Source organism: Photorhabdus hainanensis (assembly GCF_018448965.1).
Lineage (GTDB): Bacteria > Pseudomonadota > Gammaproteobacteria > Enterobacterales > Enterobacteriaceae > Photorhabdus > Photorhabdus akhurstii.
Map to the genome: position 1 here is coordinate 173,014 of NZ_RCWD01000002.1, position 53,791 is coordinate 226,804.

The window sequence follows — 53,791 nt, forward strand, 5'->3', positions numbered from 1 at the left end:
CAAGTACCAATAGGCAGCTATGCCGTTTGGCAGGGTGGGAAAATCTGGTTACGGGCATTGGTTGGCGCTCCCGATGGCAGTGTGATGATTCGCGGTGAGAGAACAGCTTTACCAAAAGACGCTTGCCAGGCAGGAATTGAATTGGCAGAAGAGTTGTTAGAGCGGGGCGCTCGGGAAATTCTAACCGAAGTTTATCGAGGAAATCTCCTCACATGAGCATTCTGGTGACTCGCCCTGCTCCTGCCGGAGAGGAACTAGTCAGAAAGTTACAGGCGGCGGGAAAAACAGCTTTCAGCGCACCTTTAATCAATATTCACCCCGGTTCAGAGCTGCCACAGCTAACTGAGAAGCTTAACCATCTAAATACCTGTGATATGGTATTTCTGTTGTCAAAAAATGCAGTTTATTATGCAAACTCACAGTTAAATAAAATTAATCTGTCATGGCCCGGCAAGCTGATTTATTATGCTATTGGCAGATCAACCGCTCTGGCTTTTCATCAACTAACGGGTATAAATGCTATCTGGTCATCAGAGGGTGAGACCAGCGAAATCCTGCTAAAACTACCATCACTACATCAGGTTGAAAATAAACAAGCTTTGCTGCTCAGAGGAAATGGCGGACGTGAACTTATTGCCCGGACGCTGACAGAAAGAGGCGCCACAGTTAATTATTGTGAATGTTATTTCCGCCAGCCAGTAGACTACCCGGCAGCAGAATTCAGTGCCCACTGGCAAAAGTATGGAGTACAAACTTTAGTTGTAACCAGTGGCGAAATACTGCAACTGTTATATAACTTAATACCCGAAAGTGATCGAAACAGGTGGTTATTGCATTGCCGCCTGATTGTGGTAAGCGAGCGTCTTGCACATACCGCCCGGAACTTGGGCTGGCAGGATGTTAAAGTTGCAAAAAGTGCAGATAACGACGCCTTAATTCAGGCACTAGAATAAACTGACATGGGATGCCCACTATGACGGAGCAAAAACAGTCCGCCGAGACAGTTGAACAAACAAAAACTACGGTTGAAAACTCGCAACAGCCCGAAACCGAGCCTCAAAAGCAAAAACGTTCTGGCACGCTAAAAAACATGATTGCTATTGCAATCATGCTGGCAATCGGCGGCGGTCTTTATTATTACGGCCAGCAACAAAGCCATTTACTGAGTGCGGAGAACCATGAGCTACGCCAACAACTGGAATCACTGAAACAACAGCAATCACAAGATAAACAGCATATTGAAGCGCTGTTTAAAGAACAATCACAGACTTTAAGCCATTTCGCCGCACAAAATGGTCAACTGGGTAATAGCCTGCAAGAGTTACAGGCCAAAATCTCTGCGTTATCCAGCTCTGATGTAAAAAGCTGGCTACTGGCACAAGCTGATTTTCTGGTCAAAATGGCAGGCCGGAAATTATGGAATGATCAAGATATAGTCACCGCCGCAGCGCTGTTGAAAAATGCAGATGCCAGTCTCGCTGAAATGAATGATCCAAGCCTGATTGAAATCCGTCGGGCAATTACACAAGATATCAGTACATTATCTGCCATTAGTCAGATTGATTTTGACGGCATTATCCTGCGAGTTAATCAGCTTTCTAACCAAATAGATAACCTGCGCCTGGCTGACAATACAACCGATGGTTCGCCAATGGACGAAGATAATGATGAATTAACCGGTACATTATCTGAATGGCGCCAGAATCTGAGCAAAAGCTGGAAGAGTTTCATGGATAATTTCATTACCATCCGTCGCCGGGATACCACAGCAGAGCCATTACTGGCGCCAAATCAAGATATCTATCTACGCGAGAATATCCGAGCCCGTCTGTTAATTGCCGCCCAAGCAATACCGCGTCATCAAGGTGAAGTTTTTAAACAGTCATTAGAAACGGTCTCAACTTGGGTTAGAGCTTACTTTGATATCAACGATCCCAACACCAAAGCATTCCTGGAAGAAATTGATTCATTAAGCCAGCAACCTGTTTCCATCACTGCGCCAGACCAACTTTCAAGCCAGCCTTTACTGGAAAAATTGATGCAAACCCGGGTTCGCAGCTTACTTTCCCAATCTTCTGAAACTAATCAGGAGGGCTAAGTTATGCTGAAAGTTCTATTACTGTTTGTGGTACTCATTGTTGGTATTGTGCTTGGTCCAATCGTTGCCGGTCATCAAGGATATGTTCTGATTCAAACTGACAATTACAACATTGAAACCAGTGTTACCGGCCTGTTCATTATATTTGTTCTTTTACAACTGGCACTCTGCCTCATTGGCTGGTGCTACCGTAGAGTTATACGCACAAGCTCACGTACCCGTGGCTGGTTCCTTGGACGCAAACGCAGCCGTGCCCGTGCTCAAACAAAAGCAGCGCTGATCAAACTGGCAGAAGGCGATTTCAAACAAGTTGAGCAATTACTGACCCGTAACGCTGATCATGCAGAACAACCTGTGGTCAACTACTTACTCGCGGCTGAAGCAGCCCAGCAACGAGGAGATGAATTCCGTACCAATCAATATCTGCAACGTGCGGCAGAAGTCGCGGACAATAATCAGTTACCGGTGGACATTACTCGTGTACGCATTCAACTTGCGCAAGGTGAAATTCATGCAGCCCGTCATGGTGTAGACAAGCTATTAAATCAGGCTTCGCGCCATCCAGAAGTCTTACGCCTGGCTGAACAAGCTTATATGAAATCAGGAGCTTACCAGTCACTGATTGATATACTACCGGTAATGGAAAAAATCCATCTACATGATGAGTTACAAATTCACAAATTGCGCCAGCAAGCCTATATCGGTCTGATGAATCAGTACATGGCAGAACAAGGCAGCGAAGGCTTAAAACGTTGGTGGCATGATCAAAGCCGAAAAATTCGCCATGATGTGGCTTTACAAGTTGCAATATCTGAACATTTAATTGAATGTGATGACCATGAAACTGCACAAAAGATCATTTTGGAAAGTTTAAAACGTCAATACGACGAACGTTTACTCTTATTGATCCCACGCTTAAAAAGCGAAGATCCAAAGCCGATACAAAACGCGCTAGATCATCAGTTAAAACAACATGGTTCAACTCCCCTGCTAAACAGTACGCTTGGACAAGTTGCTTTGCGTCACGGAGAATGGGAAAAAGCAGTAAAAGATTTTAGAACCGCATTAGCCCAACGTCCTGATGCACATGATTATGCCTGGTTAGCAGATGCATTGGATAAACTGCGTAAACCAGAAGAGGCCGCACAAGTTCGTCGCGAGGGATTAGTACTCACTTTGAAGCGCGAGAGTAATGTCGTGAAGAGTGATTTAGTTAATAGTAATAGTATCAATTAACACTGTAATGTCGTGATCTCTCATCCATCGCCATCTTTATTAGCAAGTCTTCATGACGCTGATTAAAATGCCCCGCACGGGGCATTTTTCTAACCATATTTTCTGGCAAAATCTTCATCGGAAGTGCAAAGATAAATAATAAATTCAATAAATGCGATAAGTACAGGGATAAATGTCCAGCAAAATAGCAGATATAAAATCCCCATACCGATTTTGCCCAGATAAAATTTATGAGCGCCAATGTAACCAAGAAAAAACGCCAACAGTGCAGCAACAATTCGGTTTTTACTACCAGAAGAATAGGCTTTTATCATCGCGCCACAATGTGGGCATGATTGTGCAGACTCATGCAACATTCGACCACAACCAAAGCATCCAATCATTTTTGACATCAATATTCCCCTTAAGATAAGTTTAGGAACGAAGTAGCTGAATTAATTTTATAGCAAAAAACTAACCATCATATTTTCAGTTCTGTTTATATTAGATAGTAATACCTAAACAGTATATAAACCTATCAGATATATCTTTTAGAAATAAAAAAAACACCTACCTTAAAAACAAAGATAGGTGTACAAATACAATCAGGTCTACAGACGGATAGTGCCTCACTCAACGTTAAGTCCGGTCGGTGATGAAAAAATAGTTATATCTCTCTCATCTATGACATGGACAATAGGCACCGATAATCGGCTCTGCATCATCCCCGGGTTCATGAAGCATATGCAATCATAAGAAATAGGATGAGCATCTACGTTTGTAATAATGCATTTAACATGCCAACTTTATATGCAAATGAAAGCTGCCTCGCTTCATCAGCTATTTCTCTATTTATTACAACAAGAAATCGAATCACCATAAAATCCATTTTATGCACTGTCTCTTATTTGAGACAAAACATAAGGTATTTATTATTTTCATTATAATTCAATTCGTTATAAGTCTCTTATTTGAGACAGCTAATATATCAATTGTCGTCAAAATACAAAAAACAATAAATTTCCATATAAAACAAATAGTTATTTTCAAAAAATAATCCACTAAATTTGAATCAACAGAGCACAACTTGAAGGTACAAGGATAGGATAAGGAAACAAAAAGTCAGAAGGACAAAAAGGGATAAAACGCAAAAAACCCTGCAATGCAGGGTTCTTTTAGAATTTGGTCGGCGAGAGAGGATTCGAACCTCCGACCCACTGGTCCCAAACCAGTTGCGCTACCAAGCTGCGCTACTCGCCGAAATTTTCCGTATTTTCTATTTCTTCTTTTCTCTTTTTTATGGTGCGAAAGGGGGGACTTGAACCCCCACGTCCGTAAGGACACTAACACCTGAAGCTAGCGCGTCTACCAATTCCGCCACCCTCGCGTGTCATAAAAAAGATGGGGTGGCTAATGGGACTCGAACCCACGACAACTGGAATCACAATCCAGGGCTCTACCAACTGAGCTATAGCCACCATAACAGCTATTTACTGCTAACACTTAACTACCAACAGCGCAATACATCACCGCAGCTCTTGCACGCAAATAATGGCGCGCCCGACAGGATTCGAACCTGAGACCTCTGCCTCCGGAGGGCAGCGCTCTATCCAGCTGAGCTACGGGCGCTTAACGCCGTTTCGGGTGGGGATAGTACGGATTTAATGATCTACTGTCCAGTGCTTTTTTAAAGAAATGATGCGTTTGATTACACCTTGTTCATTTCGTAGATAAAGCCATCCCTTAATTTCCCTACTCACTACCACCGTGACAGTAAATCAGCCAATCACGCTTTAAGTTTTTTACCGTTAAAAAGCGTCACCAACCAATAAATCAGCGACACCATCAACAAAAATCCCCCACCTACCAGTAATGAGAAACGGGTATCCGGGTTAATTGCCATACCGATCAACACACAACATAAAAATGCTAATGTCAGATAATTGACATAGGGAAACAGGATAGATTTAAAACCATGTTGCTTCAGTGCTTGCTGATGGTGCTGACGAAAACGCAACTGGCTCACCAGAATAACAAACCACGGCACCATTCCCGGTAACACACTGGCACTGTACACATAAACAAAAACCGCCTGCGGATTTGGGATCAAGTAATTCAAACTAGAGCCTACTATCAGGCACAGGATTGTAATAGCAATACAGATTACCGGCACCCCATTCTTTGACAATTTCATCAGTGATGAAGGCAACTGGCGGTTTTGCGCCAGCGCATAGAGCATCCGTCCACCACTGTACATACCGCTATTACAGCCGGAAAGCGCAGCGGTCAATACAACAAAGTTAATCACAGCTGCCGCTGAGGTGATCCCCACTTTGGTAAATGTCATTACAAACGGGCTGCCCTGCGAACCCACTTCTGTCCACGGAAATAATGTCACTACAATAAAGATCGCGCCCACGTAGAAAATCAGGATACGCCAGAGAATATTGTTAATCGCTTTCTTCAATGTCACCTGAGGGTTCTTCGCTTCCCCCGCAGTGATACCAACCAGCTCCACCCCCTGATAAGAGGCAACCACAATACAGAGCGCAAACAAAAACCCTTGCCAATCACCCGCAAAGAAACCGCCATGCGCAGTCAGATTATCTAACCCAATAGGCTGCCATTGATTACCAATACCGAAAAATATCAATCCCAAACCAATCAGGATCATGACGATAATTGTGGTCACCTTAATCATCGCAAACCAAAATTCCAGCTCGCCATAAAGACGTACCGCCGCGAGGTTAGCCAAAGCGACCAATGCCACCGCAATCAATGCAGATACCCACTGGGGCAGTTCAGGGAACCAGAACTCAGCATAAACCCCGATAGCCGTTATTTCTGATATTCCTACCGCTACCCACATAAACCAATAGCCCCAAGCGGTGAGGCACCCCCAATATGGGCTGAGATATTTATGCCCAAAAGAGGCGAAAGAACCTGTGACAGGTTCAAGAAACAGCATTTCTCCCATCGATCGCATAATGAAAAAAACAAAAATTCCGGCAATAATATAAGCCAGCAAAACGGAAGGGCCAGCCCATTTCAGTGTACTGGCCGAGCCCATAAACAGACCGACACCAATTGTGCCGCCTAATGCGATCAGCTCTATATGACGGGCTTCTAAGCCCCGTTGCAAGCTATGTTGTTGATCTGCCATAAATTCCCTGTCCATTGTTATATGTTGTAATGTGTAATAATAAAAACGCACAAGACTGATGTTAATCAGCCATAAAAAGGTCAGGGATCAAAACATGTTTTTCCACTGAGTGGAATAAAAAATTATCCGATAATTAACTATAAATAGTGAAAATCCGGCAGGATCAAACTGTTAGATAAATATTGTGGAATAAATTCATTGTATCGACTGACGAAAGCATCACCTGTCGAAAATTCACACAACAGGCAAGAAGCGGATTTACAGACGACCACTGTAATAATACCCAAGAAATTTCAGTAACTTAAACTGGCGACGAATACGGCTCGGTTGTGATAACAAGCGATAAAGCCATTCAAGCCCCAAATTCTGCCATGCCTTTGGCGCACGTTTTACATGGCCGGTAAATACGTCATAAGTACCGCCAACTCCCATATACAACGCATTCGAATGAATTTTTCGACAGTCACGCATAAAAACTTCCTGTTTAGGCGATCCCATTGCAACTGTCACAATCGCCGCACCGCTGGCATGAATCCGTTCAAAAACAGCATTACGTTCTTCTGGCGTGAAATAACCGTTCTGGCTGCCAACAATATTGACGTTCCACTGAGCTAGCAGTTTACTTTCCGTCTGTTCCAATATCTCTGGTTTACCTCCAACCAGAAAAATAGGCGTGCCTTCTTTGCCAGCACGCTCCATGATGGCTTCCCATAAATCAGCACCCGCTACACGAGAAATTTCAGCACCCGGGTATTTACGGCGAATAGCACGTACAATACTGATACCATCAGCATACAGATATTCTGCGTCACTCAGCAGTGTACTTAAAGCTTGATCTTCCTCTGCCGTCAGAACTTTTTCCGCATTAATCGCAACTAAAGTACCCGTTTTTACCTGTCCGCGTTGAAAAATATGGTCAAGAAAGTGCGCCATATCGCGGAAGCCCCAAATATTCAAACCACGAATACTGTATTTAGGAATATTGTTTAGCTCCATTTTCTTTCCTCACATTGCAGCGGACGTTTTTGTGATACAACCAAGTTGCTAGTCAGATATTTTTTAATCAGCCCCGCACTCTCAAATAACCAGTACAACAACTTAGCAATTACCAGACATAAGCCAAAAATAATACAGAAAAACACCACACGGGAAACAAATGAATCCACTCCTTCGCGAGCTAACACAATCATGTTGAAGATCGCGCCAAAGCAAAATGCCTGCAAGATAGCGGCCTTATAACGATTAGTCTCCTGTTTTCCTAATTCATAAATCCAGTCAAACCACTTAATTATCAATCCAACAACAATCGCACCAACCGGAATAAACAACACGCCCCCCATCACAACCAAAGAGCCTATCAGAGTCGGGGAGATTGCCAGACCAGAGTGGTTATCCAGTACTTCCCAAGTAAAATAATTCGCAGAATTCAACACAGCATCAGGTCGTCCTGGCCAAAGCCAACTTGGAATAAAGACATAGAAATCACGGATAATTGGCGCTAACCCCTGAAAATCAATTTTGTCGTAGTTATTCAGCAGTAACGCAAAATTTTCCCACGGGGAGAAAGTATCCCTTGTCAGGTAGAGGAAAGTATAAAACGCTTCTGCCCCACTGACATCCAAACTATAACGTTTAAGCGCCAACCAAAACATGCCAACAATCCCTATTGCGCCCGCCGTTACCAACATCCACAAGGTTATCCAGCCACGCACAATGCCAATAAACAGAAACAACGCGAACGCAATAATAATATTAGCCCGTGTTCCGCCAACAATGACATAAGTCAGTATCCCAAAAGCAACTGTACCCATCAGAAAAAACAACCAGCGCAACTGTGTCGGCTTCAAGAAATAGACCACCAACATGGCAGGAATAAAGAAGTAAAAGAACCGTTTTAGGGCAACACCGGAAACCTGACTGGAAAAAATTTGACTGTACGACTGTAACTTAAACAGTAGAAAACCATTTTGCATAAAGAACAGCCCCACTGTCACCACCGCAACTGATGCCAGTAGTAACCATGTAAAGTTAGTTTCTACCCGGTTTATGGTAAATACCGGTGCTTTAGGCTGTATAGACGGCTTTCTTAGCCGTGTTTTATAACTGACGTAATAAATACCATAAAAACAGGTCGAAGCCAGTAGAGCATGTAGTAAGGCATCAACAGGCACCACTTCAACATCAAATTGGAAAACTAATAGACACGTCAGCGGGAAGCCAAAATAGAATGTCAGCAAATAAAGCAATGAGAAGAATATATTAAAATTAAAACGTACACGTCTGAATTCCTGATAAGTCAACGTCAGGATGAAAACCAGTGATATCAAGTAAACAACAAATAATCCGCCAAACTGCGTTAAAGTCATTGCTGCTCTCCCGCCGCTTTCGCTAGCGCCTGCCGCCAGCCATCAATAAAGTTCGGGCTAAAGAAAGCTATCGCGTTTCTGTCCAAGGAGAGCATCTGCCGTTGCGCTTCCGCAATCAGTTGGTTATCTAAAGGATCACCAGCGAAAAATACCGGCACTTGCTGTTCTGTCAAATCTTGCCAAAAAAGATTCTGACGACTGAGTACAAATGGCACGCCAAATTGTATCAACAGACAAATTGTTCCAATCCCTTGCTGGCGATTAAACATGAAATATCCTAAATCACAACGGCGCAGTAATGCCAGATAATCATCAAACGCCATATTTTGCTTAATAATGTTCAAATTTTCTGGCCGGAACAGCGATAAAGCAGCTTGTTCGACCTGATTAATATAAACCTGATTGTTTTCGGGATAACCCATTGGGATAATGATTCGTACCTTATCGCCAAACTGTTTATGAATAGTTTTCAATGCCGTAATATGGCGGTTCGATCGATCACCGGAATTCCCCAACAAAATGGTCATTTTGCCATCTTCAACAGGTGTTCTTTCTGCAATTGTCAAAGCAGGTTCCATTCTGGTTGGAAAATAGAGCAATGATGTCGGTACGTTTGGATAATGTTGAGAATAAAAATCGAGATCTCCACGAACCGCAAATACATGCCCTACCCGGCGCTGTGCCAGACGACGCAAGAAATAGAATAGGCGGAATTTTAACTGACTGGAGTCCTCATACAGATCAGCACCCCAGGCATGCCACCAAAACTGATTACGTTTGATTTTTCCTGACAACAACGCCAACCACAAGCTCACATTAAATTGGCCGTGAAAAAAAAACCGGCAATATCTATCTGAACGGGCTTGAGCAATAACAGCTTGTGCCAGAGATTTTTTACTGTCGAAGCATTCCATATCCAATGCCGGGCAATCATCCAATAAAGCACGATTTCTGGTCACCACCATAAACTTCGGTTTGGCTAAAAAACCAATTTCTTGTGCTAAGACGTCATTAAAAAAGCGCAATACTGTTCGATTGTGATGTGGAATATCAGATCCCAAAACGTGAATTAGGGCTGTCATGCTCGCCTACGATAAATAAGAAATGCACCACAACAAAGGGTGAAATAAATAATGTAAGTTGCCATATAAGCCTGTGCCGCACCTAACGCTCCATTTACAGGAATGAACCAGTGGGCAAAACCAGTAAGCAGTAAAAACTGGCTAACTTCTGTCAACACATAAAAACGCAATGCAGCCTTGGCAATCACCAAATAGCCAAAAACATAAGCGCCTACTTTCAGAACATCACCCACCAACTGCCAGGCAAAGAGATCACGCATAGCAGTAAATTTGTCAGAAAATAGTAACCAAATGGCAAAATCACGCAGCAACCATACAGTAAAACTTGCAACCGCCACAGCAGGCAAAACAAATTTCAGCGCCTTAATTATCTCATTTGATATTTCGCTCTTACCCTGCAATCGTGAAAGCGTTGGCAACAGATAAACAGTAAAAGATGCTGTGATAAATTGCAGGTAAGCATCGGAAATACTGCTTACACCTTGCCAGATACCCACATCGTGCCAGCTATAATGCGCTGCCAGCAGATTTCGCATCATAATGTAGGCAACCGGTAAAGTAATAGAAGTCAGCAGAGCCATAAGGGTAAACTTGCCAAGCTGACCAGCCAGTACCTTATCCCACATGGGTTTAAAACTTGAAATCGATACCGCATTGAGACGCCAAACCATCAATCCCGCAGGAAATACAATTAATGCAGGCACTAAAGCCAAACCCGCCAAGGCACCTTCATACCCACCAAGGACAAAACAGAGATAATAGGCCATCACGCCAATCACGCTACCTAAAATAATTGCTAGCGCATTCCTCTGGGCATCTCGGTATCCCTTCAAAATAGCCAAGAAATAGTTGGCAAAAGCTATCCCCATTTGAATAAAGGCAAGTGCCTGTACAACGGACTCATAATCTTGATGACCGAATAACCCAATACTGATAGACCCGCTAAACAGCAAAAAAATCACTGCCAACAGCGTGGAAAACCCAAGGATAATGGCAGAAGATGTTCCCAGTACCGCACGCAATCTTTCCGGTTGTTGCTGATATTCAGCAACATATTTAGTCACGCCATTAAAAATACCGGCACCAGCCAACACCCCAAGCACAGTGATAAGTTGACGGAAATTACCCGCCTGCCCAACTCCACTGGGGCCAAAAGTAACCGCCAGTAATTTAACGATCAAAAGCCCCACACCGATTTTTATCAGCGTGGAACCCGCAGTCCATATTGATGCTTTAGCTAACGACATATCAGGCGAAGTATTCCCGAATATGTTTGATAACAATCTGCTGTTCAGCGTCTGTTATGTTGTAAAACATCGGTAAACGCACCAGACGATCACTTTCGCAGGTAGTAAAACAATCTTCCCCGTGGAAGCGGCCGAATTTTTCACCACCGGGGCTGGTATGCAGAGAAACATAATGGAATACCGTTAATACACCCGCGTCTTTCATATAGCTATTGAATGCTGAACGTTCTTCAACATCTTTCAGCTTGATATAGAACATATGGGCATTATGCTCCAACCCTTCCGGTATGACAGGCAACGTCAGGAGACCAGCATCAGCCAGCGGTTTTAATGCTTGATAATAGGTATTCCACAAGGCAAGGCGACGCTCATTGATTTTCTCAGCTTCTTCCAACTGCGCCCACAAATAAGCAGCCTGAAGCTCCGACATCAGATAACTCGAACCGATATCGCGCCAGGTATATTTATCAACTTGGCCACGGAAAAACTGGCTACGATTAGTCCCTTTTTCGCGAACAATTTCCGCACGGGAAATCAGCGATTGATCATTGATAAGCGCTGCACCACCTTCACCGCCAGAAGAGTAGTTTTTGGTTTCGTGGAAACTGTAGCAACCAATGTGTCCGATAGTTCCCAGCGCACGCCCTTTATAAGTAGACATTACCCCTTGTGCAGCATCTTCCACGACAAACAGGTTATATTTCTCTGCCAGAGCCATAATGGTATCCATTTCACAGGCCACGCCAGCGTAATGCACTGGAACAATCACTCGTGTTCTAGCTGTAATTGCTGCTTCGATTTTGGTTTCATCAATATTCATGGTATCCGGGCGGATATCCACAAATACAATGGTCGCCCCACGCAGTACAAACGCGTTAGAACTGGAAACGAAAGTGAAACTCGGCATAATAACTTCATCACCGGGTTGGATATTTAGCAAAATAGCCGCCATTTCCAGTGCGGCGGTACAAGATGGTGTTAATAGAACTTTCGGACAATTGAAATGTTGTTCCATCCACTCTTCACAACGTTTGGTGAAACCACCATCCCCGCAAAGCTTACCGCTCTCCATTGCTTGCTTCATGTAATCTAATTCAGTGCCAACTACTGGTGGTTTGTTAAATGGAATCATTTCATCCCCTATATAACCAATACGCGGTGCTCTCAACAAACGCACCACTGCGTGTATAAAGGCGCAAAGCAGCGATGTTGCTGGTTTGCGTCGCAATCCTTAACTGCCGTATTTGGTGGCGTCGACACCACTGCTGCGCCGCCAACATCAATTTTGAGCCAATACCACAACCAATATTTTCTGGGAATACGGCCAACAAACCCATACGAGCCTCTCCTGCCCCAATATCCCGTAAAGTAACAAATCCTGCGGGTTGCCCGTTATCTCCATTTACTAGCAAACATTGATGATCAAATGTCCCCAATACCGCTTTTTCAACCCAAGTCGCGTAGAAACGACCACTATCCTGTGGTTGATACCACGGGGTTCGGAAACGACTCAAAGGAAATACGTTGGACGCCATCTCTTTCAACATCGGGATATCTCGCCGCTCAGCCGAAAGTAGATTACTTTCAGAATTGTCTTTAGCATTTTCTATGCCAATCATTAAGGAAAAGTCCACTTCTCCTTCCACTAACGAAAAGCCCAACGCGAATAATCCATCAATAAGATCCAATCGCTGCGCAGGTACTTTAGCTTGCACTAAAGCATACTGATCTAACTGAGATGAGGTTAGCAGACCGGCGCCAGGTGTGAAATCAAGGCGAGCGGTGGACAACCCAAAATAGTGGCTATCCCACTCTAATGGTTCAATATTGGCGCGCACGGACATGGAGCAGATCCAGCAGATATTGACCATAGCCAGTTTTTGACAAGGATTTTACTGTTTCTCTTAACTGTACATCATCCAGCCAACCATTACGCCAAGCAATCTCTTCAAGACAGGCAATCTTAAAGCCCTGACGTTTCTCAACGGTCTGTACAAAAGTGCTGGCCTCAATCAGGCTGTCATGAGTGCCAGTATCCAACCAAGCAAAACCACGCCCTAACAACTCAATGTTTAGTTCGCCACGTTCCAAATACATCTGGTTAATACTGGTAATCTCTAGTTCACCTCTGGCAGAAGGCTTGACCTGCTTAGCAAAATCCACTACTTGATTATCGTAGAAATAGAGGCCGGTTACCGCCCAGTTGGATTTTGGCTTTTCTGGTTTTTCCTCAATAGAAAGAACGCGGAATGCGTCATCAAATTCCACCACCCCAAATCGCTCAGGATCCATCACTTGATAACCAAAAACAGTCGCCCCTTTTCCACGAGACACAACATTTCTCAGTTTTGGGCTGAACCCTTGTCCAAAATAGATATTGTCTCCCAATACCAAGCAGCAAGGCCCACCGTTGATGAACTCCTCACCAATCAAAAATGCCTGAGCCAAACCATCCGGCGATGGCTGCTCTTTATAACTTAAGTGAATACCAAATCTGTCGCCATCACCTAACAGTCGGCGGAAAGAAGGTAAATCTTCTGGTGTAGAGATAATCAGAATATCACGTATCCCTGCTAGCATGAGTACTGACAAAGGATAGTAAACCATCGGCTTATCATAAATTGGCAGTAATTGTTTGGAAACACCCTGTGTTATCGGATGCAACCGGGTTCCTGATCCACCTGCCAGAATGATCCCTTTCATATTTACTGCCCCCATCGTCATTCAGTTTTTACCTAATCCAAGGCGTTCACCGGCATAAGAGCCGTCTTGAACTTTACGCCACCAGTTTTCATTTTCCAAATACCATTGAACTGTTTTACGAATACCTGATTCAAATGTCTCTTGAGGTCTCCAGCCTAGCTCACGCCCAACTTTCGCCGCATCAATGGCATAACGCATATCATGGCCTGGACGATCCGCAACATAAGTAATCAAGTCTCGATAATACGCAATGCCCGCGGGTTTCTCAGGACAAAATTCTTCCAGAAGTTCACAAATTGCACAAACCACATCAATATTTTTGCGTTCATTATGACCGCCAATATTGTAGGTTTTGCCCGGCTCAGCTTTTGTCACAACCAAATAAAGCGCTCTGGCATGGTCTTCCACATACAGCCAATCGCGAATTTGTTTCCCTTCACCATATACCGGTAAAGATTTTCCTGCTAATGCATTTAAGATCATCAGTGGGATCAGTTTTTCCGGGAAATGGTAAGGACCATAGTTATTTGAACAGTTGGTGATAATGACCGGTAAACCATAAGTCCGGTGCCATGCTCTTACCAAATGATCGCTGGATGCTTTGGACGCCGAATATGGGCTACTTGGCGCATAAGGTGTTGTTTCGGTAAAAAAGCCCTCTTCATCATGTAAATCACCATACACTTCATCTGTTGAAATGTGGTGAAAACGGAAAACAGTCTGTTTCTCTTCACTGAGTTTCTGCCAGAAAGCACGCGCAGCTTCCAACAAAGTATAAGTACCCACAATGTTGGTTTCGATAAATGCCGCAGGGCCATCAATAGAGCGATCCACATGGCTTTCTGCCGCCAAATGCATCACACAATCCGGCTGATATTGTTCAAAGACCCGATCCAGCGCTCCACGTTGACAAATATCAACCTGTTCAAACGCATAACGAGAGCTATCTGCAACCGGGGCAAGAGACGCCAGATTACCGGCGTAAGTCAGGCTATCAACCACAACCACGCTGTCTTCTGTATTATCAATGATATGCCGCACAACCGCGGAACCAATAAAACCTGCACCACCTGTGATTAGAATACGTCTCAACGCCAGACTCCTTTTGTATCCACAATCCACTTCTGTTTAATTTCATGACTGTTTACAGCTTTAAACTGATTATGGTCCACCAGCATCAACAGAATATCTGCTTCTTCCAGCGCCTTTTCCAGATTAACTAATCGAGTTATTTCCTTCAAAGAAGCGGGTAATTCATGAACATGAGGCTCTACAGCCAGCGTTTCACCTGCATGCCATTGCGCAATAATACCGGTGATATGTGCCGCCGGACTCTCACGCAAGTCGTCAATATTTGGTTTAAACGCCAAACCAAAACAGGCAATTTTCACTTCGCTTGCACGTTTTCCACTTTCAGCTAAACAATCCGCAACAGCCGCTTTTACTTGCTCCACAACCCACAATGGTTTGTCATCATTAACCATACGTGCGGTATGAATAAGACGTGATTGTTTCGGGTTTTGAGAAACAATGAACCACGGATCAACAGCAATACAATGACCACCCACGCCAGGGCCTGGCTGGAGAATATTTACACGCGGGTGGCGATTTGCCAAACTAATCAGTTCCCACACGTTGATTCCTTGATCAGCACAAATCAGGGAAAGTTCGTTGGCAAATGCAATGTTTACATCTCGGAAACTGTTTTCTGTCAGCTTACACATTTCTGCCGTTCTTGAATTAGTGACAACACATTCACCTTCAAGGAAAATTTTATACAGCTCACTAGCTCTGGCCGAAGATTTTGACGTCATACCGCCAACAACGCGGTCATTCTTAATTAATTCAACCATAACTTGCCCTGGTAACACACGTTCAGGACAGTAAGCGATATCAATATCAGACTCCTCACCAACCTGTTGTGGGAAAGTTAAATCAGGACGCGCTGCTGCCAGCCATTCCGCCATCTGCTCCGTCGCGCCTACTGGCGAGGTAGATTCCAAAATAACCAGATCACCTTTTTTCAGCACCAGCGCCACAGATTCGGTTGCGGAACGGACATACGTCATATCCGGCTCGTGATCGCCTTTAAAAGGCGTCGGGACAGCTATCAGAAAAGCATCTGCTGGTAACGGAGCAATCACAGCTTTCAGGTAACCGCCTTCTACGGCAACTTTCACCACTTTGTCTAGATCCGGTTCTACAATATGAATTGCACCACGGTTGATGGTTTCTACTGCATATTGATTAACATCCACGCCAATGACTTTCTTATTGCGGGATGCAAACGCTGCCGCCGTTGGCAAACCAATATAACCAAGACCAATAACAGAAATAGTTTCAAAGCTCATAGTGTCACCTGATTTTTTTCAAAGCGTCGAGAATACGTTGACAGGCATCGCCATCCCCGTAAGGATTATGAGCGCGGCTCATTTGCTGATAGGCGGCATCGTCTGTCAACAATCGAGTCACCTCTTCCACGATAGTTTTTGTTTCTGTTCCTACCAAACGTACCGTTCCAGCATCAACCGCCTCTGGCCGTTCAGTCGTGTTACGCATCACTAACACCGGTTTTCCTAAAGAAGGGGCTTCTTCCTGAATACCACCGGAATCTGTCAGGATCATATAGGCATGGTTCATTAGATAAACAAATGGCAAATAATCCTGCGGTTCGATGAGAATAATGTTGTCAATATCATGCAAAATGCGCTTTACTGGCTCACTGACATTCGGGTTTAGATGAACCGGATAGACGACTTGCACATCTGGATGAGCGCGGGCTATCTGTGCCAACGCTTCACAAATTCGTTCAAATCCTCCACCAAAACTCTCACGACGATGCCCCGTCACTAGGATCATTTTTTTATTAGTATCAATAAACGGGTAGTGCTTCGCTAGCTTACTTCGCATTGCCTCGTTACTCATTATTCGATCACGTACCCACAGCAATGCATCAATCACTGTATTTCCGGTAACAAAAACTCGATTATCTGTAATTGATTCTTTCTGTAAATTCTTACGAGAGTTTTCCGTCGGAGCAAAATGATACATTGCCAGATGTCCAGCAATCTTACGGTTCGCCTCTTCCGGCCAAGGGGAATAAAGATCACCCGTTCTTAATCCAGCTTCAATGTGACCAACAGGGATACGTTGGTAGAACGCAGCCAAACTGGTTGCCATCGTTGTTGTCGTATCTCCGTGAACCAATACAACATCAGGCTTAAATTCTGCTAAAACAGGCTTTAATCCTGCCAAAATACGACAGGTAATATCTGTTAGATCTTGCCCTGATTTCATAATATTGAGATCAAAATCGGGAATGATCTCAAAAAGGTGTAACACCTGATCCAACATTTCCCGATGTTGGGCGGTGACACATACTTTCGCTTCGAAGGCTTCATCCTTTGCCAACGCGTGTACTAGAGGAGCCATCTTAATGGCCTCCGGCCGAGTACCAAACACAGTCAACACTTTCACAGTGACTCTCTTATAGTCAGTAATTTGCAGATTTTCCTGCAAACAATACTCTTAATGCTATTTACTCCTGCGGCTGGAGTTGCAGAAGATATCCCTTCAGAAATAGTTATTTCTAATAATTATCTGATTATTTACGCGAACATCTAACCAATGCCACGCCGGCCCCCACTAAAGCACCGACTGCCCCCCACATGATCATCAAAAATATTCTGCGGGGACTGTCTCTGGTAACCGGCTCCTCTGGTGTTCTCAAATAGCGGTAAGCCTGGAATTGATCCTGTAATGTCGGGTCAACATTCAATGCTGCTAACATTGCAATATTCTGGTCATAGTCCACACCATACTTAGGCCCTATTGCTTCCAAAGTCTCAAGTTGAGCCTGTAACAACGACGCCCCTAACATAAACATTTTTGAATCGGGCAACTGATCCACCGGCGTATCCGTTTGATTGCGCCGAATGCCTTGTTTCTCCGCAATTTTCAAGGACTGCTGTAATACATTCATTTCGCGGTTATAAACCGCTTTAGCGACCATTTCTTGGCGCTTAACCAATGCATCCATAGAATGGGCACGGGTAGTCCATGCACCTTTTACCTCATCATTTAAATGAGCGCTGGCGCGACTATTGGCAAAAGCAATGTACTGACGCAGTAGCTGATTTGCTTGTCTAGAAGACTCAGCGGTCAGTTTAATGCTGTCATTCAGCACTTTTTTATCATCATGAGGAATAAACTGAATATTATTGACTAATTCATCTAATAAGGCCGCATCAGCTCTGGCATCGCCCTCCTGCTGCTGCTTGTAATAATCAGATTTCAACCAGAATTCACGGCGAGTATCATATGCTGCAATTTGGGTGATAAATTCTTTATAGGCTTCTTCTGAAATAGACGGTAACTGAGTTTCCGGTGAAATGTTAATGTGAGTATCCAGATTGCGCAAAAACTGCTGTTGAGAATAATAACTTCCCAACTGATTAATCGTAGGCAGATCAGTAATTGCTGTGGCACTCCATTTTTGTTGCATCAGATAAGATGCCCCTAGCGCCGTAATTGCGAAAATTATTGCCAGTACAACAATCCATATCTTTCCACGCCATAGCGCACTGCACAAGGCTCTAATATCCAGCTCATGCTCCAGAGCTTGTTCATCCTGAATAGATTTCGTTTCTGATTTTATCACTGTACAGAACCTCTGCTAATAATAGATGTTTAATGGTGAGCTGAACGGCGCATACGACGCCTTTGCCGTTTAATGAAACGGGCTACCTTCCATACACGCTTGAGGCAATAGCCATACAACACAAATGCAAGCAAGAACAGTGCCAACATTACCCATTCAGGCACAAATTCCAACCATTCTCCGGTAATTCCGATAGCGGCTAATAAAGCGGCAGCAACAGTGATTAAAATAAAAGCCTGACGAGATGAGAACCCAGACCGCATAATTAGGTGGTGAATATGTTGCCTGTCAGGAGAAAATGGACTCATCCCTTTCCGTAACCGGCGATACATAATAGCAACCATATCCATTAATGGAATGGCAACAACCCACAACGCAGTAACTGGATTAACAGGATGTTCATTCCCCTGAGTAGATTCAATGAGCAGCCAGATAATGGTAAAACCAATCAGTGTACTGCCCGCATCTCCCATAAATACTTTGAAGCGTTGGCTTAATAAACCAAGATTAAGAACAATATAAGGGAGAATGGCAGCAATAAATGCAAAACACCATAATGCTAATGCCGTATTACCACTTTGATACAGCAAGATCCCCAAAGCACCGAAGGAGACACAGGATAATCCGCCTAGTAATCCATCTATCCCGTCAACCATATTGAATGCATTGATGGCTGCCCAGACAGCAAATAGTGTCACAACATAACTAAACGGTCCAAGTGTCATGTCCCAAGGGCCAAAAGCATAACCAAGACTATCTAATTTCAGGCCAGCAAAATACATCATCGCAATACCAACCAGCGCTTGGATGGTTGCCCGGACCTTAACGCTGATATCAAAACGATCATCCAATGCGCCAATAAATACCAGTAAAGTGGCACAAATTAAATACAGCCACTTATGAGGTATAAACTCGTTTGTTATAACAAAAGTAAAACAGATCCCAGCAAATACCGAAATCCCACCCACCAGAGGTATTAATCCCTGATGATGCTTACGATAATTAGGTCTATCAACGAGGCCAATCTTCTTTCCTACGATACGCGCCATAAATAAAAACGCAAACGAAAACAGGAAAATGCAAAAAACTTCGATACTCATACTGGGAATATTCACGATAAAAATTCTCCGTGAAAAACAAATATAGCCTGGTTATTTATTATCCATAGGTACATGGTTTTTCTGGCCAGGAACCAACTTCATAAATTCTTCGTTTCATGAGGGTATTCTTCTTTATTTATTCACTGTAGAAAAATTAATAACCTTTACATCTATGTATGACACTATTGGGAAACAGTATTATGCAAAATACATGCCATATACAGTGCTATAACAATACGGTGAATACAAAAAACGCCACAAAACTGTGGCGCTGATTAAAATGATCATGAACTGAGTTAAAAACTATGAACGTTTCATCATGTCAAAGAAATCGTCATTCGTTTTGCTCATAGCCAGTTTGTTGATAAGGAATTCCATCGCATCAATTTCTCCCATCGGATGAATAATTTTGCGCAGAATCCACATTTTCTGTAGCTCTTCAGAGGTAGTGAGTAGCTCTTCTTTACGTGTACCAGAACGGTTGTAATCGATAGCTGGGAAGACGCGTTTTTCAGCAATTTTACGGGAGAGATGCAGTTCCATGTTACCTGTACCTTTGAACTCTTCGTAAATCACTTCATCCATCTTGGAGCCTGTATCCACCAACGCAGTCGCGATAATGGTCAGGCTTCCACCCTCTTCCACATTACGCGCCGCACCGAAGAAACGTTTCGGACGATGTAACGCATTAGCATCCACACCACCAGTCAATACCTTACCGGATGCAGGGACAACAGTGTTATAAGCACGTGCTAAACGAGTAATAGAGTCAAGCAGAATAATCACGTCTTTTTTGTGCTCAACCAGACGTTTTGCTTTCTCAATAACCATCTCTGCCACCTGAACGTGACGAGAAGCTGGCTCATCAAAAGTAGAAGCAATAACTTCACCTTTTACCAGACGTTGCATTTCAGTAACTTCTTCTGGACGTTCATCAATCAGAAGCACCATCAATACACAATCTGGATGATTGTGAGCAATATTAGCAGCAATATTTTGCAGCAACATCGTCTTACCCGCTTTTGGTGGCGCGACGATTAGACCACGTTGTCCACGGCCAATCGGCGCCGCCAGATCCAGAACACGAGCAGTCAGATCCTCAGTGGAACCATTACCACGCTCCATACGCAAGCGGCTATTAGCATGCAGCGGGGTTAAGTTTTCAAAAAGAATTTTACTGCGGGCATTTTCTGGTTTGTCAAAATTAACTTCGTTAACCTTCAACAGGGCAAAATAGCGTTCACCTTCTTTAGGTGGGCGGATTTTACCTGAAATTGTGTCACCGGTGCGGAGGTTAAAACGACGGATTTGGCTAGGAGAAACGTAGATATCATCGGGGCCGGCAAGGTAGGAACTGTCTGCTGAACGGAGGAATCCAAATCCATCCTGCAATATCTCCAGCACGCCATCACCGAAGATATCTTCTCCGCTTTTCGCATGCTGCTTAAGGATAGAGAAGATAATATCTTGTTTACGCATACGGGCTAGATTTTCCAGCCCCATATTTTCGCCGAGTGTAATCAGTTCAGATACCGGCGTATTCTTTAATTCGGTAAGATTCATAATGGTGGGTTCTTAAACTCGGGGTATATCTCGAACTATGAACGTGAATAGTATGGCAGCGTCATCGATCGGTGCCTGTTTATTTTGTACAAAAAACAAATCAGACCTTTAATACGTTATTCATATAAAAAGGTAATAATTTGAAGTACTAAGATTGAGCTCAAATAAGACTGACAGGCTGTCAAAAACGCTGTTGAGATAATGCTGAAACATTACTGATTTCGATAAAAACTATCTCAACGTAACGAGCTATACGCCAGATTATTCCCGTATAACCCATTGGATATTTTAGACTATCCAGAGATAACAGACTTATCAGACACTACAGATTATTCAGTATGCAACATACTTCTAACATGACGTATGTGATACAAGCAGTGGCGCTAACTTATCACGCTTCTTTACGGACGTCTAGCGGTCAATGAAATAAATAATAATATACGCTAAACGCCCGGTATTAATGTGAGCTCACTTCAATCAGAGATTAGCATCCAAAAATTCTTTCAATTGAGTCTTTGACAGTGCTCCCACTTTAGTAGCAGCAACCTGACCATCTTTGAACAGCAACAGTGTAGGAATACCACGGATACCATACTTAGGAGCCGTTGCCGGGTTGTCATCAATGTTCAATTTAGCAATAGTCAGCTTGCCTGAATATTCTGGGGCAATTTCATCCAAAATAGGTGCGATCATTTTACATGGCCCACACCAGGCAGCCCAAAAATCGACAAGAACTGGACCTTCTGCGTTAAGAACATCAGTATCAAAGCTAGCGTCACTCAAATGAATAATTTTTTCGCTCATTTTTTACTCCAAAGAATAATTTTTTACCATGCTAGTGTAACATTACTGATATAAGGTTGCCTTTATTTCAGTGGATACACTTTCGTAAGACAATGGTTAACTGATATTCTACCACACTATGAGTAAAACACACTTGACAGAAAAGAAGTTTTCCGACTTCGCCTTGCACCCCAAGGTTATAGAAGCTCTTGATAATAAGGGTTTTTCTAATTGTACACCGATACAAGCATTGACATTGCCTTTCACTGTTGAAGGCCGTGATGTCGCGGGGCAAGCGCAAACCGGTACGGGGAAGACGCTAGCGTTTTTAGCGTCTGCTTTTCATTATTTACTGACTCATCCCGCAGCGGAGGAGCGTCAAACCAATCAGCCAAGAGCGCTGATTATGGCTCCTACCCGCGAACTTGCTGTACAGATTCATTCAGATGCAGAAAATCTGGCGCAGGTAACGGGTTTAAAGATGGGTCTTGCCTACGGCGGCGATGGTTACGACAAACAGCTAAAAGTACTGGAATCTGGTGTTGACATTGTTATCGGCACTACCGGACGTCTGATCGACTATACCAAACAGGGGCACATTAATCTGAATGCGGTTCAAGTTGTGATTCTTGATGAAGCTGATCGCATGTACGATCTCGGTTTTATCAAAGATATCCGCTGGTTATTCCGCCGGATGCCGCCAGCAAGCGAACGTATGAACCTACTGTTTTCTGCCACACTCTCTTACCGAGTCCGAGAATTGGCATTTGAGCAAATGAATCATGCAGAGTATGTCGAGGTGGAACCGCTACAGAAAACGGGACACCGTATCCGCGAAGAGCTGTTTTATCCTTCTAATGAAGAAAAGATGCGCCTGCTTCAAACGTTATTGGAAGAAGAGTGGCCTGATCGCTGCATCATTTTCGCCAATACAAAACATCGTTGTGAAGATATCTGGGCGCATCTGGCCGCTGACGGACATCGAGTTGGGTTACTAACCGGTGATGTAGCACAAAAAAAACGGTTACGCATTCTAGAAGAATTCAGCAACGGCCATATTGATGTTCTAGTTGCCACTGATGTCGCAGCCCGTGGATTGCACATTCCTTCAGTCACTCATGTTTTTAATTATGACTTACCCGATGATTGCGAGGATTATGTTCATCGCATTGGCCGTACTGGCCGAGCAGGTGAAAGCGGCCACTCGATCAGCCTAGCCTGTGAAGAATACGCTCTAAACCTGCCTGCGATTGAAAGTTATATTCAGCACGCTATCCCGGTCAGCAAATATAACAGCCAAGCCTTGCTGCAAGACTTACCGGCGCCTAAACGCCGCTACCGTTCGCGTTCAGGAAACCATCAGCGCCGTAACAATTTGTCGCATCGTAATAATACACCACGTAATAACCGTAAACGTTCAGGCTGAATAATGATGCTGAGTTCTTCTTCGCTCTATGCGGCTATCGACCTAGGTTCAAACAGTTTTCATATGCTGGTTGTGCGCGAAGTATCCGGCAGTATGCAGATACTGGCACGAATCAAACGTAAAGTCAGGCTGGCCGCCGGATTAGATAAAAATAACCGCTTATCTCAACAAGCAATGGAGAGAGGCTGGCAATGTCTCAGGGTTTTTTCTGAACGCTTACAGGATATACCACCATCACAAATCCGTGTTGTTGCTACGGCAACTTTACGCATCGCTGAAAACTCAGACGAATTTGTGAAAAAAGCAGCAGAAATCCTTGATTGTCCGGTTAAAGTAATCAGTGGCGAAGATGAAGCTCGGCTTATTTATCAAGGTGTTGCCCATACAACTGGCGGCCCTGAAAAACGTCTGGTTGTCGATATTGGCGGCGCAAGTACAGAACTGGTTACGGGGAATGGTGCAAAAGCCACTCAGTTATCCAGCCTAAGTATGGGTTGTGTTACCTGGCTTGAAGGCTATTTTAATGACCGTAGCCTGACGGAAGAAAATTTCGCCAAAGCCGAAGCTGCCGCACATGAAACGTTGAAACCCATTGCGCCAAAGCTTACCGAACAAGGTTGGCAGATTTGTGTAGGCGCTTCCGGCACCGTTCAGGCTCTACAAGAAATCATGATTGCTCAGGGGATGGATGAGCTGATCACTTTGCCGAAACTTCAAGAGCTCAAACATAAAGCGATTGAATGCGGTAAACTGGAAGAACTGGAAATAGAAGGGTTGACGCTGGAACGGGCTTTAGTTTTCCCAAGTGGTCTGGCTATCCTGATAGCGATTTTCCAGGCATTAGATATTGAAAGTATGATCCTTGCGGGCGGCGCCTTACGGGAAGGTCTTGTTTATGGCATGCTGGATTTACCAATAGAGCCAGATATTCGTACTAGAACACTACGTAATATACAGCGCCGTTTTCAGTTAGACGTTGAACAATCTCAACGAGTCAAACAATTGGCTGAACACTTCCTACCACAAATTGCCAAACCTTGGGAACTGGATAGCCGATGTCATGAATTATTACAAAGTGCCTGTCTGATACATGAAATTGGCCTTAGCATTGATTTCCACCAAGCTCCATCACATGCAGCCTATCTTATTAATTATCTCTCCCTCCCCGGTTATACGCCCGCACAGAAAAAACTCTTAGCCGCATTATTGAAGAACCAAAGCGGCCCCATCGATTTGTTCTCCTTTAATCAACAAAACGCCGTACCTCTGATACAAGCTCAACGTTTATGTCGCCTGTTGCGGTTAGCTATCATCTTCGCCAACCGTCGTCGAGATGACACACTCCCTGCTCTACGTTTAAAAGTGAGTGGTGAAGCGTTAACAATAACGTTACCTCATGGCTGGCTAATGCAACACCCTCTGAGGGCAGAGTCTTTACAGCAGGAAATTCAGTGGCAAAACCATGTTCAATGGCCACTTGTTTTAGACGAACAGGATGTTCAAACTTGAATAAAATCACTTCCCCTGTATCTCTTGATACAGGGAAATTTCCAACATATTTACGACTTATTTCTTTGTCCAAGCCCTAAACGCGATTTGATATCCGCAATACGCGATTGCCCTTTTTGCATTCTTTCTTCGGCGGTCACTATTTTTTTATCTTGCGGCCAATGTAAGTCATCCTGTGGCAACTCGTACAAAAAACGACTGGGTTCTGGGCGGATTAACTCGCCATATTGACGACGCTCTTTACATAAAGTAAAGAATAACTCCCGTTGAGCACGGGTGATCCCGACATAAGCCAGTCGTCGCTCTTCATCAATATTCTCTTCATCAATACTGCTCTGATGAGGCAGTAGCCCTTCTTCCATGCCGACCAGAAATACATAGGGAAACTCCAATCCTTTGGAAGCATGTAGAGTCATCAATTGCACTTGATCAAACTCCTCACCATCCTCGTCTCGCTCCAGCATATCCCGTAATGTGAAACGCGCGACCACCTGAGATAAAGTCATTGGTTCATTCAGTTCATCACCTTTCAGCATTTCACTCATCCAAGTGAACAACTGATTAATATTTTTCATTCGCATCTCAGCCGCTTTCGGACTCGGTGATGTTTCGTACAGCCAACTTTCATAATCCATACCATGCAGTAGATCACGCACAGCTAGCAAAGGATCTCGTTCAACCTGACGAGTTATCTCATCCATCCAGTGAGTAAAACGCTGTAGTGCCGCCAAACCGCGGCCGGTTAGACTTTGTTCCAAACCAAGATCAAAACTAGCCTGATAGAGACTTTTATCGCGCTGATTCGCCCATTCACCCAGTTTTTGAATGGTAACCGCACCAATTTCACGTCTTGGTGTATTGACAATTCTTAGGAATGCGCTGTCATCCTCAGGATTAGTCAACACCCGCAGATAAGCTAGCAAATCCTTAATTTCAGGGCGGGCAAAGAAAGAAGTGCCACCAGAAATCCGGTAAGGAATGCGGTTTTGCATCAGCATCTTTTCAAACACGCGGGATTGATGATTTCCTCGGTAGAGAATGGCGTAATCTTTATATTCGGTCTTATTGATAAAGTGATGCGCCATCAGCTCCCCAATAACCCTTTCCGCTTCATGCTCTTCATTATTAGCGGTAATCACTTTTAACGGATCGCCATACCCCAGTTCAGAAAAAAGCCGTTTTTCAAACACATGGGGGTTATTAGCGATTAAAATATTAGCCGCTTTCAGAATACAGCCAGAGGAACGATAGTTCTGTTCCAGTTTGATCACATTAAGCTTTGGGAAATCTTCTTTCAGTAACACCAAATTTTGTGGTCTTGCGCCGCGCCATGAATAGATCGACTGGTCATCATCACCCACCACCGTAAAACGAGCCCTTTGTCCCACCAACAATTTCACCAGTTGATATTGACTGGTATTGGTGTCCTGATATTCATCGACCAACAGATAACGGATACGGTTCTGCCAACGCTCCCTGACTTCTTCATCACGCTGCATTAGCAAAGTCGGTTTGGTAATCAGATCGTCAAAATCCAATACATTACAGCTCGTCAGATGTAAATCATAACGACGATAACATTCAGCAAACTGATGCTCCTGAGCAGAACGGGCCAATGCCAAAACTTGCTGTGGAGAAAGCAGATCATTTTTCCAGTTTGAGATAGTAGAAATCAATTTTTGCAATAGATCTTTATCTTCTTCCAGTAAATCGGCTGTTAAATCTTTCAACAGAGCCATCTGGTCTTGATCATCAAACAACGAGAAATTGCTTTTCATTCCTAACGCTTTGTACTCGCGCTTAATGATTTCCAATCCCAACGTATGGAAAGTAGAAATCATCAACCCCTTCGCCTCTTTGCGCCCCAAAGTTTGTGCTACACGCTCTTTCATTTCCCGCGCAGCTTTATTAGTAAACGTCACAGCGGCGATATGGCGAGGCTGATAGCCACAAGTACGGATAAGATGAGCAATTTTATTGGTGATCACTCTAGTTTTGCCGGAACCTGCTCCCGCCAGAACCAGACAAGGACCAGTAACAAATTCGACAGCTTGTTGTTGGCTAGGATTTAATCGCATGATGTTTAATAAGTTATATCAGGACAGTATCTCAGGGGGATAGAATTGTAGCAGAAAGAGGGGAAAGGAAACTCGGTTTTCTTTGTGAAGGAAAAGGACTCTACTGGTTGATAAATATTAAATGCAAAGAGGGAGAATTTCTCCCCCCTTATCTTTAATCAACCGCCAACAGCAATACGTTTCATATCTGTCATGTAACCACGTAATACGCGGCCAACGACTTCAATTGGGTGGTTACGGATAGCTTCGTTTACCTCGCGTAACTGGGCGTTATCGATACCGTTATCTACAACCGGTTTACCTAAATCACCCGCCTGTAGCGAACCCATAAACTTCTCTTTCAACAAAGGAACCGCAACATGAGAGAACAAATAGTTACCATATTCCGCTGTATCAGAAATAACGACATTCATTTCGTACAAGCGTTTACGAGAGATAGTATTCGCAATCAGCGGTAATTCATGCAGAGATTCATAATAGGCAGACTCAGCAATAATACCGGTATCAACCATAACTTCGAATGCCAGTTCAACCCCGGCTTTCACCATAGCAACCATTAAAACGCCATGATCAAAGTATTCCTGCTCACTGATTTTGCCATCATATTCAGGTGAATTCTCAAACGGAGTGTTACCCGTTTCCTCACGCCAACCTAACAGTTTCTTATCATCATTGGCCCAGTCAGCCATCATACCGGAAGAAAATTCACCAGAAATGATATCATCCATATGTTTCTGGAACAGCGGCGTCATCATTTCTTTTAACTGTTCAGACAGCGCATACGCTCGCAGTTTTGCCGGATTAGACAGACGGTCCATCATCAGGGTGATGCCGCCTTGTTTCAGTGCTTCTGTGATGGTTTCCCAACCAAACTGGATCAATTTTCCTGCATAACCCGGCTCAGCGCCATCTGCCACCAGTTTGTCATAACACAACAGTGAACCAGCCTGTAACATACCGCACAGAATGGTTTGCTCACCCATCAGGTCAGATTTCACTTCTGCCACGAAAGAAGATTCCAAAACACCGGCGCGATGCGCTCCTGTTGCCGCGGCCCATGCCTTAGCGATTGCCATGCCCTCGCCTTTAGGATCGTTTTCCGGGTGAACTGCGATCAAAGTAGGCACACCAAAACCCCGTTTGTATTCTTCACGCACTTCAGTACCGGGACACTTAGGCGCTACCATCACCACAGTGATGTCTTTACGGATTTGTTCACCGACTTCAACAATGTTTAAACCGTGGGAATAACCCAGTGCGGCACCTTCTTTCATCAACGGTTGAACTGCGCGAACAACAGAAGAGTGTTGCTTATCTGGCGTCAGGTTAATGACCAAATCAGCCTGCGGTACCAACTCCTCATAAGTGCCGACTTGAAAACCACTTTCCGTCGCTTTACGCCATGAAGCACGTTTTTCTTCAATGGCCTCTTTACGCAGGGCATAAGCGATATCCAGACCGGAGTCACGCATATTCAGGCCCTGATTCAGCCCTTGCGCTCCGCAACCGACGATAACTACTTTTTTGCCTTTTAAATATCCTGCCTCATCAACAAACTCTTCCCGCGCCATAAAACGACATTTACCTAACTGCGCCAACTGCTGACGCAAATTCAGCGTATTAAAATAATTAGCCATTAGTGACTCCGTATCATGTTGTGCTCAGCAATGAAGTGCTGCGACTGTTTTTTAGATTTCCTCACCCTGTGAGGGTTTATATATTTTCAATATATGACATGAAAGCCATTGCTTAAATTGATATATTAACAATACTACATTGCATTTTATGCAATACAGATTATTGGACAGGAAAAGGGGGAATAAGCTATGGATATACGCGATCTCAAACTGTTTCTACATCTGGCTGAAAGCTGTCATTTTGGCCGTACAGCAAAAGCAATGCATGTCAGTCCATCCACATTATCTCGCCAGATTCAGCGTATTGAAGATATTTTGGGGCATCCACTATTTTTACGGGATAATCGCACCGTAAAATTGACCTTTGCCGGCGAGCAATTTAAACAATTCGCCCAACAAACACTGCTACAATACCAGCAATTAAAACACTCACTGAATCAACAAAGCCCATCTCTAAGTGGCGAGTTACGTCTGTTTTGTTCAGTCACCGCGGCCTACAGTCACTTACCACAGATCCTAGACCGTTTTCGCGCTGAACATCCTATGGTTGAAATCAAACTCACCACAGGTGATGCCGCAGATGCAGTCAATAAGATACAGTCTAATGATGCTGATTTAGGTATCGCCGGTAAGCCGGAGAAACTACCAGATAATGTTAGCTTCACCAAAATCGGTGAAATCCCATTGGTACTGATCGCGCCCTCCCTTCCCTGCTCTGTACGCGCACTCGTCATACAAGAGTACCCTGACTGGAATAACATTCCCTTCATTTTGCCGGAACATGGCCCTTCACGTAAGCGCATTGAACACTGGTTCCGCCACCATAAAATTAACAACCCGTTGATTTACGCTACCGTGTCCGGTCATGAAGCCATTGTTTCTATGGTTGCATTGGGTTGTGGAGTGGCATTAATTCCTAATGTCGTTGTAGAAAACAGTCCTGAACCGGTACGTAATCGCATATCTTTATTGGACAATATTTCTCTAGTAGAACCGTTTGAGTTGGGTATGTGTGTACAGAGAAAACGGCTTAATGAACCCTTAATTAAAGCGTTTTGGGGATTGTTATAACAAACTGCTTTAACAGGTCTTTTTATTTATTACAAGACTAATGCAACTTATTTTTGGTATTATGCCAATATACTTATAGTTTATGCGACCTAATTCACAAAGAACATAAAAATATAACCATATTGTTCTCATGATAATATGTTTAATATAAGTTATAACCAATTAAAATAATCATATAAAAATATTGGCTCCGCATTAAATTTTTGGTCATTAATTATGTTAAGAAAGAAAATACTTTTAATTATATCAAGCAGATAATAGCTATTTAACGTTTAGCGATTCCGATATTGTTAAGATTGGCTAGCAAAAATTAAATATTCCACCCGTGAAAAACAGGTGGAGGATAATTCTTTACGCCATGTCATAACGATATTTTACAATAGTGGAATTATTTTCACCTAGATACCAGAGGAGGCAACTTCATAATAACCATTTAATAGTTTTGTGATGGCATAGTAACTAATAATAATTATTTAACGAGTTAATATAATTTAATTAAAAAATAACACCTAGAATTTATAATAATTATATTGAATAATTAATTCAAATATACACAATAATTTAATAAAGGGCACCATCATGTTACATAAAATAGACAAATCACCGTATTTTATTAAATTCTATAAATTCCATCTACAAGATCTGGTTTTCTCTTATAATATGCAAACAGAATGGCATCATCATCCTTGTATCCAATTGAGTGTATCACCACATAATTCATTCATGAGGATTGATACCGAAAATGAATCGAGACAAGCACATGGATTCATTATTTCTTCTAATATTAAACATAAATTACACTCGGAAGGGCAACTCTGTTTTAATTTACTGATAGACCTAGCCAACCCACTATGTCATTTATTACTACATCAAATGAGAGGTTCAGATATCATATATTTAAATCAAGAATCATCCAGTTTAATAGCAAATTATTTTATTAATTGTTTACAATCAGAAACCTCTCCAGATATTTTCATCTTAAACAACCTTTTAGGTAAAATAGAAGATTGCCATTGTTATCAGGATAAACGAATCATGAAAGCAGCCTCTCTTATTACTGAATTACCGGTTAAATGTATATCTTCTCGTGAAATATCAAATCAGCTCTATTTATCCGAGAGTCGATTCTTGCACCTATTTAGAGAAAAAATGGGAACTAATTTCCGTAGTTATCTACTATGGAAGCGTCTGCATCATGCTATTGATGAGATACACTCATCAGATTCACTGACTTTACTAGCTTGTAATAGCGGATTTTCCGATGGCGCACATTTCAGCCGTACCTGCATGACGCTATATGGATTAAGACCTTCTGAATTAAAACATGCCAGTAAGAACAAAATGCAACAAGCACAACAAAAATATTTCAATTTATCATCAACATTAGCAGGTCTAAATTCTACAACACAAAACATTTGTGTTATGAATAAATAATACTTTTGATACATTACCCAAAATAAATAATTTATATTTATAACCGTTATTATCAAAGCCAATATGTTAGAGATTCTGTATCATTTTATTCCTAATAGCACATTTATATTATGCACACTTAGTAATGATACAGAATTCAGAAAAACACCATAACAACATTACCTAATAAACCATCAATCCACGCCCGATAAAACATACAGAGTAAAATATCACTATTCTGAATTAATCATTCATTTTAATGGTACATGCTCTTTCAGATAATTTTCCACCCATTTAGCAACCCGACAGGTGTCTTTATAAGCCCCTAACATCAGTTCAGAACCACGGCTACTCAACCATTTCCGCCCAATGATAAATAACCCAGGATAAGGGGTTTTCCCGCCTTCCGCATGGCCATTTTTACAAATGAATCCATTAGCATCCGCAGCACCGGGAAGTGTTAACCATGCTGTATTATCTTTATACCCCAAACACCAGATAACCGTATCTACTTCATATTGATTGCCAGACAAGTCACATAATTTATTATTTTTTATATCAACTAACCTATTCGCTATTTTTATATCCAAAGCAGCTAATCGATGGTTTTTCAGATCGCCACAAGGGATAGGATTACGCCGCCGCATAATTTTCCCGACCAAACTGTAATAATTGGCAAATAACAAGCCACTTTTACTTAACCACCAAAAAATATCTTTGCCCAGTATTCTATTAGGTAAGAGAGGACGGGAAGAACCACAAAATAACGTCACCTTCGTCGTTGCAGCCAAATCTTTAGCAATCTGACGACCACTCGCGCCATCACCAACGACAGCGACTCGGCTGCCTGCTTTAATTTGTTTTGGCTCCCGATATTGATCTGCTCCGATTTGCTGTATATCGGTAGAAAGCTGTTCGGCAAGCGCTGGAATATCGGCTAATTGATTAGCGCCTGTTGCATTAACCAAACAAGGCGCATGAAATACTTTTCCATCTTTTGTTTCAACACGATAGCCATTTTTATCATGCTTCACCTCAACCACTTCAGTTTGAGTATGTATAGCAAGGTTATGATGTGAAGCATAACGTTCAAGATAATCAGCAACTTCATTTTTATCTGGATAACCCTCTTTAATTCCAGGAAATGGTAAACCATGAAGCTGAGTCATACCGCGTGAAGTGAATAGCAGCATATTATCAGGACGCCTGCGCCACACATCACCAATACGCGCTTCTCGCTCTAATATGCAGACATTAATATTCTTAGCTGCAAGAATAGCCGCTAAACTTAGTCCGGCTTGACCGGCACCCACAATTAAGCAATCCATTTTCATCATGCGTACTCATTTTCTAATTTGGTATTTATCTATATTTTGTTTTTATCATTATCGAAATCTTAGGACAATGAAAAACTTGCCAAAAGAACACTCAATAGATCAAAAAACAACGAACTTCACAAAAATATAAAAGACAATTAAAAAATTTACTTGAATTAACTGGTCATATTCGTACTAAAGTGAATATTTTGAATAAACCAGCTATTTTTAGCATAATTTTAACAATATTGACAAATCCATATAATAATACAAGCAATAATATAGCCAATTTATTCAATAAAAATAAATTATTAATGACTATCCTTTTTGCCTACGTAACTTATGCTTTATTGCTATAACTTATAATACACAAAGATTAATTTATCTACTCTTTACCCTACCGGAGATGAAAAAAATGGAAAATATCAAAAATATATATGACGGTATAAAATCTCGGGGCGGAAATCCGCTAAAGTGGTTAATAGCCGATGTCGACTTACTCTATAAGCTGTCTAAAGAAGAGCAACAAGAATTAAAAACCTGTTTGCTTAAGGACGCTTTTCATTTCCATTATCATAATAATCCTTACTATAGAGATATTTGTGAAAAACAAGGTATTAAGCCAGAAGAGATCCAGAATTATAATGACTTAGTTCGCATCCCACTGATACCCGTTGCAACTTATAAATCAGCCGAAAGTCACCGTTTATTAAGCAAGCCATTATCTGAAATCGAACATGAAATGCGCTCAACGGGCACAAGCGGAATTCCTAGCGTTTATCGTCGTTGCCACGATACGATGGATCATACAGTATTGGCTGTCTATTCTAATTATCGCAGTATGTTCAAAGTATCCGGCGGTGCTGGCCTATGTTTATGCCCGTCAACAGAAGATATTCCAGAAATGGCGCTGGTTAAAATCTTTAATTTCCTGACAGGTCTGTTAGATACTCGACGCTATATGATTAATCAGGACCGCTTTTCTCCAGAAGATTCACTGAATCAATTAATCCAGTGGAAAGGCAAATTCACCCGGCATTTAATTGGTCCTCCATTCATGATCCATCGTTTTATTACGTTCCTAAAAGAGAATAATACCAAGCTCACTTTAGATCGCGATAGCATGGTAATTACTATGGGCGGCTGGAAACGTTTTACCGGGGATATGATCTCCCGCAGCGAATTGAATGCAGATATTGAAGAATGGCTGGGCATTCCAGCTTCCCGGACACGTGATATGTATGGTCTGGTTGAAGCAAACCTTCTTGCCATAGAAGATGAATATAACCATAAACATGTTCCTCCTTATATTCATTTCTCCGTTCGTGATCCTAATGATTTAACACGTGAGCTACCCGATGGTGAAACCGGACAATTAGTGATCTTAGATCCACTTTCTGTTTCCACTCCCGGCATGTTACTGACAGAAGATTTGGTCTACTTGCGTACCGATCCTAACAAATCCTGGCGCAATTCTCAGCGAGTTCAGTTTGTTATGCGTACCGCGGCTGCTAAAGAGTTTGGTTGCTGTGCGGTCAACCTTGAGAGAAAAATGTCAGACGATGAAGGTACCTCAGCTACACCCGCTGTATAAATAGCAAGGTGGAATTATGTTTAACAACATCATTATTGACAACTTTTGCAATCCTGACTGCCAGGGGACGTTATCCGCCCCCACCATTAAACTGGCATTAGGTAACCCGGTATGCGGTGACAAGGTTGATATCGACCTGACACTGGATAACCAGGGACGAGTAGATAATGCCTGTTTTCGTGCATGGGGATGTACCGCCTCCCTGGCAATGTCTAACCAATTTTGTCGCCATGCTAAAGGTAAGACTCTCGAAGAATTGAACGCATTATCACCTGAGGGCATTGATGCGTTATTAGGCGAGCTAGAACCGGCACAGCAACACTGCCTTGATATGCTGCATAAGCTATTCGAGCAGCTAAAGGGAAAAATATGACAAGCTTATACTTCGACTACAACGCCACAACACCGCTCAGTGTTAAAGCGCAGTTGGCGATTAAAGATGCAATGTCTATTTTTGCTAATCCATCCAGCCACTACAGCTTAAGCGACATGGCTAAAAAGTTGCTCATTGACGCTAGAAGATCGATGGCTTCATTAATGGGCACAGTCCCAGAGCAGATCCTGTTTACATCAGGAGGAACCGAAAGTAATAACCAAGCCTTATCCAGCTTGTTAACAACGCTTCCCGGTTCAGATCTGTCTGCCCATCATGTTATTAGCTCTTCCATTGAGCATCCGTCTGTTCTGGCGCCATTGCTCTGGTATCAGCAACGCGGGCTTCAGCTAACGTTGATCAACCCCGATAATCAAGGGCGGATAAGTGTACAAAGTATCCGTGAAAACCTACGGCCACAAACCCGTCTGATCACATTGATGGCAATTAACAACGAAACCGGCGTGATCCAGCCCTATGAAGCTGTCGCCTCTTTAGCAAAAGAAGCCGGTGTTTACCTGCATATCGATGCAGTACAGGCTATTGGTAAGCTCTCTTTTAGTTGTGACACACTTTCTGGCGTAACGACCGTCTCTTTCTCCGGCCATAAGTTTAACGGCCCGAAAGGTATTGGCGGGCTCTACCATGCACCGGGGATTCAATTAAATCCCTTGCTGCATGGTGGAGGACAAGAACAAGGAGTACGCAGCGGCACTGAGAACACCCTGGGCCTCGCAGGACTCACGGCAGCAGCTAAAGAATCACTGAACGGATTGCAAGAACGTTTCAATACTTACAAAACGCTCAGAGAAACTTTACTATCTCTGTTAGAACAGCATCGTGTTAACTACCTGATTAATGGCAATACCAATCCAGCGTTTCAGGCACCTTGGACACTCAATTTAAGTTTCCCGGGTATTCGTGCTGAATCATTAGCCAGCAGGCTAGATTTACGTCACGGCATCTCTTTATCTCTAGGATCAGCCTGTAGCAATAACAAATCAACCCAACGTTCTCACGTTCTGGCTGCTATGGGGTTGCCCGATGATCGTATTGATAGCGCGGTACGCATCAGCTTCGGATATACCACAAGTCAAGATGATATTGAGATATTGGCTAACGCCATCAAACAAGAAACGTATAACTTACTTAAAATTTCAGGGCTATCTTTAATCACCCAGGAATAATAGCAAAATGACAGTGAAAAGACGGTGTGGCAGGAATAACGCTTTTATTAATGATACTTATATTCCTGTGCCGAAACTCCGCCAATCTTATTTAAATTTTTAGGGGACATTAATATGAAACTATTTGAATTACTTCAATCTCAAATTACTGAATTAACTGATATCGAACCAGAAGATATTACTCTTGACACTCTACTTGATGATATTCATTTAGTGAGTCTGGATTTCGTTTCTATTCAAGTTGCTTTAAAAAGAGAAATGGGCATTCAACTGAATTTCGATAAATTCCAGCGAGACAACACGACGACAATCGGTGATTTTGTCAATTACGTCAGTGAATTAGCAAAATAATCATCACTAATACACTGGGATATTATACCCAATGGATTTCAAGATGCATCGCGACGGCAAGGGAGCGAATCCCCGGGAGCATAGAGAACTATGTGACCGGGGGGAGTGAGCGCAGCCAACAAAGAGGCAACTTGAAAGACGACGGGTATAGCTGTCTATGACAACATCACAACACAGCTAACATTCATTTTTATGATGCTTTTATCTACCAATCCTATTATTTGGTTGTATTAGAAAATAAAGCATGTCACCAAAAAATGAATTTTGGAGATAATGTTTCATGAATATTCAAACGGGCTATCGTCGCGTTGCCGTCACAGGTTATGGTTCTATCTGTTCTCTTGGGCAAAATACCCAAGAAATTTGGGATGCAATCCTAAATTATCGGGTAGGCTATAAAAAGGAAGAACACCCAGACGCTTCTGTTGTAGCAAAATTTTTCGGCAATATTCCTTTCTCTCCTGATGTATCACGGTTTTCCAAAAAATTATTAAAGAACCTACCCAAATTCAGCAAACTTGGGCTAATTGCGGCGGATGAAGCGATTAAGATGGCATTTGGTAACGATAAAGCCGCTCTTGACGAAAATTATTCCCCTTTTGAACGCGGCGTCATTTTTGGCACTGGCTGGGGTGGAGAAGATGCAACCGTTGAAAACAGCCATTCTTATGCTGATCAAGGCATTGCCTCGCCTATGACCAATATCATGTCTATGCACAGCGTAGGGACAGCGGCGATTTCAATGAACTGGAATTTACGGGGATACCAAAATACCCCGGTTGCAGCTTGTGCAACCGGCAGTATGGCGATAGGCGATGCGTTTGAACTTATCCGCAGCGGACGTACTAAAATGATGCTGGCAGGTGGCGGTGAAAGCATCAGAGATCCATTCATCGTCTGGAGTATCGACATTCTTGGGGCATTGAGTAAAGAACAAGAATCTGTCGAAAAAGCCTGTTGTCCATTCAGCCAAGATCGTAGTGGTTTCGTTATGTCGGAAGGCGCAGCAATATTATGCCTTGAAGACTATGACAGCGCTGTTGCCAGGGGCGCCAAAATACTGGCGGAAGTGATTGGCTATGGCAATTACTCTGATGCATCAGATATGACCGCCCCGGCACCTGATTGCAAAGGACGGGTCATGGCGATTCAGATGGCGCTGGAACAGGCCAAACTCTCTACCTCAGATATTCACTATATTAATGCTCATGGGACATCAACCCCACTCAACGACATTAACGAAACCGATGTTCTAAAAATGAGCCTGGGCGAACACGCTTATCGTATTCCTATTTCCAGTACAAAATCCTATACAGGCCATCTTATTGCCGGAGCTGGAGCAATTGAATCTATTTTTTGTATTAAAGCGATAGAGACAGCAACGATCCCCGCAACTATGCACCTAAATAATCCTGATCCGCTATGCGATCTGGATTATGTCCCCAATATCCATCGGACTCACCAAGTTATTGACACGGCTTTAAATGTTAACTACGGCTTCGGTGGTACAAACTGTGCGCTTATTTTTAGGAAAGCCGACAGATGAACGTTCAATTCAGCAAAGAAGATCTCAGTCAATGGGCTAAATTTTCTGGCGACTACAATCCTATCCATTTTGATGAAAAAATCGCAAGAGAAGTTGGGTTGGGTGGTATTGCAGTACACGGCATGCTGGCAATGATCCCGCTCAAAAGCGGATACGATTATCTGTCACAACCAAATAGGGAAATGGGCAGACAGTGGCACGTTAATTTGCGCAATCCCGTCCCTCTGGATGCCTGCTATTGTGTTAAAACTAAGCATACTGACCGAAATGGGAAAACGACCTTTAATCTGCAAGACGAAACAACTAACCTGAAACCTTTAGTTGGTCACTATAGCTGTTTCGATTTTTCACAAAAAACTGGCTTTCCTGAAAAACCACGTTGCCAAGTTCCCATACAAGAGACGATAAAGAAATCCATCGAATTCAAACATACCTTCCCGGAAATCAATGAGTTCTGGATCTTTCTCGATGCTCTGATGTTTTATCTTTTCATGCAGCAAAGTGCCAAAACCGCACTAGCAACAGAATTTAAAACCTATTTTGGCAAACAAGAACATGATGAAACATGCCTCAAAGACCTTATTGTCTTGCATGTCATGCACACCGTGAGTTTTTCTCCCGCGCTGCTCAATCGCCAAATCCCAGATGAAATGCCGAATATCGAATATACGATTCTGCCAAAAGATACATTCGATGTTGATGGGTCGTTATACGGTACGTTGGAAATCCCGATCTGGCTGAATGGAGAAATCTCTTTAGTTGTTGAGATGAGCCTGATGGGAACAACAAAAAGAAAGCAGATTGCCAACTAAGATTTGATGAATGCGGTATTGGCAGACGGATGGCAAAAATTTAGAGGAATAACTTAATGAGTATCAGCACACCTTGGGTTTTTATTTCAGGAGGATCACGTGGTATCGGCAAAGGCATAGTAAAAATGCTGGCTGCTCAGAACTATCACGTGGTTTTTACCTATAAATCAAGCACAAATGAAGCTCAAACATTGTGTCAGGAAATTCAACAGCAAGGTTATCGCTGTGAGGGCTATCAATGTGATGTCTCAAACGCAGAAGAAGTGAAAATATTGTCAACAGAGCTTATCTCACGATATGGCTCTCCCTATGCCATCATCAATAACGCCGGAATTACACAAGATGCATTGCTAATAAATATGAAAGAAGAAGAGTGGCACAATGTGATTTCTACCAATCTTTCTTCTGTTTATTTAGTCAATCACGCTTTTCTCCCTGAAATGATTACTGCGGGAGAAGGCTGCATTATCCACATGAGCTCAGTCACTGCATTTAAAGCCAACTCAGGGCAAGTTAATTACGCTGCAACCAAGGCCGCTATGATCGGTATTACCCGCTCACTAGCAGTTGAAGTTGGCCGATTTAATGTTCGGGTCAATACCGTTGCGCCAGGCTTGATTGATACTGAAATGCTGGATCATATCCCTGCATCACATAGGAAAAAACTATTGTCTAACATCCCATTGGGCCGTTTAGGTTCAGTGGAAGATATTGCTCTGACAATCAATTTCCTGCTCAGCCCCGGGGGACGCTACATCACCGGGCAAACATTCGTTATTGATGGAGGAATGACGGCCTGAGTCAGTTAAGTAATTAACATCAATGGCTTCGTACCCCTATTCTGTGATTATTTGTACCCAGATAAATGTTCTGGGTACTGACACAAAATACCGTTAATCATTGCCAGATAGACAATCCAGCCTATCTGATAAATGTTAATAACGATAATAAACAATTTTAATATTAAATCATGCTTTTGGCGTTAAGTGCTAAATATTAGCAATTCTCATTTTATCAAATGAGAAGAGCTTGACCTTGTAGTCGACTCCAAGGTGTTTAATCAAATATAAGCACATTATTTAAGACGAATTTACTTTTAATCACTGCGATGGGAGAGGACACATGGCCGGAGAAATACAATCACCTCCGATTAATGAGAAAAAGTCAAAGCGTAAATTAGCACTAATCCTCGCAACTCTCTTATTTGTTTTTGCCGGGTTGGGTTACTTCGCCTATTGGCTTATTTCACTACGTCATTATCAAGCGACTGATGATGCCTACGTTGTTGGTAATCAGGTACAAGTGATGGCCCAGATCACCGGTAGCGTAACCGCTATTTATGCCGATAATACCGACTTCGTTCAGCAAGGCGATATTCTGCTACGTTTGGACGCCATTGATGCGGAACATGCTTTTGAGCGAGCGAAAAATACATTAGCTAATCATGTCAGACAAACTCACCAAACCATTATTGATAATGAAAAACTACTAGCTAACATTGAGCTCAAACAAACGGCACTACAACAGGCTCAAGATGATTTAAAACGACGTGAACATCTGGGGCTGACAGGTGCTATCGCCAAAGAAAATCTGATTCATTCCCGCAATAGCGTGCAAATGGCAAAATCTGAGCTAAATGTGGCTCGACAACAATATTATGCCAACCAAGCATTAGTTATAGATACCCCATTAGATCAACAACCTGCTATTAAACTGGCAGCCTCCCAGCTCCGCGATGCATGGTTAACCTTACAGCGCACTCAAATTGTAGCGCCGGTAACCGGCTACGTTTCACGCCGCAGTGTTCAAGTCGGCTCACAAATAAAAAATGGTGCTCCTCTGATGGTTATCGTACCCGCAAATCAACTTTGGGTCGAAGCTAACTTCAAAGAAGTTCAACTCGCCAATGTCCGTATCGGTCAACCTGTAACACTGGTGAGTGATTTCTATGGTAGTGATGTCACTTATCAGGGCCGAATTGTAGGTCTTGATATGGGTACTGGCAGCGCATTTTCTTTACTACCGGCACAAAACGCCACCGGCAACTGGATCAAAGTGGTTCAACGTTTGCCTGTTCGTGTTGAATTGGAAGCACAGCAGCTTATTGATCATCCTTTACGCATTGGTTTATCCATGCATGCCACAGTTGATACCCGAAATCGGGATGGTCTGGTGCTTGCCAATACACCTCGCAACAGCATTGTTTATGAAACCAACGTCTTGACTTACAACACTGGAGAAATTGATCAGCTAATTAACGAAATCATTCAAGTTAATACCAGTCAAAATAAGTGAGGTTAACATGCTAAAAGAGCCATTATCAGGAGCCAAACTTGGCTGGCTAACTCTGGCTTTAGCATTAGCCGCCTTTTTACAAATATTAGATCTGACCATCGCCAACGTTGCAATATCAACGATAGCTGGAGATTTAGGCTCATCAGTATCACAAGGTACTTGGGTAATTACTTCATTCGCCGTTGCTAACGCGATCTCCATCCCATTAACTGGCTGGTTGGCAAAACGGTTTGGGGAAGTCCGGGTTTTCTTAGTTTCAATGATCTTGTTTGTGATCACTTCCTGGTTGTGTGGTATTGCCAATAGCTTAGAAATGTTGATCATTTCCCGCGTTCTACAAGGTATCTCAGCCGGGCCAATTATGCCCCTTTCGCAAAGTTTGCTACTCAACAACTATCCTCCGCTAAAACGCAATATGGCTCTGGCAATGTGGTCAATGACTATCGTTGTCGCTCCGGTTTGTGGTCCCATTCTTGGTGGTTGGATCAGTGACAACTATCATTGGGGGTGGATTTTCCTCATCAATGTCCCGGTCGGCTGTGCTGTCATCGCTATCACCTGGATGCTATTAAAAAATCGGGAAACTGAAACCAAGATCAGCCCCATTGATGGCATAGGACTAATTTTATTGGTTACCGGTGTTGGTTGTTTTCAGTTACTGCTTGATAGAGGAAAGGAACTTGACTGGTTCAACTCGACAGAGATTATTGTATTAGCGATTATTGCGGTTATTGCCATTACTTTCCTGATCATTTGGGAATTGACCGATGATGATCCGATCATTGATTTATCGCTATTTAAATCACGTAATTTTACTATCGGTACTTTATGTATTAGTTTGGCCTTCTTACTCCATATTGGCACGCTGGTTCTACAACCTCAACTATTACAAATGGTCTTTGGCTATACTGCCACTTGGGCAGGGTCGGTAATGGCCCCATTGGGAATAGTGCCGATAATACTTGCACCAATCATTGGTCGTTTTAGTTCAAAAATCGATATGCGTTATCTAGTCATATTCAGCTTTATCGTTTTTGCACTCTGTTTTTTTTGGCGGGCTTATACCTTCGAACTATCAATGGATTTTTCTACTGCTGCCTGGCCGCAATTTATCCAAGGCTTTGCTATTGCCTGTTTAATCATGCCATTAGCGGCCATTATATTATCCGATATCGAACCCGCTAAAGTTGCCTCTGCGGGTAGCTTGTTCAACTTCTTACGCACTCTGGCAACATCCGTAGGTACTTCAATTACCACTACTATGTGGCCCCGCCGTGAAGCTGTCCACCACGTTCAGTTAACTGAATCGATAACTCCCCATAATCCTATTGCTCAGCAAGCCTATGAGAAAATGGAACAGTTAGGGATGTCACAGGCTCAAGCTAGCAGTTCTCTGGCGCGTGAAGTCACCAATCAAGGATTGATTATTGCCGCTAACGAGATTTATTGGCTATTTGGCTTTGTTTTCCTAATCTTGTTGCTTCTTATCTGGTTGGCCAAACCCACGGTTGGAGAAAAGAAATAGCACAATGATCAAAGAACTTATTATAGAGCGCTTTCCAGTAAGACCTTGGTGAATATTAAATCTTGTCAAAATAGCACCTTATCAGGCGCTATTTTGTCATTCCATAGAACATGTTTTTTCATTACCAAGACACCGCTCAACCTCCGGTTGTTTCAGACGCCTGGCACATTAAAAAGAATTTAAACGCGGGGGTATCCGTCTCATCGTGATACGCATAACCTAATGCATCAAGGTGACGCTTAAAACGCACTTCCGTGCCTGACAATTCAAATGCGGCTAACACCCGGCCATAATCTGTACCATAATTGCGATAATGGAATAATGTAATATTCCAGTAAGTTCCCAAAGTTTGTAGGAACTTTAATAAAGCCCCCGGCGATTCAGGAAATTCAAAACTAAACAAGCGCTCTTTCAATGGCTTAGATGGACGACCGCCGATCATATAGCGAACATGTAATTTCGCCATTTCATCATCTGAAAGATCAGCAACCTGATACCCTGCGGTACGCAATTCCGCGATAATTTCCCGTCGTTCCATCTCACCACGACTCAGGCGAACACCAACGAAAAGACAAGCCTGATCAGGATCAGCATCCGTATAACGATAATTAAATTCTGTTACCACCCGATCGCCCAACTTCTGGCAAAAACTCAGGAAACTCCCTTTATGTTCAGGAATAGTCACTGCCAGCAATGCTTCCCGCTGCTCGCCCAATTCACAACGCTCAGAGACATAACGCAATCCGTGAAAACTCACATTAGCACCAGAAAGAATATGTGCCAGTCGTTCACCTTTAAGCTGATACTGCTGAACATACTTTTTCAATCCAGCTAGTGCCAATGCGCCGGATGGCTCAGCAATCGCACGTACATCTTCAAACAGATCTTTTACCGCTGCACAAATAGCATCACTGTCTACTGTGATAACAGCATCCACATATTGCTGACACAAACGAAATGTTTCATCACCGATACGCTTAACAGCAACACCTTCAGCAAATAAGCCAACTCGTGGTAAATCTACCGGATGTCCAGCTTCCATTGCCGCTTTCAGGCAAGCTGAATCTTCCGCTTCCACCCCAATGACTTTAATCTCTGGCATCAGTTGCTTAATCAACACTGCCACGCCAGCAATCAAGCCACCACCACCAACAGGTACAAAGATGCGATCCAAGCGCACATCCTGTTGTAAAAGTTCCATCGCCAGTGTTGCCTGACCTGCGATTACAGCGGGATGATCAAACGGAGGAATAAAGGTATAACCCTCCTGTTGTGCCATTTCTATTGCTTTAGCTTTAGCCTCATCAAAATTAGCGCCATACAACAGAGCCTTACCACCGAAACGACGGACTGCATCAACTTTAATATCCGCGGTAGTAACCGGCATAACAATCAGAGATTTAATTCCCAAACGATTAGCGGAAAGCGCCACCCCCTGAGCATGATTACCGGCTGACGCAGTAATCACTCCTCGGTTTTTCTGTTCCTCAGTCAAACCTGCAATCATGGCATACGCACCACGGAGCTTAAAACTGTGAACAGGTTGTCGATCTTCCCGCTTTACCAAAATAGTATTTCCCAAGCGGGCAGAAATTTTCTCCATTTCCTGCAAAGGAGTCACCTGAGCAACTTCATAAACCGGTGCGCTTAATGCCGCTTTCAAATACTCTGCACCATTTGGTGCGGAAGTTAAGGGAAGAAATGCAGCCATGCGATTATCCCCCTAACTTAGATTTATCACGGACAGCGCCTTTATCCGCACTGGTCGCCAATGAAGCATAGGCTCTCAGGGCAAACGAGACCTGACGTTCACGAGCTTTCGGCGTCCACGCATTATTACCGCGGGCAAATTCAGCCTCTTGACGGGTAGCAAGTATCTTTTCATCTACATCAAGTCGAATTTTCCGCAATGGAATATCAATATCAATAATATCGCCATCTTGAACCAAACCGATTAGCCCTCCATTAGCCGCTTCTGGAGAAACATGGCCGATCGACAAACCCGAGGTACCACCAGAAAAACGCCCATCTGTAATCAATGCACAGCTTTTACCTAACCCCATAGATTTTAGATAAGTCGTCGGATACAACATTTCCTGCATGCCGGGCCCACCTTTTGGCCCTTCATAACGAATGACCACCACATCACCCGCAACAACTTTTCCACCCAGGATCGCATCAACCGCATCTTCCTGACTTTCGTAAACTTTGGCTGGCCCACGGAACGTCAGACTGTCCTTATCCACCCCCGCAGTTTTTACAATACAGCCATCTATAGCCAAATTACCAAATAGAACTGCAAGACCACCATCCCGACTATAGGCATGTTCAATGTCGCGAATACACCCTTCTGCACGGTCGGTATCCAATGAAGGCCAACGACAATCTTGCGAAAATGCCTGAGTAGTACGGATACCCGCAGGGCCTGCCGAATACATCTCCTTTACTGGCTCATCCGCCGTCTGCATCACATCGTACTGATTAAGCGTTTGTAACAAATCCAGACCCAAAACATTTTTAACCTGACGATTCAACAGACCAGCTCTATCCAGCTCACCTAAAATACCGATCACACCACCAGCACGATGAACATCTTCCATATGGTATTTTTGTGTACTTGGTGCAACCTTACAGAGATGAGGGATCTGACGAGACAAACGATCAATATCCGCCATAGTGAAATCCACTTCCCCTTCCTGCGCCGCAGCCAGTAAGTGAAGCACAGTATTAGTTGAGCCACCCATTGCAATATCCAACATCATCGCATTTTCAAATGCGGCTTTCGTTGCAATACTACGCGGTAGAACACTATCATCATTTTGTTCATAATAGCGCTTAGTCAGCTCAACAATGCGTTTGCCCGCATTCAGAAACAACACCTTGCGATCTGCATGAGTAGCCAGTAATGAACCGTTCCCCGGTTGAGACAAGCCCAACGCTTCTGTCAAACAATTCATAGAGTTAGCTGTAAACATGCCTGAGCAGGAGCCACAGGTTGGGCAAGCTGAGCGCTCAATCTGGCTACTATCCTCATCACTGACATTCGGGTTCGCACCTTGGATCATGGCATCGATCAGATCCAATTTGATAATCTGATCTGACAATTTAGTTTTACCCGCCTCCATAGGACCACCGGAAACAAAAATCACCGGAATGTTCAGACGCAATGCCGCCATCAGCATACCTGGGGTAATTTTGTCACAATTGGAAATACACACCATCGCGTCCGCACAATGTGCATTCACCATATATTCAACAGAATCAGCAATTAATTCACGTGACGGCAGAGAATAGAGCATACCACCATGCCCCATTGCGATACCGTCATCCACCGCTATGGTATTGAACTCTTTTGCAACACCGCCTGATGCCTCAATCTGTTCAGCAACCAGTTTACCTAAGTCCCGCAAATGAACATGCCCGGGAACAAACTGAGTAAATGAGTTAACTACTGCAATAATCGGTTTACCAAAATCTGCATCGGTCATCCCTGTCGCGCGCCATAAAGCGCGAGCTCCAGCCATATTGCGACCATGAGTCGTAGTGGCAGAACGGTACTTAGGCATTATTTTCACTCCCGTGTCATCAAAACAGGCGGGGAACGAACCGCCCGTTAAATTATTTATAGTTCTATTAAAGGTATAGTTCTATTAAGGATTGACCGGATCTAACCAGCCCCATTTATCGTCTGTCGTGCCATCAAACAAACCAAAGAAAGCTTGTTGAATTTTCTTAGTAACAGGCCCGCACTTACCGATACCAACCTGAATATCATCAACACTGCGAACAGGTGTAATTTCAGCCGCTGTACCTGACATAAAAACTTCATCAGCCAGGTACAGAGATTCGCGCGACAATACCTGCTCACGCACTTCCAGCCCCAAATCTTTGGCTAATTTGATAATGGCATCACGGGTAATTCCTGGTAACGCAGATGAAGTAAATGGTGGCGTGAACAATATGCCATCTTTTACCTCAAACAGATTTTCACCCGCACCTTCTGAGATATAACCATAAACATCTAGTGCAATACCTTCTTGATATCCACGACGACGGGCTTCACTGCCTACCAAAAGTGAAGACAGGTAGTTACCACCTGCTTTGGCCGCAGTTGGTATTGTATTTGGCGCCGCACGATTCCATGAAGAAACCATCGCATCAATCCCTTGCTCCAATGCTTCTTCTCCCAGATAAGCTCCCCAAGGAAAAGCAGCGATAATAACATCCGTTTTATAGCCAGCCGGGGGATTAACTCCCATGCCAACATCACCGATAAAGACTAGTGGACGTATATAAGCACTGACTAAATTATTTTTACGCAGAGTTGCCCGACATGCTTCCATTAATTCATCGACACTCTGGCTCAACGGCATGCGATAAATCTTTGCAGAATCATGTAAACGCTGCATATGCTCACGATGACGGAAAACCACGGGTCCTTTATGAGAGTCATAACAGCGAACTCCCTCAAAAACAGAGGTGCCGTAATGTAAAGCATGGGACATGACGTGAACTTTAGCATCTGCCCAAGGAACCATCTCACCATTGAACCAAATGTAATCGGATTGCTTCGTCATTCTCTTATTCCTTTATTTCTACGTTACGCACGTATGAGTTGTGATTTTTGTTGCAGGATCTTGACGCCAGCGACATCCACTAATTTAGCCAGTTGTGAAGACAACAAATTAACCGGTTTTTGGCTGGCGACAATTAATTCGATATTAACATTATCGCCATCCATTGTTTGATCCATATTCATGGAACAGATCTGAAATCCACGATGACGCGTTACCCGTAAGATACGCTCTAATATTTCAGGACGGAAACGAGCATGGATTGCAAGTTGATGCTGCATCATAATGATTTCTCCAACATAGTTTCATTGCTTGCGCCGGGAGGGACCAACGGCCAAACGTTCTCTAATTCCTCAATAGATACCTGTAATAAATAGGGACCCTTACTGGCAAATAATGCATTCAGAGCTTCATCAATCTGTGATTTATCCGTGATATGTTGCCCAGGAATATCAAAAGCTTTCGCTAATGTGACAAAATCAGGGTTATCTGTTAATGTCGTTTCGCTATATCGCTTATCAAAAAACAGCTCCTGCCATTGCCGCACCATTCCTAACCGCTGGTTATCCAACAATAAAATTTTTACTGGTAATTGTTTACGTTTAATTGTTCCCAATTCCTGAACATTCATCATGAAAGAACCATCACCAGATACACAGATCACCATATCTTCCGGTCGAGCAATCTGAGCGCCAATCGCAGCAGGGATACCAAATCCCATCGAGCCCAAGCCACTCGATGTAATGAAATTTTCAGGCCCATCAAAAGTCATATGTTGAGCTGTCCACATTTGATGCTGTCCAACATCGGTAGTAATAACCGTATTACATGCTTTACGATCTGAAACCTGCTTCAATAACCAAGGCGCATAGATACTCTCCCCCTGATGGTCATAACACCAAGGATATTTAGCTTTCAGATATTTCACTTCCTGTTGCCAGGGCATAATTGACAATGGCTGCTGCAAACGGGGCAATAATGCCTTCACATCCCCCAGTAACGACACATGAGCCTGACGTAATTTACCCAACTCTGCCGGATCAATATCCAGATGAATAACTTTTGCACGCGGAGCAAAAGTATTAAGTTTGCCAGTCACACGATCATCAAAACGAGCACCTACAGCAATCAACAAATCACATGACTGAACGGCAAGATTGGCCGCTTTCGAACCATGCATCCCAAGCATTCCCAGATAACATGGATGTTCTGAATCAGCAGCTCCCAAACCTTTCAACGTAGAAACAACCGGCATACCTGTTTCCACAACAAAATCTCGCAGAACAGAAACCGCTTGAGACATTCCTACTCCACCACCGACATACAATACTGGCTTTGCCGCAGCCGCAATCATCTTCCGAGCTTGTTCTAATTCACTTTCCGAACAGGGCGCTTTTTGCTCAACGGGTACCAAATGTGGAACCAAATTCCCCTCTTTCAGCTGAATATCTTTAGGAATATCAATCAAAACTGGGCCAGGTCGACCACTAGTGGCAATAGAAAAGGCTTCCACCATAATTTGAGGTAAATTTTCCAGTGAATCCACTAAGAAACTGTGTTTGGTACAAGCAAGGGAGAGACCTAAAACATCGACTTCTTGAAAGGCATCAGTTCCAATCAATTCAGAACCAACCTGACCAGTGATAGCAACAACAGGAACAGAATCTAACAACGCATCGGCTAACCCAGTGATTAAGTTTGTTGCTCCCGGTCCCGATGTAGCGATACAAACTCCCGGCTTACCACTGGCTCTCGCATAACCGATTGCAGCCATAACCGCACCCTGCTCATGCCGACAAAGCAAATGCTCCACACCACCATCGTACAAAGCATCATAAACCGGCATGATCGCACCACCAGGGTAGCCGAAAACCTTATCAACACCCTGCGTTCGTAATGCTTTTACAACCCACTGCGCCCCGTTCATTTTTCATATCCCCTGTGTTTACCCTGTGAGACAAGATTTTGTTCTGTTGTATGTTTCCGTCTCTATCTGATTTTGCTTGTCGAAAAAAAACCCCCGCGCCTTTCGGTGCGGGGGTCTTCGAGAGATCTGGCTGTTTTTCTAAGCCTTTCTTCGTCCAAGTGCTGCCCCGCACGGTGGGATAATAATCACCACCACGCTGACAATAATTAGGCTAATCACTAGGACAAATGTGTTCATAATCTTGGTCGTTTAATTCGTTTGTTTAATCTATATTTAAGAGTTATCACGTTCTTCATAGCTTGACAACATTTATTTTGTTTTATTATTCGATATGAAAAAATACTGTTTATTTTCAATTAAATACTTGTCATTTAGATTATTTATCTATTAAATAATCCAATTTAAGTGATAAAAACCAACTGATTAGATATAAACAAAACAACACACAAAGCGGTAACATAAAAAACAAATCATTCAACTATAACCAAAAGTAAAGATCTTATTATTAATCACCCAGGTGATAAAAACTCCTCATTAAAAATAAAACAGAATGATATAACACGCTAAATTTATTCACTGTGAAAAATATATAAATTTTAATTTCAAATAAACTATTTCAATAAAACCAATCTAAAAACACGACTTAAATAAAACCTCATAATATGAATATAAAAATAATCAATTTTATAATCTAAGCTAAAAACTATAAAACCATAAAAATCAATCAAATAAAATAAAAATCACTTAATAATTATTTCAAAAAAGTCTTTAGCGTTGCTTCACAAAATATTCATTAGAGCCGCTTCGCAAAAAAATAATAGAAAACTATTTATTATCTAATTTCAGTCCATCATATGCCCTTTCTTACGAAGGAGAATAGGATGGCCCTCGCTGTTATTTATACCAGAGCGACTATAGGTATTCATGCCCCAATTGTTACTGTTGAAGCGCATATTAGTAATGGCTTACCTGGATTAACTTTGGTTGGTTTGCCTGAAACAGCCGTAAAAGAAGCAAGAGATCGTGTCAGAAGTGCGTTGATCAACAGCGGGTTTACCTATCCGTCTAAAAGAATCACCGTCAATCTGGCGCCCGCAGATCTTCCCAAGGAAGGTGGTCGTTATGATTTGCCGATCGCTATCGCTATTCTGGCCGCTTCAGAACAAATACCTACCAATACACTAAATCATTATGAGTTTCTTGGTGAACTCGCTCTATCCGGTGGTCTACGAAAAGTTAACGGCGCAATTTCAGCCGCGCTCAGCGCAGGAGAAGCAGGAAGGCAACTTATTCTACCAACAGAAAACGCAATAGAACTGGCAATCTTATCTCAGAATGAGACGTTAATGGCAGAACACCTCTTACATATCTGCCACTTCCTTCAGGGAGAAAAACAACTACTGACAACAACGATCCAACATAAGCCCTCAACAGAGCCATCACAGCCAGATCTTCAGGATATTATTGGCCAAGAACAAGCAAAACGCGCACTGGAAATCACAGCAGCAGGCGGACATAATCTTTTACTACTTGGCCCACCAGGGACAGGGAAAACAATGTTGGCAAGCCGTCTATGTAGTTTATTACCGCCATTAACAAACAAAGAAGCCCTTGAGGTAGCCGCTATCAATAGCCTAGTGGATACCTACCTTCCACCTGAACAATGGCATACACGCCCATTCAGAGCGCCTCATCACAGCTCTTCAATGGCAGCACTGGTTGGCGGGGGCGGGCTGCCAAAACCCGGTGAAATTTCACTTGCTCACAATGGGGTGCTATTTCTAGATGAACTACCTGAATTTGAACGCAGAGTCCTTGATGCTCTCAGAGAACCACTGGAATCAGGGGAAATAATTATCTCCCGGGCCAGAGCAAAAGTTTGTTTTCCTGCTCAAGTTCAGTTGATCGCAGCAATGAATCCTAGCCCGACGGGCTACCATCAGGGAATTCACAATCGAAGTAATCCTCAGCAAATACTGCGATACCTGGCAAAACTTTCTGGACCTTTTTTAGATCGTTTTGATCTCTCAATTGAAGTTCCTCTATTACCCATTGGAACATTGAGTAGCCCTCTTAGATCAAGCGAAAGCAGTAAAGATGTAAGATTAAGAGTGCTGGCAGCGCGAGAAATACAATTGAAACGTTGTGGAAAGATTAATGCCCATCTGAATAGTAAAGAGACAGAGGCATTTTGTAAGCTCAAACCTAACGATGCTGTATTTCTAGAACAAACGCTAATAAAACTAGGACTTTCAATCCGAGCATGGCACCGAATTCTGAGAACATCCCGGACACTTGCCGACTTAGAAGAAAAAAAAGAGATAGAAAAACCACATATCATGGAAGCCTTAAGCTACCGCAGTATGGACAGGCTATTAATACAATTACAAAAACAATCGGGTTAGAAATGAAAAAGGGGCAAAGCCCCTATATTCACAATTTGTGATGATATTAATCATCAGTGTCGGTATAGTCATCGGAAGCATCAATCTGAGGCTTACCGCCTGAAAGAGTATGAAAACGTTTTGGACGACTAATCCTTGCAAGATATTTGGTCCATACTTTTTCTTCCATTGTCACAGGCTGCCGTTCACCCCGGCAAACAGCAACAAACAGCTCTTCTACTTCTGTTTGAGGCTCGCGTTTACCAAGATCTAACTCATTGAACGCATAACCGTGGCGCTCTAGCAATTGCGCCTCTTTAATGGTGAAATCCCCATGACGGGAGAACCCACGAGGGTAATTTTTGTTATCAAAAAAACGATTAGTCGTGATGAAGCTTTCGGCCATCTGACACACTCCTAATTCTAGTACTGTTACTATCATGCCAATTATGGCGCGGAGTATTAGATAGGCCTGGCGTTCTGTAAAACAAAAAATTTAAATCTTAACGATAAATATTATTGGAGATATATGTGGACACTGAATTACTGAAAACCTTCTTGGAAGTCAGTAAAACTCGTCACTTTGGGAGAGCAGCCGAATCATTGTACCTGACGCAATCAGCAGTTAGCTTTCGCATACGCCAGCTAGAAAATCAATTAGGTACCCATCTTTTCACTCGCCATCGCAATAACATCCGTCTTACAGCGGCAGGAGAGCGCCTTGTTCCCTATGCCGAATCACTGATGAGTACTTGGCAGTTGGCTAAAAAGGAGATAATGCACGCTTCTCAACATACTGAATTAACAATTGGTGCCACCGCATCACTATGGGAAGCATATTTAACCCCCTGGTTACAAGATTTCTATAAAAAACATCAGGAATTAAGATTAGAATCTCGGGTTTCTACACGACAATCCCTTGTTAAACAACTTCATTCTCGTGAATTAGATCTGTTAATCACTACCGAACCACCTAAAATGGATGAGTTCCAAAGCCTATTATTAGGGAATATTTGCTTGAAATTATTAACAACAGAAGAAAATCTGAAATGCCAAATTAAAAATTACATCAAACTAGAATGGGGAGCTGATTTCCATCATCAGGAACAACGGATCTTAAAAAGTGAGCAGCTACCCATCATCACAACCACCTCAGCACATATAGCCCGCCAACTACTCAATAGCGTAAGAGGAGCCGCCTTCTTACCAATACACTGGCAAAATGAACATCCAGAACTGGTTTCTTATCCAAACACCGAACTAATTGAACGTCCATTATATGCTATATGGCTACAAAAAAATGATCAGCAAGCATTCATTCAACAGCTATTAAAAATACCTATCATACATACTTCTGCAAGAGGTTAAGAAGTTTTCATATAAATCATTCAATCAGTAAGTATGTGTTCTGCAAAACTTATGGATAGCAATACTATACGAAAACAGGAATGAAAATAGTAAGGGAGAAAGAAGTTTCAGATAGAGCATAAAGTGGGATTACTTTTTTATCTTCCCACATATAGCTCCTTATTTACCAAATAATCCTTACGTATAGTTTGAAATTATGACTTGAATCAGACGCGGTGTTCCTACTTTATCGTTTTAGGTATCCTTTCCTTCAATTCGAGCCTTTCTTAAGAAAAAAGCTTCGTAATCAAAATATTAGATAAAATTCTTTCGCATATATCCTCTAGGCGCTTAGTTCAGAAGAGCTTTTACTAGTATGGAGATTGCCAGAAAGTCTAAAAGGTTACTTATAAGAATTCACTTCGATAATAGATAATTAGAAAGAAAGGTTTTATTGCTACAAGATCGAATAATATTGAGGAAAGACTATTCAACTGAAAGTGTTTAACAGCATACTATGATGAATTCAAATCGATGGCAACATTGGCTTTACGAACCAGACGATATTTGGAAATGAATTCTCCAAGTGATACCATTTCTGGGGAAAAAGTTCGCATAAAGGGATTTTTAGTGTAATAGCAAATCCGTTTTTCTTACAAAGCTTCATAGAAAAAGGCGCTGACCAAAAGCCAGCGCCTTATCAATAATCTTATCTAAGCAGCATATATGGGTAACCACTACTATAAACTATCTTAGTTGCCGCTGAGCTTATAACTGGCAGGGGCGGAGAGACTCGAACTCCCAACACCCGGTTTTGGAGACCGGTGCTCTACCAATTGAACTACGCCCCTAAATTAAGGTGGCGGTGCGGACGGGGCTCGAACCCGCGACCCCCGGCGTGACAGGCCGGTATTCTAACCAACTGAACTACCGCACCACCGAATTCTCTGTGATTTATATCGCTTGCTACGATATAAAACTTAAATACCAATTTGGGCAGTTTACGAACAGCTTGCCTGCCGTTCGCCCTTCGGACCGCCGCCCCTCGCGACGCTTAAATCCGTCTGTAACAGATTTATCCTACTCACTGCTATTCGTGCTTTATGCTGCCTTTCATCGCAACACAACACTAAAAGTGAAGCCTGGCAGTGTCCTACTCTCACATGGGGAGACCCCACACTACCATCGGCGCTACGGCGTTTCACTGCTGAGTTCGGCATGGGGTCAGGTGGGACCGCCGCGCTATCGCCGCCAGGCATATTCGGTTTCCTTCCGGCCGTTGCGTCTCTTCCGACACAACCACCCGAAGCAATCTGTTCAACAAGCTGAAATCTGTCTCTCTTCTGTCTTCCGACTTCTGTTTGCTGTCTTCCGACACCAAAACCCCTTCGGCGTTGTAAGGTTAAGCCGCTCGGCTCATTAGTACTGGTCAGCTCAACGCATCGC

45 protein-coding genes, 6 tRNA genes and 1 rRNA gene (1 of these 52 cut by a window edge) are annotated in these 53,791 nt (G+C 43.0%); 19 read left to right on the top strand and 33 right to left on the bottom strand.

The genetic code is table 11. The annotated features are described in order from the left end of the window. The 4 genes in view from hemC to hemY are tightly spaced (at most 20 nt apart) and all read left to right on the top strand, a layout consistent with a single transcriptional unit that may run on beyond the window. A protein-coding gene (gene hemC / locus EAE92_RS02370; protein ID WP_214066907.1) for a hydroxymethylbilane synthase crosses the window boundary here: on the top strand, nt 1-216 show its 3' portion. The gene continues 726 nt to the left of window position 1, outside the view; 216 of the gene's 942 nt are visible here — the last part of the coding sequence; the start codon falls outside the window, past its left edge; it ends in the stop codon at nt 214-216. Next, nucleotides 213-953, top strand: coding sequence for a uroporphyrinogen-III synthase (gene hemD / locus EAE92_RS02375; RefSeq protein ID WP_214066908.1), 741 nt, complete (start codon nt 213-215; stop codon nt 951-953). Before hemC ends, hemD begins: the two co-directional genes overlap by 4 nt. Nucleotides 954-973: 20 nt before the next feature. Further along, nucleotides 974-2,098 carry a uroporphyrinogen-III C-methyltransferase gene (gene hemX, locus EAE92_RS02380; protein WP_214066909.1) on the top strand — a complete coding sequence of 375 codons (1,125 nt, stop codon included), beginning with the start codon at nt 974-976 and terminating at the stop codon, nt 2,096-2,098. A 3-nt stretch (nt 2,099-2,101) separates the two neighbouring features. Next, entirely contained in the window at nt 2,102-3,334 is a 1,233-nt protein-coding gene (hemY, locus tag EAE92_RS02385; RefSeq protein WP_214066910.1) for a protoheme IX biogenesis protein HemY, read from the top strand. A gap of 89 nt (nt 3,335-3,423) precedes the next feature. On the opposite strand, the gene EAE92_RS02390 is transcribed toward hemY, so the two are convergent. From EAE92_RS02390 to trxA, 20 genes are all read right to left on the bottom strand, one after another. Next, nucleotides 3,424-3,726 carry an NINE protein gene (locus EAE92_RS02390; protein WP_214066911.1) on the bottom strand — a complete coding sequence of 101 codons (303 nt, stop codon included), beginning with the start codon at nt 3,724-3,726 and terminating at the stop codon, nt 3,424-3,426. Nucleotides 3,727-4,496: 770 nt separating this feature from the next. Beyond that, nucleotides 4,497-4,573: transfer RNA gene (locus tag EAE92_RS02395), tRNA-Pro, on the bottom strand. 40 nt (nt 4,574-4,613) lie between these two features. Then, nucleotides 4,614-4,700 (bottom strand) — tRNA-Leu (locus tag EAE92_RS02400). A gap of 15 nt (nt 4,701-4,715) precedes the next feature. Beyond that, nucleotides 4,716-4,791 (bottom strand) — tRNA-His (locus EAE92_RS02405). A 74-nt stretch (nt 4,792-4,865) separates the two neighbouring features. Continuing rightward, nucleotides 4,866-4,942: transfer RNA gene (locus EAE92_RS02410), tRNA-Arg, on the bottom strand. A 157-nt stretch (nt 4,943-5,099) separates the two neighbouring features. After that, complete coding sequence (gene thrP, locus EAE92_RS02415) at nt 5,100-6,476, bottom strand: bifunctional threonine/serine APC transporter ThrP (RefSeq protein WP_214066912.1); 1,377 nt, start codon at nt 6,474-6,476, stop codon at nt 5,100-5,102. A 258-nt stretch (nt 6,477-6,734) separates the two neighbouring features. Then, nucleotides 6,735-7,472 carry a lipopolysaccharide N-acetylmannosaminouronosyltransferase gene (gene wecG / locus EAE92_RS02420; protein ID WP_214066913.1) on the bottom strand — a complete coding sequence of 246 codons (738 nt, stop codon included), beginning with the start codon at nt 7,470-7,472 and terminating at the stop codon, nt 6,735-6,737. Further along, nucleotides 7,463-8,842, bottom strand: a complete 1,380-nt coding sequence (wzyE, locus tag EAE92_RS02425) for an ECA oligosaccharide polymerase (RefSeq protein ID WP_214066914.1) — start codon at nt 8,840-8,842, stop codon at nt 7,463-7,465. Before wzyE ends, wecG begins: the two co-directional genes overlap by 10 nt. Further along, nucleotides 8,839-9,924 carry a TDP-N-acetylfucosamine:lipid II N-acetylfucosaminyltransferase gene (locus EAE92_RS02430; protein ID WP_214066915.1) on the bottom strand — a complete coding sequence of 362 codons (1,086 nt, stop codon included), beginning with the start codon at nt 9,922-9,924 and terminating at the stop codon, nt 8,839-8,841. The genes wzyE and EAE92_RS02430 overlap by 4 nt, the downstream gene beginning before the upstream one ends. Further along, nucleotides 9,921-11,171: a lipid III flippase WzxE gene (wzxE, locus tag EAE92_RS02435; protein WP_214066916.1), complete on the bottom strand. Its 1,251-nt coding sequence runs from the start codon at nt 11,169-11,171 to the stop codon at nt 9,921-9,923. The genes EAE92_RS02430 and wzxE overlap by 4 nt, the downstream gene beginning before the upstream one ends. A gap of 1 nt (nt 11,172) precedes the next feature. Further along, nucleotides 11,173-12,303: a dTDP-4-amino-4,6-dideoxygalactose transaminase gene (gene rffA / locus EAE92_RS02440; protein ID WP_214066917.1), complete on the bottom strand. Its 1,131-nt coding sequence runs from the start codon at nt 12,301-12,303 to the stop codon at nt 11,173-11,175. A gap of 1 nt (nt 12,304) precedes the next feature. Then, on the bottom strand, nt 12,305-13,015 hold the full coding sequence (gene rffC, locus EAE92_RS02445) for a dTDP-4-amino-4,6-dideoxy-D-galactose acyltransferase (protein WP_214066918.1): 711 nt from the start codon (nt 13,013-13,015) through the stop codon (nt 12,305-12,307). After that, complete coding sequence (rfbA, locus tag EAE92_RS02450; RefSeq protein ID WP_214066919.1) at nt 12,993-13,874, bottom strand: glucose-1-phosphate thymidylyltransferase RfbA; 882 nt, start codon at nt 13,872-13,874, stop codon at nt 12,993-12,995. The genes rffC and rfbA overlap by 23 nt, the downstream gene beginning before the upstream one ends. A gap of 21 nt (nt 13,875-13,895) precedes the next feature. Further along, nucleotides 13,896-14,966 (bottom strand): dTDP-glucose 4,6-dehydratase, encoded by a 1,071-nt coding sequence (gene rffG, locus EAE92_RS02455; protein WP_214066920.1) that lies wholly within the window; start codon nt 14,964-14,966, stop codon nt 13,896-13,898. Further along, a complete protein-coding gene (wecC, locus tag EAE92_RS02460; RefSeq protein WP_214066921.1) occupies nt 14,963-16,225 on the bottom strand; it encodes a UDP-N-acetyl-D-mannosamine dehydrogenase in 1,263 nt (420 codons plus the stop codon). The genes rffG and wecC overlap by 4 nt, the downstream gene beginning before the upstream one ends. Nucleotides 16,226-16,229: 4 nt before the next feature. After that, the gene (wecB, locus tag EAE92_RS02465) at nt 16,230-17,351 is read right to left on the bottom strand and encodes a non-hydrolyzing UDP-N-acetylglucosamine 2-epimerase (protein ID WP_214066922.1); all 1,122 of its coding nucleotides are present in this window, start codon (nt 17,349-17,351) and stop codon (nt 16,230-16,232) included. 127 nt (nt 17,352-17,478) lie between these two features. Beyond that, complete coding sequence (wzzE, locus tag EAE92_RS02470; protein ID WP_214066923.1) at nt 17,479-18,534, bottom strand: ECA polysaccharide chain length modulation protein; 1,056 nt, start codon at nt 18,532-18,534, stop codon at nt 17,479-17,481. A 29-nt stretch (nt 18,535-18,563) separates the two neighbouring features. Then, nucleotides 18,564-19,649 (bottom strand): UDP-N-acetylglucosamine--undecaprenyl-phosphate N-acetylglucosaminephosphotransferase, encoded by a 1,086-nt coding sequence (gene wecA / locus EAE92_RS02475; RefSeq protein ID WP_214066924.1) that lies wholly within the window; start codon nt 19,647-19,649, stop codon nt 18,564-18,566. Between the two features lie 288 nt (nt 19,650-19,937). Continuing rightward, nucleotides 19,938-21,197 carry a transcription termination factor Rho gene (gene rho, locus EAE92_RS02480; RefSeq protein WP_011148733.1) on the bottom strand — a complete coding sequence of 420 codons (1,260 nt, stop codon included), beginning with the start codon at nt 21,195-21,197 and terminating at the stop codon, nt 19,938-19,940. Between the two features lie 477 nt (nt 21,198-21,674). Continuing rightward, nucleotides 21,675-22,001: a thioredoxin TrxA gene (trxA, locus tag EAE92_RS02485; RefSeq protein WP_065388973.1), complete on the bottom strand. Its 327-nt coding sequence runs from the start codon at nt 21,999-22,001 to the stop codon at nt 21,675-21,677. A gap of 118 nt (nt 22,002-22,119) precedes the next feature. Here trxA and rhlB point away from each other — a divergent pair, with 118 nt between their 5' ends. Next, nucleotides 22,120-23,406: an ATP-dependent RNA helicase RhlB gene (rhlB, locus tag EAE92_RS02490; RefSeq protein WP_214066925.1), complete on the top strand. Its 1,287-nt coding sequence runs from the start codon at nt 22,120-22,122 to the stop codon at nt 23,404-23,406. Nucleotides 23,407-23,412: 6 nt separating this feature from the next. Continuing rightward, nucleotides 23,413-24,915, top strand: a complete 1,503-nt coding sequence (gene gppA / locus EAE92_RS02495; protein WP_214066943.1) for a guanosine-5'-triphosphate,3'-diphosphate diphosphatase — start codon at nt 23,413-23,415, stop codon at nt 24,913-24,915. 50 nt (nt 24,916-24,965) lie between these two features. Here gppA and rep read toward each other — a convergent pair whose 3' ends face one another. Continuing rightward, nucleotides 24,966-26,993 carry a DNA helicase Rep gene (gene rep / locus EAE92_RS02500; RefSeq protein ID WP_214066926.1) on the bottom strand — a complete coding sequence of 676 codons (2,028 nt, stop codon included), beginning with the start codon at nt 26,991-26,993 and terminating at the stop codon, nt 24,966-24,968. 158 nt (nt 26,994-27,151) lie between these two features. Beyond that, nucleotides 27,152-28,630: a ketol-acid reductoisomerase gene (gene ilvC, locus EAE92_RS02505; protein WP_214066927.1), complete on the bottom strand. Its 1,479-nt coding sequence runs from the start codon at nt 28,628-28,630 to the stop codon at nt 27,152-27,154. A 189-nt stretch (nt 28,631-28,819) separates the two neighbouring features. Between ilvC and ilvY the strand changes: the two genes are divergently transcribed. Both ilvY and EAE92_RS02515 read left to right on the top strand, forming a co-directional pair. After that, a complete protein-coding gene (ilvY, locus tag EAE92_RS02510; RefSeq protein ID WP_214066928.1) occupies nt 28,820-29,701 on the top strand; it encodes an HTH-type transcriptional activator IlvY in 882 nt (293 codons plus the stop codon). A gap of 579 nt (nt 29,702-30,280) precedes the next feature. Beyond that, nucleotides 30,281-31,135 (top strand): AraC family transcriptional regulator, encoded by an 855-nt coding sequence (locus tag EAE92_RS02515; protein ID WP_214066929.1) that lies wholly within the window; start codon nt 30,281-30,283, stop codon nt 31,133-31,135. Nucleotides 31,136-31,365: 230 nt separating this feature from the next. On the opposite strand, the gene EAE92_RS02520 is transcribed toward EAE92_RS02515, so the two are convergent. Further along, nucleotides 31,366-32,451, bottom strand: a complete 1,086-nt coding sequence (locus EAE92_RS02520) for a flavin-containing monooxygenase (protein WP_214066930.1) — start codon at nt 32,449-32,451, stop codon at nt 31,366-31,368. Between the two features lie 394 nt (nt 32,452-32,845). Between EAE92_RS02520 and EAE92_RS02525 the strand changes: the two genes are divergently transcribed. The 9 genes from EAE92_RS02525 (at nt 32,846) to EAE92_RS02565 (ending at nt 42,113) form a co-directional block, all read left to right on the top strand. Beyond that, entirely contained in the window at nt 32,846-34,024 is a 1,179-nt protein-coding gene (locus tag EAE92_RS02525) for a LuxE/PaaK family acyltransferase (RefSeq protein WP_040150226.1), read from the top strand. A gap of 16 nt (nt 34,025-34,040) precedes the next feature. Next, nucleotides 34,041-34,397 (top strand): iron-sulfur cluster assembly scaffold protein, encoded by a 357-nt coding sequence (locus tag EAE92_RS02530; protein WP_046395377.1) that lies wholly within the window; start codon nt 34,041-34,043, stop codon nt 34,395-34,397. Continuing rightward, on the top strand, nt 34,394-35,584 hold the full coding sequence (locus EAE92_RS02535) for a cysteine desulfurase family protein (RefSeq protein WP_214066931.1): 1,191 nt from the start codon (nt 34,394-34,396) through the stop codon (nt 35,582-35,584). The genes EAE92_RS02530 and EAE92_RS02535 overlap by 4 nt, the downstream gene beginning before the upstream one ends. A gap of 114 nt (nt 35,585-35,698) precedes the next feature. After that, the gene (locus tag EAE92_RS02540) at nt 35,699-35,935 is read left to right on the top strand and encodes an acyl carrier protein (RefSeq protein WP_011148745.1); all 237 of its coding nucleotides are present in this window, start codon (nt 35,699-35,701) and stop codon (nt 35,933-35,935) included. 280 nt (nt 35,936-36,215) lie between these two features. Then, nucleotides 36,216-37,481: a beta-ketoacyl-[acyl-carrier-protein] synthase family protein gene (locus tag EAE92_RS02545; protein WP_040150229.1), complete on the top strand. Its 1,266-nt coding sequence runs from the start codon at nt 36,216-36,218 to the stop codon at nt 37,479-37,481. Continuing rightward, on the top strand, nt 37,478-38,293 hold the full coding sequence (locus tag EAE92_RS02550; RefSeq protein ID WP_046395380.1) for a MaoC/PaaZ C-terminal domain-containing protein: 816 nt from the start codon (nt 37,478-37,480) through the stop codon (nt 38,291-38,293). The genes EAE92_RS02545 and EAE92_RS02550 overlap by 4 nt, the downstream gene beginning before the upstream one ends. Before the next feature lie 56 nt (nt 38,294-38,349). Next, nucleotides 38,350-39,093, top strand: coding sequence for a 3-oxoacyl-ACP reductase FabG (gene fabG / locus EAE92_RS02555; protein WP_105394911.1), 744 nt, complete (start codon nt 38,350-38,352; stop codon nt 39,091-39,093). Nucleotides 39,094-39,415: 322 nt separating this feature from the next. Beyond that, complete coding sequence (gene emrA / locus EAE92_RS02560) at nt 39,416-40,588, top strand: multidrug efflux MFS transporter periplasmic adaptor subunit EmrA (protein ID WP_214066932.1); 1,173 nt, start codon at nt 39,416-39,418, stop codon at nt 40,586-40,588. 7 nt (nt 40,589-40,595) lie between these two features. Beyond that, nucleotides 40,596-42,113: a DHA2 family efflux MFS transporter permease subunit gene (locus tag EAE92_RS02565; RefSeq protein ID WP_214066933.1), complete on the top strand. Its 1,518-nt coding sequence runs from the start codon at nt 40,596-40,598 to the stop codon at nt 42,111-42,113. 136 nt (nt 42,114-42,249) lie between these two features. On the opposite strand, the gene ilvA is transcribed toward EAE92_RS02565, so the two are convergent. The 6 genes from ilvA to ilvL form a co-directional block, all read right to left on the bottom strand. Continuing rightward, nucleotides 42,250-43,824 (bottom strand): threonine ammonia-lyase, biosynthetic, encoded by a 1,575-nt coding sequence (gene ilvA, locus EAE92_RS02570; protein ID WP_036809839.1) that lies wholly within the window; start codon nt 43,822-43,824, stop codon nt 42,250-42,252. Between the two features lie 4 nt (nt 43,825-43,828). Then, nucleotides 43,829-45,679, bottom strand: a complete 1,851-nt coding sequence (ilvD, locus tag EAE92_RS02575; protein ID WP_214066934.1) for a dihydroxy-acid dehydratase — start codon at nt 45,677-45,679, stop codon at nt 43,829-43,831. Between the two features lie 84 nt (nt 45,680-45,763). After that, nucleotides 45,764-46,690 (bottom strand): branched-chain amino acid transaminase, encoded by a 927-nt coding sequence (locus EAE92_RS02580; RefSeq protein ID WP_214066935.1) that lies wholly within the window; start codon nt 46,688-46,690, stop codon nt 45,764-45,766. A gap of 23 nt (nt 46,691-46,713) precedes the next feature. Next, nucleotides 46,714-46,971 (bottom strand): acetolactate synthase 2 small subunit, encoded by a 258-nt coding sequence (gene ilvM / locus EAE92_RS02585; RefSeq protein ID WP_036779619.1) that lies wholly within the window; start codon nt 46,969-46,971, stop codon nt 46,714-46,716. Further along, nucleotides 46,968-48,614: an acetolactate synthase 2 catalytic subunit gene (gene ilvG, locus EAE92_RS02590; RefSeq protein ID WP_214066936.1), complete on the bottom strand. Its 1,647-nt coding sequence runs from the start codon at nt 48,612-48,614 to the stop codon at nt 46,968-46,970. The genes ilvM and ilvG overlap by 4 nt, the downstream gene beginning before the upstream one ends. A gap of 138 nt (nt 48,615-48,752) precedes the next feature. Further along, nucleotides 48,753-48,851 (bottom strand): ilv operon leader peptide, encoded by a 99-nt coding sequence (gene ilvL, locus EAE92_RS02595; RefSeq protein WP_071647081.1) that lies wholly within the window; start codon nt 48,849-48,851, stop codon nt 48,753-48,755. Nucleotides 48,852-49,495: 644 nt separating this feature from the next. Between ilvL and EAE92_RS02600 the strand changes: the two genes are divergently transcribed. Further along, a complete protein-coding gene (locus EAE92_RS02600; RefSeq protein WP_214066937.1) occupies nt 49,496-51,019 on the top strand; it encodes a YifB family Mg chelatase-like AAA ATPase in 1,524 nt (507 codons plus the stop codon). Nucleotides 51,020-51,065: 46 nt separating this feature from the next. Here EAE92_RS02600 and EAE92_RS02605 read toward each other — a convergent pair whose 3' ends face one another. Next, nucleotides 51,066-51,404, bottom strand: coding sequence for a MaoP family protein (locus EAE92_RS02605; protein ID WP_036779611.1), 339 nt, complete (start codon nt 51,402-51,404; stop codon nt 51,066-51,068). Nucleotides 51,405-51,529: 125 nt separating this feature from the next. On the opposite strand from EAE92_RS02605, the gene hdfR reads away from it, so the two are divergent. Then, nucleotides 51,530-52,366: an HTH-type transcriptional regulator HdfR gene (hdfR, locus tag EAE92_RS02610; RefSeq protein WP_036779608.1), complete on the top strand. Its 837-nt coding sequence runs from the start codon at nt 51,530-51,532 to the stop codon at nt 52,364-52,366. A 754-nt stretch (nt 52,367-53,120) separates the two neighbouring features. Here hdfR and EAE92_RS02615 read toward each other — a convergent pair. The 3 genes from EAE92_RS02615 to rrf form a co-directional block, all read right to left on the bottom strand. Beyond that, a tRNA-Trp gene (locus tag EAE92_RS02615) sits at nt 53,121-53,196 on the bottom strand. 9 nt (nt 53,197-53,205) lie between these two features. Beyond that, nucleotides 53,206-53,282 (bottom strand) — tRNA-Asp (locus EAE92_RS02620). A 203-nt stretch (nt 53,283-53,485) separates the two neighbouring features. Next, nucleotides 53,486-53,601: ribosomal RNA gene (gene rrf, locus EAE92_RS02625) — 5S ribosomal RNA — on the bottom strand. Nucleotides 53,602-53,791: the final 190 nt, after the last annotated feature.

Coding starts and splice junctions, on each gene's coding strand:
- hemD (WP_214066908.1), top strand. CDS start 213: ATGAGCATTCTGGTGACTCGCCCTGCTCCTGCCGGAGAGGAACTAGTC.
- hemX (WP_214066909.1), top strand. CDS start 974: ATGACGGAGCAAAAACAGTCCGCCGAGACAGTTGAACAAACAAAAACT.
- hemY (WP_214066910.1), top strand. CDS start 2,102: ATGCTGAAAGTTCTATTACTGTTTGTGGTACTCATTGTTGGTATTGTG.
- EAE92_RS02390 (WP_214066911.1), bottom strand. CDS start 3,726: ATGTCAAAAATGATTGGATGCTTTGGTTGTGGTCGAATGTTGCATGAG.
- thrP (WP_214066912.1), bottom strand. CDS start 6,476: ATGGCAGATCAACAACATAGCTTGCAACGGGGCTTAGAAGCCCGTCAT.
- wecG (WP_214066913.1), bottom strand. CDS start 7,472: ATGGAGCTAAACAATATTCCTAAATACAGTATTCGTGGTTTGAATATT.
- wzyE (WP_214066914.1), bottom strand. CDS start 8,842: ATGACTTTAACGCAGTTTGGCGGATTATTTGTTGTTTACTTGATATCA.
- EAE92_RS02430 (WP_214066915.1), bottom strand. CDS start 9,924: ATGACAGCCCTAATTCACGTTTTGGGATCTGATATTCCACATCACAAT.
- wzxE (WP_214066916.1), bottom strand. CDS start 11,171: ATGTCGTTAGCTAAAGCATCAATATGGACTGCGGGTTCCACGCTGATA.
- rffA (WP_214066917.1), bottom strand. CDS start 12,303: ATGATTCCATTTAACAAACCACCAGTAGTTGGCACTGAATTAGATTAC.
- rffC (WP_214066918.1), bottom strand. CDS start 13,015: ATGTCCGTGCGCGCCAATATTGAACCATTAGAGTGGGATAGCCACTAT.
- rfbA (WP_214066919.1), bottom strand. CDS start 13,874: ATGAAAGGGATCATTCTGGCAGGTGGATCAGGAACCCGGTTGCATCCG.
- wecC (WP_214066921.1), bottom strand. CDS start 16,225: ATGAGCTTTGAAACTATTTCTGTTATTGGTCTTGGTTATATTGGTTTG.
- rho (WP_011148733.1), bottom strand. CDS start 21,197: ATGAATCTTACCGAATTAAAGAATACGCCGGTATCTGAACTGATTACA.
- trxA (WP_065388973.1), bottom strand. CDS start 22,001: ATGAGCGAAAAAATTATTCATTTGAGTGACGCTAGCTTTGATACTGAT.
- rhlB (WP_214066925.1), top strand. CDS start 22,120: ATGAGTAAAACACACTTGACAGAAAAGAAGTTTTCCGACTTCGCCTTG.
- gppA (WP_214066943.1), top strand. CDS start 23,413: ATGCTGAGTTCTTCTTCGCTCTATGCGGCTATCGACCTAGGTTCAAAC.
- rep (WP_214066926.1), bottom strand. CDS start 26,993: ATGCGATTAAATCCTAGCCAACAACAAGCTGTCGAATTTGTTACTGGT.
- ilvC (WP_214066927.1), bottom strand. CDS start 28,630: ATGGCTAATTATTTTAATACGCTGAATTTGCGTCAGCAGTTGGCGCAG.
- ilvY (WP_214066928.1), top strand. CDS start 28,820: ATGGATATACGCGATCTCAAACTGTTTCTACATCTGGCTGAAAGCTGT.
- EAE92_RS02515 (WP_214066929.1), top strand. CDS start 30,281: ATGTTACATAAAATAGACAAATCACCGTATTTTATTAAATTCTATAAA.
- EAE92_RS02520 (WP_214066930.1), bottom strand. CDS start 32,451: ATGATGAAAATGGATTGCTTAATTGTGGGTGCCGGTCAAGCCGGACTA.
- EAE92_RS02525 (WP_040150226.1), top strand. CDS start 32,846: ATGGAAAATATCAAAAATATATATGACGGTATAAAATCTCGGGGCGGA.
- EAE92_RS02530 (WP_046395377.1), top strand. CDS start 34,041: ATGTTTAACAACATCATTATTGACAACTTTTGCAATCCTGACTGCCAG.
- EAE92_RS02535 (WP_214066931.1), top strand. CDS start 34,394: ATGACAAGCTTATACTTCGACTACAACGCCACAACACCGCTCAGTGTT.
- EAE92_RS02540 (WP_011148745.1), top strand. CDS start 35,699: ATGAAACTATTTGAATTACTTCAATCTCAAATTACTGAATTAACTGAT.
- EAE92_RS02545 (WP_040150229.1), top strand. CDS start 36,216: ATGAATATTCAAACGGGCTATCGTCGCGTTGCCGTCACAGGTTATGGT.
- EAE92_RS02550 (WP_046395380.1), top strand. CDS start 37,478: ATGAACGTTCAATTCAGCAAAGAAGATCTCAGTCAATGGGCTAAATTT.
- fabG (WP_105394911.1), top strand. CDS start 38,350: ATGAGTATCAGCACACCTTGGGTTTTTATTTCAGGAGGATCACGTGGT.
- emrA (WP_214066932.1), top strand. CDS start 39,416: ATGGCCGGAGAAATACAATCACCTCCGATTAATGAGAAAAAGTCAAAG.
- EAE92_RS02565 (WP_214066933.1), top strand. CDS start 40,596: ATGCTAAAAGAGCCATTATCAGGAGCCAAACTTGGCTGGCTAACTCTG.
- ilvA (WP_036809839.1), bottom strand. CDS start 43,824: ATGGCTGCATTTCTTCCCTTAACTTCCGCACCAAATGGTGCAGAGTAT.
- ilvD (WP_214066934.1), bottom strand. CDS start 45,679: ATGCCTAAGTACCGTTCTGCCACTACGACTCATGGTCGCAATATGGCT.
- EAE92_RS02580 (WP_214066935.1), bottom strand. CDS start 46,690: ATGACGAAGCAATCCGATTACATTTGGTTCAATGGTGAGATGGTTCCT.
- ilvM (WP_036779619.1), bottom strand. CDS start 46,971: ATGATGCAGCATCAACTTGCAATCCATGCTCGTTTCCGTCCTGAAATA.
- ilvG (WP_214066936.1), bottom strand. CDS start 48,614: ATGAACGGGGCGCAGTGGGTTGTAAAAGCATTACGAACGCAGGGTGTT.
- ilvL (WP_071647081.1), bottom strand. CDS start 48,851: ATGAACACATTTGTCCTAGTGATTAGCCTAATTATTGTCAGCGTGGTG.
- EAE92_RS02600 (WP_214066937.1), top strand. CDS start 49,496: ATGGCCCTCGCTGTTATTTATACCAGAGCGACTATAGGTATTCATGCC.
- EAE92_RS02605 (WP_036779611.1), bottom strand. CDS start 51,404: ATGGCCGAAAGCTTCATCACGACTAATCGTTTTTTTGATAACAAAAAT.